56 protein-coding genes (1 of these 56 only partly in view) are annotated in these 55,623 nt (G+C 70.4%); 22 read left to right on the top strand and 34 right to left on the bottom strand.

Annotated features, from left to right (window positions below; genetic code table 11):
* Positions 1-315: 315 nt before the first annotated feature.
* The 3 genes from EDF50_RS04755 to EDF50_RS04765 all read right to left on the bottom strand — a co-directional run bounded on the left by EDF50_RS04755 (position 316) and on the right by EDF50_RS04765 (position 3,559).
* The gene (locus tag EDF50_RS04755) at positions 316-1,242 is read right to left on the bottom strand and encodes a BadF/BadG/BcrA/BcrD ATPase family protein (RefSeq protein WP_123518463.1); all 927 of its coding nucleotides are present in this window, start codon (positions 1,240-1,242) and stop codon (positions 316-318) included.
* Positions 1,239-1,976, bottom strand: a complete 738-nt coding sequence (locus EDF50_RS04760) for an N-acetylmannosamine-6-phosphate 2-epimerase (RefSeq protein WP_123518464.1) — start codon at positions 1,974-1,976, stop codon at positions 1,239-1,241. The genes EDF50_RS04755 and EDF50_RS04760 overlap by 4 nt, the downstream gene beginning before the upstream one ends.
* A gap of 116 nt (positions 1,977-2,092) precedes the next feature.
* Positions 2,093-3,559 (bottom strand): APC family permease, encoded by a 1,467-nt coding sequence (locus EDF50_RS04765; RefSeq protein WP_158612628.1) that lies wholly within the window; start codon positions 3,557-3,559, stop codon positions 2,093-2,095.
* Between the two features lie 297 nt (positions 3,560-3,856).
* Here EDF50_RS04765 and EDF50_RS04770 point away from each other — a divergent pair, with 297 nt between their 5' ends.
* From EDF50_RS04770 to EDF50_RS04785, 4 genes are all read left to right on the top strand, one after another.
* Positions 3,857-4,603: a sugar isomerase domain-containing protein gene (locus EDF50_RS04770; protein ID WP_123518466.1), complete on the top strand. Its 747-nt coding sequence runs from the start codon at positions 3,857-3,859 to the stop codon at positions 4,601-4,603.
* A 10-nt stretch (positions 4,604-4,613) separates the two neighbouring features.
* Positions 4,614-5,396 (top strand): glucosamine-6-phosphate deaminase, encoded by a 783-nt coding sequence (nagB, locus tag EDF50_RS04775; RefSeq protein ID WP_123518467.1) that lies wholly within the window; start codon positions 4,614-4,616, stop codon positions 5,394-5,396.
* Between the two features lie 149 nt (positions 5,397-5,545).
* Positions 5,546-6,334 carry a GntR family transcriptional regulator gene (locus EDF50_RS04780; RefSeq protein ID WP_158612629.1) on the top strand — a complete coding sequence of 263 codons (789 nt, stop codon included), beginning with the start codon at positions 5,546-5,548 and terminating at the stop codon, positions 6,332-6,334.
* A 22-nt stretch (positions 6,335-6,356) separates the two neighbouring features.
* A complete protein-coding gene (locus EDF50_RS04785) occupies positions 6,357-7,286 on the top strand; it encodes a haloacid dehalogenase-like hydrolase (protein ID WP_123518469.1) in 930 nt (309 codons plus the stop codon).
* 122 nt (positions 7,287-7,408) lie between these two features.
* On the opposite strand, the gene EDF50_RS04790 is transcribed toward EDF50_RS04785, so the two are convergent.
* Together EDF50_RS04790 and EDF50_RS04795 are read right to left on the bottom strand one after the other, a co-directional pair.
* Positions 7,409-7,909 carry a hypothetical protein gene (locus EDF50_RS04790; protein ID WP_148076757.1) on the bottom strand — a complete coding sequence of 167 codons (501 nt, stop codon included), beginning with the start codon at positions 7,907-7,909 and terminating at the stop codon, positions 7,409-7,411.
* Positions 7,910-8,188: 279 nt separating this feature from the next.
* Positions 8,189-8,389: a hypothetical protein gene (locus EDF50_RS04795; RefSeq protein ID WP_123518471.1), complete on the bottom strand. Its 201-nt coding sequence runs from the start codon at positions 8,387-8,389 to the stop codon at positions 8,189-8,191.
* 130 nt (positions 8,390-8,519) lie between these two features.
* Here EDF50_RS04795 and EDF50_RS04800 point away from each other — a divergent pair, with 130 nt between their 5' ends.
* On the top strand, positions 8,520-9,242 hold the full coding sequence (locus EDF50_RS04800) for a hypothetical protein (protein WP_123518472.1): 723 nt from the start codon (positions 8,520-8,522) through the stop codon (positions 9,240-9,242).
* Positions 9,243-9,272: 30 nt separating this feature from the next.
* Here the strand turns inward: EDF50_RS04800 and EDF50_RS04805 are convergent, their stop codons facing one another.
* Positions 9,273-10,220, bottom strand: coding sequence for an arginase family protein (locus EDF50_RS04805; RefSeq protein ID WP_233570346.1), 948 nt, complete (start codon positions 10,218-10,220; stop codon positions 9,273-9,275).
* Positions 10,221-10,251: 31 nt separating this feature from the next.
* On the bottom strand, positions 10,252-11,016 hold the full coding sequence (locus tag EDF50_RS04810) for an RES domain-containing protein (RefSeq protein WP_370453966.1): 765 nt from the start codon (positions 11,014-11,016) through the stop codon (positions 10,252-10,254).
* Positions 11,017-11,635: 619 nt separating this feature from the next.
* Between EDF50_RS04810 and EDF50_RS04820 the strand changes: the two genes are divergently transcribed.
* From EDF50_RS04820 to EDF50_RS04845, 5 genes are all read left to right on the top strand, one after another.
* Positions 11,636-12,214 carry an RNA polymerase sigma factor gene (locus tag EDF50_RS04820; protein WP_199738632.1) on the top strand — a complete coding sequence of 193 codons (579 nt, stop codon included), beginning with the start codon at positions 11,636-11,638 and terminating at the stop codon, positions 12,212-12,214.
* A complete protein-coding gene (locus EDF50_RS04825) occupies positions 12,211-13,005 on the top strand; it encodes a hypothetical protein (protein WP_123518477.1) in 795 nt (264 codons plus the stop codon). Before EDF50_RS04820 ends, EDF50_RS04825 begins: the two co-directional genes overlap by 4 nt.
* Positions 13,006-13,112: 107 nt before the next feature.
* On the top strand, positions 13,113-13,385 hold the full coding sequence (locus EDF50_RS04830) for a PLD nuclease N-terminal domain-containing protein (RefSeq protein WP_123518478.1): 273 nt from the start codon (positions 13,113-13,115) through the stop codon (positions 13,383-13,385).
* 110 nt (positions 13,386-13,495) lie between these two features.
* Positions 13,496-13,921 carry an NUDIX domain-containing protein gene (locus EDF50_RS04835; RefSeq protein ID WP_123518479.1) on the top strand — a complete coding sequence of 142 codons (426 nt, stop codon included), beginning with the start codon at positions 13,496-13,498 and terminating at the stop codon, positions 13,919-13,921.
* A 342-nt stretch (positions 13,922-14,263) separates the two neighbouring features.
* A complete protein-coding gene (locus tag EDF50_RS04845; RefSeq protein WP_123518481.1) occupies positions 14,264-15,268 on the top strand; it encodes a hypothetical protein in 1,005 nt (334 codons plus the stop codon).
* A gap of 79 nt (positions 15,269-15,347) precedes the next feature.
* Here the strand turns inward: EDF50_RS04845 and EDF50_RS04850 are convergent, their stop codons facing one another.
* The 5 genes from EDF50_RS04850 to EDF50_RS04870 all read right to left on the bottom strand — a co-directional run bounded on the left by EDF50_RS04850 (position 15,348) and on the right by EDF50_RS04870 (position 20,659).
* Positions 15,348-16,328, bottom strand: a complete 981-nt coding sequence (locus EDF50_RS04850; protein ID WP_123518482.1) for an alpha/beta hydrolase — start codon at positions 16,326-16,328, stop codon at positions 15,348-15,350.
* On the bottom strand, positions 16,321-17,844 hold the full coding sequence (locus EDF50_RS04855; protein WP_370453967.1) for an MFS transporter: 1,524 nt from the start codon (positions 17,842-17,844) through the stop codon (positions 16,321-16,323). Before EDF50_RS04855 ends, EDF50_RS04850 begins: the two co-directional genes overlap by 8 nt.
* 212 nt (positions 17,845-18,056) lie before the next feature.
* Positions 18,057-18,710 carry a response regulator transcription factor gene (locus EDF50_RS04860; RefSeq protein WP_123518483.1) on the bottom strand — a complete coding sequence of 218 codons (654 nt, stop codon included), beginning with the start codon at positions 18,708-18,710 and terminating at the stop codon, positions 18,057-18,059.
* A complete protein-coding gene (locus tag EDF50_RS04865) occupies positions 18,707-19,948 on the bottom strand; it encodes a sensor histidine kinase (protein ID WP_123518484.1) in 1,242 nt (413 codons plus the stop codon). The genes EDF50_RS04860 and EDF50_RS04865 overlap by 4 nt, the downstream gene beginning before the upstream one ends.
* 9 nt (positions 19,949-19,957) lie before the next feature.
* Positions 19,958-20,659 carry a DUF998 domain-containing protein gene (locus EDF50_RS04870; protein WP_123518485.1) on the bottom strand — a complete coding sequence of 234 codons (702 nt, stop codon included), beginning with the start codon at positions 20,657-20,659 and terminating at the stop codon, positions 19,958-19,960.
* A 275-nt stretch (positions 20,660-20,934) separates the two neighbouring features.
* On the opposite strand from EDF50_RS04870, the gene EDF50_RS16565 reads away from it, so the two are divergent.
* Complete coding sequence (locus EDF50_RS16565; protein ID WP_158612631.1) at positions 20,935-21,141, top strand: hypothetical protein; 207 nt, start codon at positions 20,935-20,937, stop codon at positions 21,139-21,141.
* Between the two features lie 53 nt (positions 21,142-21,194).
* Here EDF50_RS16565 and EDF50_RS04880 read toward each other — a convergent pair whose 3' ends face one another.
* Together EDF50_RS04880 and EDF50_RS04885 are read right to left on the bottom strand one after the other, a co-directional pair.
* Positions 21,195-23,252: a cytochrome c oxidase assembly protein gene (locus EDF50_RS04880; protein WP_233570349.1), complete on the bottom strand. Its 2,058-nt coding sequence runs from the start codon at positions 23,250-23,252 to the stop codon at positions 21,195-21,197.
* Between the two features lie 281 nt (positions 23,253-23,533).
* Positions 23,534-24,238: a hypothetical protein gene (locus EDF50_RS04885; protein WP_148076758.1), complete on the bottom strand. Its 705-nt coding sequence runs from the start codon at positions 24,236-24,238 to the stop codon at positions 23,534-23,536.
* A 362-nt stretch (positions 24,239-24,600) separates the two neighbouring features.
* Between EDF50_RS04885 and EDF50_RS04890 the strand changes: the two genes are divergently transcribed.
* From EDF50_RS04890 to EDF50_RS04900, 3 genes are all read left to right on the top strand, one after another.
* Positions 24,601-25,320 (top strand): GAF and ANTAR domain-containing protein, encoded by a 720-nt coding sequence (locus EDF50_RS04890; protein ID WP_123518488.1) that lies wholly within the window; start codon positions 24,601-24,603, stop codon positions 25,318-25,320.
* A gap of 14 nt (positions 25,321-25,334) precedes the next feature.
* The gene (locus tag EDF50_RS04895) at positions 25,335-26,123 is read left to right on the top strand and encodes a GAF and ANTAR domain-containing protein (protein ID WP_123518489.1); all 789 of its coding nucleotides are present in this window, start codon (positions 25,335-25,337) and stop codon (positions 26,121-26,123) included.
* Positions 26,124-26,272: 149 nt separating this feature from the next.
* The gene (locus EDF50_RS04900) at positions 26,273-27,415 is read left to right on the top strand and encodes an acyl-CoA desaturase (RefSeq protein WP_123518490.1); all 1,143 of its coding nucleotides are present in this window, start codon (positions 26,273-26,275) and stop codon (positions 27,413-27,415) included.
* Here the strand turns inward: EDF50_RS04900 and EDF50_RS04905 are convergent.
* Entirely contained in the window at positions 27,401-28,153 is a 753-nt protein-coding gene (locus EDF50_RS04905) for a hypothetical protein (RefSeq protein ID WP_123518491.1), read from the bottom strand. The genes EDF50_RS04900 and EDF50_RS04905 overlap by 15 nt on opposite strands.
* 168 nt (positions 28,154-28,321) lie before the next feature.
* Here EDF50_RS04905 and EDF50_RS04910 point away from each other — a divergent pair, with 168 nt between their 5' ends.
* Complete coding sequence (locus EDF50_RS04910; protein ID WP_123518492.1) at positions 28,322-28,522, top strand: hypothetical protein; 201 nt, start codon at positions 28,322-28,324, stop codon at positions 28,520-28,522.
* 72 nt (positions 28,523-28,594) lie between these two features.
* Here EDF50_RS04910 and EDF50_RS04915 read toward each other — a convergent pair whose 3' ends face one another.
* Genes EDF50_RS04915 through EDF50_RS04940 form a run of 6 tightly spaced genes read right to left on the bottom strand, consistent with a single transcriptional unit; the run spans position 28,595 to position 33,757 of the window.
* A complete protein-coding gene (locus tag EDF50_RS04915) occupies positions 28,595-29,395 on the bottom strand; it encodes an Fpg/Nei family DNA glycosylase (RefSeq protein WP_123518493.1) in 801 nt (266 codons plus the stop codon).
* Positions 29,396-29,404: 9 nt separating this feature from the next.
* Positions 29,405-29,821 carry a Rid family detoxifying hydrolase gene (locus tag EDF50_RS04920; RefSeq protein ID WP_123518494.1) on the bottom strand — a complete coding sequence of 139 codons (417 nt, stop codon included), beginning with the start codon at positions 29,819-29,821 and terminating at the stop codon, positions 29,405-29,407.
* Positions 29,818-30,981: an aminotransferase class V-fold PLP-dependent enzyme gene (locus tag EDF50_RS04925; RefSeq protein ID WP_123518495.1), complete on the bottom strand. Its 1,164-nt coding sequence runs from the start codon at positions 30,979-30,981 to the stop codon at positions 29,818-29,820. The genes EDF50_RS04920 and EDF50_RS04925 overlap by 4 nt, the downstream gene beginning before the upstream one ends.
* Positions 30,978-31,793, bottom strand: a complete 816-nt coding sequence (locus EDF50_RS04930) for an amino acid ABC transporter ATP-binding protein (RefSeq protein ID WP_304999892.1) — start codon at positions 31,791-31,793, stop codon at positions 30,978-30,980. Before EDF50_RS04930 ends, EDF50_RS04925 begins: the two co-directional genes overlap by 4 nt.
* Entirely contained in the window at positions 31,790-32,788 is a 999-nt protein-coding gene (locus EDF50_RS04935; RefSeq protein WP_123518496.1) for an amino acid ABC transporter permease, read from the bottom strand. The genes EDF50_RS04930 and EDF50_RS04935 overlap by 4 nt, the downstream gene beginning before the upstream one ends.
* Positions 32,789-33,757 (bottom strand): ABC transporter substrate-binding protein, encoded by a 969-nt coding sequence (locus EDF50_RS04940; RefSeq protein WP_123518497.1) that lies wholly within the window; start codon positions 33,755-33,757, stop codon positions 32,789-32,791.
* Between the two features lie 113 nt (positions 33,758-33,870).
* Here EDF50_RS04940 and EDF50_RS04945 point away from each other — a divergent pair, with 113 nt between their 5' ends.
* Positions 33,871-34,617 carry a transcriptional regulator gene (locus tag EDF50_RS04945; protein WP_123518498.1) on the top strand — a complete coding sequence of 249 codons (747 nt, stop codon included), beginning with the start codon at positions 33,871-33,873 and terminating at the stop codon, positions 34,615-34,617.
* 91 nt (positions 34,618-34,708) lie between these two features.
* Here EDF50_RS04945 and EDF50_RS04950 read toward each other — a convergent pair whose 3' ends face one another.
* From EDF50_RS04950 to EDF50_RS04965, 4 genes are all read right to left on the bottom strand, one after another.
* Positions 34,709-35,314, bottom strand: coding sequence for a class I SAM-dependent methyltransferase (locus EDF50_RS04950; protein ID WP_123518499.1), 606 nt, complete (start codon positions 35,312-35,314; stop codon positions 34,709-34,711).
* 121 nt (positions 35,315-35,435) lie between these two features.
* A complete protein-coding gene (locus EDF50_RS04955) occupies positions 35,436-35,906 on the bottom strand; it encodes a MarR family winged helix-turn-helix transcriptional regulator (protein WP_199738635.1) in 471 nt (156 codons plus the stop codon).
* Between the two features lie 82 nt (positions 35,907-35,988).
* Positions 35,989-36,729 carry a ZIP family metal transporter gene (locus tag EDF50_RS04960; RefSeq protein WP_123518943.1) on the bottom strand — a complete coding sequence of 247 codons (741 nt, stop codon included), beginning with the start codon at positions 36,727-36,729 and terminating at the stop codon, positions 35,989-35,991.
* A 235-nt stretch (positions 36,730-36,964) separates the two neighbouring features.
* A complete protein-coding gene (locus tag EDF50_RS04965) occupies positions 36,965-37,549 on the bottom strand; it encodes a GrpB family protein (protein ID WP_123518944.1) in 585 nt (194 codons plus the stop codon).
* A 95-nt stretch (positions 37,550-37,644) separates the two neighbouring features.
* On the opposite strand from EDF50_RS04965, the gene EDF50_RS04970 reads away from it, so the two are divergent.
* Complete coding sequence (locus EDF50_RS04970) at positions 37,645-37,971, top strand: DUF1905 domain-containing protein (RefSeq protein WP_233570351.1); 327 nt, start codon at positions 37,645-37,647, stop codon at positions 37,969-37,971.
* 136 nt (positions 37,972-38,107) lie between these two features.
* On the top strand, positions 38,108-38,542 hold the full coding sequence (locus tag EDF50_RS04975; protein WP_123518946.1) for a VOC family protein: 435 nt from the start codon (positions 38,108-38,110) through the stop codon (positions 38,540-38,542).
* 95 nt (positions 38,543-38,637) lie between these two features.
* On the opposite strand, the gene EDF50_RS04980 is transcribed toward EDF50_RS04975, so the two are convergent.
* From EDF50_RS04980 to aztB, 5 genes are all read right to left on the bottom strand, one after another.
* Positions 38,638-39,672: a helix-turn-helix domain-containing protein gene (locus EDF50_RS04980; RefSeq protein ID WP_123518500.1), complete on the bottom strand. Its 1,035-nt coding sequence runs from the start codon at positions 39,670-39,672 to the stop codon at positions 38,638-38,640.
* Positions 39,673-39,949: 277 nt separating this feature from the next.
* A complete protein-coding gene (aztD, locus tag EDF50_RS04985; protein ID WP_123518501.1) occupies positions 39,950-41,179 on the bottom strand; it encodes a zinc metallochaperone AztD in 1,230 nt (409 codons plus the stop codon).
* 29 nt (positions 41,180-41,208) lie between these two features.
* The gene (gene aztC, locus EDF50_RS04990) at positions 41,209-42,168 is read right to left on the bottom strand and encodes a zinc ABC transporter substrate-binding protein AztC (protein WP_123518502.1); all 960 of its coding nucleotides are present in this window, start codon (positions 42,166-42,168) and stop codon (positions 41,209-41,211) included.
* Positions 42,165-43,430 carry an ABC transporter gene (locus tag EDF50_RS04995; protein ID WP_123518503.1) on the bottom strand — a complete coding sequence of 422 codons (1,266 nt, stop codon included), beginning with the start codon at positions 43,428-43,430 and terminating at the stop codon, positions 42,165-42,167. Before EDF50_RS04995 ends, aztC begins: the two co-directional genes overlap by 4 nt.
* A 42-nt stretch (positions 43,431-43,472) precedes the next feature.
* On the bottom strand, positions 43,473-44,372 hold the full coding sequence (gene aztB / locus EDF50_RS05000) for a zinc ABC transporter permease AztB (RefSeq protein ID WP_123518504.1): 900 nt from the start codon (positions 44,370-44,372) through the stop codon (positions 43,473-43,475).
* 51 nt (positions 44,373-44,423) lie between these two features.
* On the opposite strand from aztB, the gene aztA reads away from it, so the two are divergent.
* Positions 44,424-45,119 carry a zinc ABC transporter ATP-binding protein AztA gene (aztA, locus tag EDF50_RS05005; protein ID WP_123518505.1) on the top strand — a complete coding sequence of 232 codons (696 nt, stop codon included), beginning with the start codon at positions 44,424-44,426 and terminating at the stop codon, positions 45,117-45,119.
* Positions 45,120-45,220: 101 nt separating this feature from the next.
* Here aztA and EDF50_RS16785 read toward each other — a convergent pair whose 3' ends face one another.
* Positions 45,221-47,806, bottom strand: a complete 2,586-nt coding sequence (locus EDF50_RS16785) for a lamin tail domain-containing protein (protein WP_199738636.1) — start codon at positions 47,804-47,806, stop codon at positions 45,221-45,223.
* Between the two features lie 149 nt (positions 47,807-47,955).
* Here EDF50_RS16785 and ligD point away from each other — a divergent pair, with 149 nt between their 5' ends.
* On the top strand, positions 47,956-48,972 hold the full coding sequence (gene ligD / locus EDF50_RS05015; protein ID WP_123518507.1) for a non-homologous end-joining DNA ligase: 1,017 nt from the start codon (positions 47,956-47,958) through the stop codon (positions 48,970-48,972).
* 1,124 nt (positions 48,973-50,096) lie between these two features.
* On the opposite strand, the gene EDF50_RS05025 is transcribed toward ligD, so the two are convergent.
* Both EDF50_RS05025 and EDF50_RS05030 read right to left on the bottom strand, forming a co-directional pair.
* Complete coding sequence (locus tag EDF50_RS05025) at positions 50,097-50,963, bottom strand: hypothetical protein (protein ID WP_123518508.1); 867 nt, start codon at positions 50,961-50,963, stop codon at positions 50,097-50,099.
* 415 nt (positions 50,964-51,378) lie between these two features.
* Positions 51,379-52,476: an ATP-dependent DNA ligase gene (locus EDF50_RS05030; RefSeq protein WP_123518509.1), complete on the bottom strand. Its 1,098-nt coding sequence runs from the start codon at positions 52,474-52,476 to the stop codon at positions 51,379-51,381.
* A gap of 142 nt (positions 52,477-52,618) precedes the next feature.
* Here EDF50_RS05030 and EDF50_RS05035 point away from each other — a divergent pair, with 142 nt between their 5' ends.
* Positions 52,619-53,710, top strand: a complete 1,092-nt coding sequence (locus EDF50_RS05035) for a glycosyltransferase family A protein (protein ID WP_158612632.1) — start codon at positions 52,619-52,621, stop codon at positions 53,708-53,710.
* Positions 53,711-54,122: 412 nt separating this feature from the next.
* Here EDF50_RS05035 and EDF50_RS05040 read toward each other — a convergent pair whose 3' ends face one another.
* A complete protein-coding gene (locus tag EDF50_RS05040; protein ID WP_123518511.1) occupies positions 54,123-55,040 on the bottom strand; it encodes an endonuclease/exonuclease/phosphatase family protein in 918 nt (305 codons plus the stop codon).
* A 194-nt stretch (positions 55,041-55,234) separates the two neighbouring features.
* Between EDF50_RS05040 and EDF50_RS05045 the strand changes: the two genes are divergently transcribed.
* Positions 55,235-55,623, top strand: the 5' end (the start) of a protein-coding gene (locus EDF50_RS05045; RefSeq protein ID WP_123518512.1) for a sugar phosphate isomerase/epimerase. Its footprint extends 415 nt past the window's final position; the window shows 389 of its 804 coding nt (coding positions 1-389); it begins with the start codon at positions 55,235-55,237; the stop codon falls past the right edge of the window.

Genomic DNA, 55,623 nt, shown 5'->3' on the forward strand with positions numbered 1-55,623 from the left:
GATCTCCACGCGCATACCCCAGTATCCCTCGCTACACAGCGCCCTGGGTCCCGCTTAGATTGCCCTGGTGGGTCCGGCCTAAGTTGACATAGCCAGATGCGGCTGCACGAAGCGGTCGCGAACCTGATGCAACCACGAGCATGCGCCGACGTTCAGCCCTGTAGAAGCGCGTGCTTGGAGCGCCCGATAGGGGATCGTCACACGGGCGGTCGCTGCAGTTGCGATAGCGACTGCCTGATGGACGATCGGTCAGAGCAGCGCCCAGCGAAGGCATAAAGGCCACTTGTCCAGACTCTTTGATCCGTCGGGTCTTGCTCATCGTGGAGTCCGCCAGTGATGGACGAGCGAACCGTAACGGTCGGCGACGTCATCGTGCCCGAGTGCAAGGGCGCCAGCGAGGCCGGCTGCGTCTGCGGTCCGCAGAACCGCTCTTGGGGCGGCTTGCTGAAAAAATTCGTCGAAGAAACCTCGGAGAACTGTGCCGGGGGCGAGCAGATGTCCGCCAACGGCGACGTGAACGATGTCGTCCCCGATCCAGGTGGCGGCTGCTTCGGCTGTGGCGGCGAGCTCGACAGCAGCTGTCCGCAGAATGCTCTCGGCGACGCGGTCTCCGTCGGCGGCTACGGCGAGGACCTCTCGCGTGAATTGGGCGATGGCGTTCACGGGGCGAGCCTCGGCGAGGATGTTCTCCCGCAGTTCGCTGATCGGGCCGTAGCGTCGTTCGGCGGCGAGTTCGAGGTCCGTGGCCGGCCCAATTCCGTCTTTTCTGCGGAGCACCGTGGCGACTGCGGTCTGGCCGATCCAGAATGCCGAGCCCCGGCAGCCGAGGAGGTAGCCATTCCCATCGAACAGGCGAGGCTCACCGGAGGGTGGCAGGGCGAGGCAGGCAACGCCGGTGCCGGGCACGAGGGCGACGCCGGCTGCTCCGGACAACGCGCCGTAGTGGGCGGTCACGGAGTCGTCTGCGAGCCAGACGTCCTGCGCGCCAGTCGCCTCGCCGACGAGTCGGCAGATCGCTTCTGCCCGCTCGGTGTCCGGGGGCGCGGTGGTGAGGCCGAGCATCACCCGGTCGGTCTCGGGGTGGCCTGCGAGACGCCACCCGTCGATGATCGCGTTTGCGGTGATCGTGACGAGGTCGCCCTCGAGCCGGCCGACACCCTCGACCTCGATTTGCTGCTCGAGCTCGGAATGCTGCAGACGGGTCGTTGACTGGCCGCCGTCGACGGCGAGGATGCGCGTCATCGTCCCAGCGTCCGATCTGGTGCAGCTGCTCCGCGCGTCGATGCGGTGCTGATCGCGTCGACAAACCAGGTGCTGATGGCCGTCGGGTCGGTGATGGCGGCGCCGACGACGACACCGTGCGCGCCGAGCTTGATCGCGCCGGCGGCGTGCTCCGGGGTGCGGAAGCGGCCTTCGGCGAAGATCGGCAGGTCGAGGGTCGTGGTCAAAGTGCGGACGAGTTCAAAGTCCGGGCCGTCGTGCTCTTCTTGCGTGTCTGCGGTGTAGCCCGAGAGTGCCGTGCTGATCATGTCGGTGCCCGCGTCAGTGGCTGCGAGTCCATCAGCGGCTGTGGCGACGTCAGCCATGACGAGGGCATCAGTGCGCTCGTGGATGGCCGTGATGGTCTCACGCAGCGTTCTGCCGTCAGGTCGAGGGCGGCGGGTGCCGTCGAGGGCGATGATCTCCGCCCCTGCAGCTGCCACGGCGATCGCATGATCGAGTGTCGGCGTGATGAACACGTTGTTGATGTCTTCGGTCTTCCACAGCCCGATCTGCGGAAGGGGTACCTGTTCGTGGATGAGCGCGATGTCGTCGAGGCCTTGCACCCGGACGCCAACGGCGCCGCCGGCGTGGGCCGTGCTGGCGAACTTCGCCATCGAGGCGGAATCGAAAAACGCCTCGCCCGGATTCGCTTGGCAGGACACGATGAGGCCCCCACGCAGAGAATCGAGCAGGGTTTGCTGAGTCGAGTTCATGGTTCGATCTGTTCCTTGTGCCGCCGGTCACAACTGGATCGGCGGATGGCAGGTTCTCGAAGGTGGTGGGCCGGGTCGCCGCCCGGCTTTGTGCTTGGCGGCGACCCGAAGACACATCAGTGTCGCGTGATGGGCTTGCCTTCGTCACTGATGGGGTCGTCCAGCGTCGCCGTTGCTCCCGTCATGGCGTCCCCGGCACGTTCCAGGGTGCCGAGGTGCCCCCGGGCCGACAGCACCGTGACGATGATCGCTCCGATCACGAGCCACGAGAGAGCCACAATCGGTGCCCACGCATTGGTGCCGGTGGGGAGCGGGAAGAGCGTCTTGTACCCGACGTAGAGCAGCAGCAGGCTCGAGGCGATCGGGATGATCAGGTGCTTCAGGGGGCTGTATTCGCTGGGGTAGGTCTTGCGGTAGAGCTTCCACACCGAGACGTTGCCGCTGATGTACACGACGATAATGAGCATCACGGTGACGATCCCGGCGAAAGCGAAGACACCTTGCGTGCCCAGGAGGAATCCGCCGCCGATCGAGACGATCAGCGTGATGAACGACTGGAGCAGGACAGCGTTGGTTGGGGTGCGGCGCTTGGGGTGCACTACGGCCAGAGCCTTCGGCAGCACACCGGAGCGGGCCATCCCGAACAGCACCCGGCTGGAGGCGCTCTGCACGGCGATACCGATTCCGATGACCGAGTTGATGAACGCGATCAACACCAAGACCCACCAGGGTCCCCAGAGGTTCTGCGCGAGTTCGAGGACGGGTGCTCCGTTGGAGATGAAGGAGGCGATGTCGTTCGTTCCCCAGCCGACGAGGACTCCCCAGCCGACGAAGAGGAAGAACGCGATCGCGATCACAAGCGAGAGGATGACTGCGCGAGGAAGCGTCTTGGCTGGGTTGGCGCTTTCCTCGGCGAGGGGTGCGACGGATTCGAATCCGGCGAAGGTGAAGATCGAGAACACCACCCCGAGGAAGAGCCCGTTAAAGCTGACGGCTTCTGTCGGCAGGAAGGGGGCGAAGTTGAAGCCGCCGTCTCCCGGGTTCAGGAGCCCGGTGAGAGCCAGGGCGAGTCCGACGAGGACTTCGAAGGAGCCCATCGCGACGACCACGGCGATGGAGAGTTTCAGTCCGAACAGCGAGATGACGGTCAGCAGGGCACTGCCGGCGAGGGCGATGAGCCACCACGGGAGGTAGAAGCCCGTCGTGCTCTGCAGGATCGACTCGATGATGCCGCCCATGAAGGCGAGGTTGATGCCGGCGCCGATGGGTTCGAACAGCAAGAACGCCCAGGCGACCATGAACCCGGTGCGGGGGCCGATGATTTCGCTCACCCAGCTGAAGTAGCCGCCGGCCGAGGAGCGCTTCTTCGAGAGCTGAATGACAGAGACGGCGACCAAGCTCATCGCGAGCCCGCCGATGCCGATCGCCAGCGACACCGAGGTGCCCGTCACCGCGGCGATGGCCTGGAAGGTGAACAGGAGTCCCACGGCCGGCCCGATGTGGGTCAGGGCCTGCATCAGGACGCCCGGGAGCGTGATGGCGCCCGCCTCGAGCGTGTGCTGCTCGGTGGACCGGGCGCTCACGAGCGCACCTCCCGAACAAGCGGGGCGAGCGTCGGTGGGCCGGCCTCGGTGAGTCTGCGGTGGTCCTTCGCCCTGAGCGCGCTTCGCCCGGTCGACACGGCGAGAGCTCCATTGATCTTCCTGCGCACGACATCTCCTAAGTGGTCGGTACCAGTTGAGTGGCCTCACCATGCCACGAGGTGACAGCGCTGTCAATCCAGGACCAAACTGTTTACATGATCGAAAAGTGGTACGGTCCAATCGTATGAAAATGCCGCCAACAAGTGGCGGCCAACGTCGAACAGCTGGAGGAGCAAGATGCACTACGACTACCTCGCATTGGCGCGAGACACCCTCGACAGGATCACCACCGAGCAGTTGGCCAATGTGGATGCAGCCGTGGACGTCATCGCCGAGTCGATGCTGGCCGGTGGTGTCTTGCAGGCTTTTGGGACCGGACATTCGCGCATTGTCGTCCACGAGATGAGTGGTCGAGCTGGTGGGCTCCTCCCGGTCAACTTGGTCCGGATCAGCGACCTCTCCGTGTACGGCGACCTCGACCCGAAGGACCTCCTGGACCCGACGTTGGAACGGAACCCAGCGTTCGCACAGTCGGTGTACGACCTCATCGGTGCGCAGCGGGCCGATCCATTCCTGATCGTGTCGAACTCGGGCATCAACGGCTCTGTCGTCGAGATGGCCCGGATCGTGAAGGAGAACGGCCACAAGCTGGTCGTCATCACCTCGCTGCAGCACAGCTCCCAGGTGGACACCCGAGCAGCGTCCGGCCAGAAGCTCTACGAATACGGCGACGTCGTCATCGACTCGGGTGCACCGGCCGGTGATGCCGCCCTTGAGCTCGAGGACGGAACGCGCACCGGGGCGATCTCCAACCTCGCCGGCGTCTTCATCGTGCAGCTGCTCACCGAGGGCATCTGCCGCAAGTACATCGACGCCGGAGAGCGCCCTCCCGTCTACCGTTCGATGAACCTCCCCGACGGTGACACCGTCAACCAGGCTTTCGAGGCCCAGTACGCCGGCCGTATCCGACCGATCGAACCGTAGAGGCGCACCGGTGGAGATCATCATCCTGCCCACGCCCGCGGAGGTCGGTCGGGTCGCTGCAGCGAAAATCGCGTCAGTGGTGCAGAAGAAGCCGGCCGCCGTCATCGGACTCGCGACCGGTTCCAGTCCGCAGGTCGTCTACGCGGACCTGCAGCGGCGTGTCGAGGCGGGCGAGATCTCGTTCGCCGAAGCCCGTGGTTTTGCGCTCGATGAGTACGTCGGAATCCCGTTGGAACATCCGGAGTCCTACGCGTCCGTGATCGCCCGTGACGTAATCGGCCCGCTCGGCTTTGACCCGTCTCGGGTGCGAGTGCCGGACGGTCGCGCCGGCGACCTTGAGGCCGCGGCGAGAGAGTACGACGCGGCCATCCGGGATGCCGGCGGCGTGGACGTGCAGATCCTCGGCATCGGGGCGAACGGGCACATCGGCTTCAACGAACCCACCTCGTCGTTTGCATCCCGCACTCGGGTCAAGACCCTTGCGCCGTCCACCCGGGAGGCCAACGCGCGGTTCTTCGAATCGCTGGACCAGGTCCCCGCGCACTGCATGACACAAGGTCTCGGCACCATCCTCGACGCCCATGAGTTGGTCCTGGTGGCCCACGGGGCGGCGAAGGCTGCGGCTGTCGCCGCCGCGATCGAAGGGCCCCTGTCTTCCTTCGTGCCGGGCAGCGCGCTTCAGCTGCACGAAAGCGCCACCGTGGTGCTGGACGAAGAAGCAGCAGCCGGGCTGCAGCTCGCCAACTACTACCGGCACACCTACGACCACAAGCCGGAGTGGCAGCGCTTCTGATGAACCATCTCGGGTCGAACACGACCGCGCCCAGGCGTAGAACGAGCATCGTTCCGATGCCTGGCGGTGTGGCCATCCTTCGAACCCACGCCGGGCAGTCCATTGTGAAGAGTCACGATGAACACGCACGAACGAGAAGGAGCGGCAGGATGGCGCACAAGTACGAGGCGGTCGCTCAGTCGATCCGCTCCACCATCGCCTCGTCCTTGCGCCCCCACGACGCCCTCCCGTCGGAGCGTGACCTCATGGAGGTCCACAACGTCAGCCGGCAAACAGTCCGAGCGGCGATCGCACGTCTAATCGATGAGGGATTGGTCTACAACATCCACGGGTCCGGCACGTACGTCGGTTCCCGCGAGATCTTCTCCAAAGCACCGAAGCTCACCTCGTTCACTGAGGACATGGCCAGCCGCGGCTTTACAGCCTCCTCCCGGGTTCTCTCGGCTGCCGTCCTCGACGCGGACGAGGAAGTGGCCCGGCGGCTGACGATCCCGCTCGGCTCTCCCTGCACAGTGCTTCGCCGGCTCCGCCTCGCGGACGACAAACCGATCGCCATCGAAGAGGCCTACCTGCCCACCGCTGTCCTTGACCTTGACCGACTGCGCCTCGGCGAGTCCCTCTACGCACAGCTCGCCGAGCTCGGACATGAAGTGATCCGGTCCGAACAGGAGATCACTGCAACAGAGCTCGACGAAGACCAATGCAGCCTCCTCGAAGTGCGGCCGGGGTCGGCGGCTCTGTGCGTGCTGCGCGTCAGCTCTTCACGACAGGGACGGCTCATCGAATTCGCGCGGGACATCTACCGAGCCGACCGGTACAGCTTCCGGCTCGCCGTCACAAAAGACGACGGCAAGCGGTCACCCGCAGATCGGACGGAAGCCCAGCACCTCTGGGTCGGCTCCGCTGCAACCCGCGCCGCCGGTTATTCCACGTCCTGACATTTCCCCAGAAAGGGACACGATGGTCAAGCGCCTCCTCGACACCACGGCTCGCGAAGTAGCCACCTACAGCCGTGAACAGATCATCGCTTCGATCGGAGCGAGCGAAGGCCGAGTTCTCGCCGCGGAAGTCATCGCGACCGCGATGGCTGCAGTCCAAGACGTCAGCAACCCTGAAGTCGCAGCCGCAATGGGGGCCGACCTCATCGTGCTCAACATGCTCGACGTCACCCAGCCATCGGTCGACGCCGTCGAGGCGACAAGCCCCGCGGAGGTCATCCGACGGGTCAAGACCCTGACCGGACGCCTCATCGCCGTCAACCTCGAACCAGTCGACCCGAACGCCGACCTGGCAACACAGGACCACTTCGGCTCAGGCGGCACATCTGGTCGACTCGCGACCCCGGAGAACGTCGCCGCGGCCGTCGCGCTCGGCGTCGACGCGATCGTCCTCACCGGCAACCCGGGGATGGGTGTCACCAACGAGTCCCTTGCTCGTGCGGTCGTCACGACTCGCGAAGCTGCCGGGACTGAGATCGTGATCATCGCCGGCCGTATGCATGCCGCGGGCAGCGTCTCGCAATCCGGTGGTCAAATCGTCGACACCGCTGCACTCGAGGCGTTCGTCACCGCCGGCGCGGACGTCGTGATGTTGCCTGCACCTGGAACCGTCCCCGGATGCCACGAAGCACTCGTTCGCAGCTGGGTCGACACCGTCCACGCGGCAGGGGCACTGACCATGACAGCGATGGGCACTTCCCAAGAAGGCTCAGATGAAGACACCATCCGCCGCATCGCCCTCATGGCCAAGATGACGGGCACCGACATCCATCACCTCGGCGACTGCGGATTCTTCGGCATCGCTCTCCCCGAGAATCTGATGGCTTACAGCATCGCGATCCGGGGTCGCCGTCACACGTATCGACGAATGGCAATGTCACTCCATCGATAAAGCGCTTGCTCGTACAGCACGTAGAAACAGGCTCTTCTGACTGCCCGATAGGGGATCCCATTGCGGGCCGCAGGTCGCGGGGTGTTTGGGGTAGTGCGGGGCGTCGGGCGAGTCGGTTTCTTTCAGCGGTTGGTGCGCGTCCAGACCGCAACGACGTTCCGGCCGTCGACCTGTCCCTGGCCGTACTGGAGGTAGCCCCGCCTCTCCGAGGAGACGACGACCGACTCGGCCCCGAGGTCCAGGAGCTTTTGCTCGACCATCGTGGAGTTCCCGGGGCTGTCCGGTAGTTGCTCGATGACCCAGCCGTCGGGCACCTCGACGGCGCCCTCGACGTACTCGATTCCCATGCCCAGCATCGAATGCTCCACGGCCTCCGAGGTGATGACCTTGGCCCCCTCAGGGAAGTCCACCCGTGTCACGGCGCTGATGGTCTCAAGCGGTACGTCGTGGCAGCGCGTGGAGAAGGGGTTGCAGACGCCGTACTCGCCCGGCTCGTTCAGCTTCGTGTTCACCGCGATGATCGCCGCCGCCACGACACCCGCGACGATGAGCCCGATGACCAAGAACAGGCCGACGAGCAGAAGCAACTGCCGGCCGAGGCGGGGCGGGGCGTACTCGTCCATCTGCTCATCCTCGGCGACGGCGCCCACGGACGCGTCCGCCTGGCGCCCGAAAGGGGTGCACCCTGCGGATGAGTCGTCAGCCAGTGGTGTCCCAGGTGAGGAAGACCACCCCGACGAGGACCGGCACCAGGGAGAGCAGGGCGATGATCACGCCACCGACGACGCTCGCTGCCGCTTGTCCATCGCCAGCCAGATGCCCCCGACCACGCCGAGAGCGCAGACGATGATCAAGGTCAGGGAGAACGCCACAGGGGTCCTTTCGAGAGCGTCGATGGCCGGCTACGAGATGGAGATGCCCGGCGCCACCGTCACCAGCAGCACCACGGCACCGAGCAGAAGCGGCACCAGCGATCCGACGATGACCACTACGCCCGCAGCCACGCTGAACTTCGGACTGACGACCTCTCGGTTCCGAATGAGGAACACACCGGCACAAAGACCGATGAGGCCTGCGGTGAGGCACACGAGCGCGAGGATCACGTTGCAGATCCTGTCATGAGATGGCTCGTCGATCGCTTCAGAGGCCGTCCCAGATGGGGATCGCTTACCGATCAGGCCTCAGCCTGACTTGTGCTGGCCGGGCTGGGTCTCGATACCGCAGGATGAAGTCATGGCACCGGTCCCCGACGACGTCATCGAGCGGTTCACGTTGTTCGCCACTCGCGCCGGCGACGAGTTCGGTAGCGCCGTCCGGTCAAGATCCCTCGGTTCCGGCAGCTCGAGGCTGCCGCTGCTTCAGGTAGGCCCGTTCTCGGTCGTCGCGGCTGATGGGCTGGTGATCGACATCGCCCCGACCTCAGGCATGCCCGCCCGGCGGTGGGAGCTGGGCTGGGATGAGTCCGACTTCGCCGAGGCGTGGTTCCTGCTTACGGACCATCTCCTGACCGGGCGCCTCGAGCCTGGCCGTCTCGACGCATTCGTCGCCCGGGTCATCGCCATGGTCGGGCAGGCTGGCGACGTCAAGGTCTCCACCGTTCAGGCCGAGTTCGACCGTGTAGTGACCGTGACCCCACACCGACACGGAGCCGTGCCTTTCGAGGTCCTGGTGATCAAGGACGACTCGGTCGTCGTCAGGGGTGACGACTTCGGCTGGTGGGATCTAGACGGCGACGGTGATGATGGCCTGGTCGAGGCCCTCCGCGTCGTGACGCAGTTCGTGGTCAGGGGAGGCGCCATTCGGAGTACGTGGCGTACGTGTGACCTGCTGGACGTCGATGGCGCTGTCGTAGGCGGCTCGTATCGGGACGGGGCGCATCGGCTGCGTCCTCGTCAGCTGCACTTTCTCCCTTACATGCGTGGCCGCGCTACTGAGACCGTGCACCCGTCTCACTAGGGGATCGTCCAGCGGGCTCGATCAAGTGTTTCAGGTCAGTTGGTCGAGACCGGTGGTGAAGATGTCTGTCAGGGTCCTGGCGTGGTCGCCTGACGGGTCGAGATCAGGGTCGAAGACGGTGATCGAGATCCCTATCGCGTGGGGCGCGAGGTGCTGCAGGAGGGCCGTCAGCTCTGTTGCGGTGAGGCCGCCGGGGTCGGGGCTGTCGACTGCCGGCATGACGCTCGGGTCGAGGATGTCGACGTCGACCTGCAGCCAGTAGCCGGTGTCAGCTATTGCGCGGACGTCTGAGGCGAGCTGTCCTGGTGTCGTGGCCTGCGCCTCCTCGGCCGCGACGACGAGGCCGAGGACGCGGGTGGCCTCCGCTGCTTCTTCGTCGTCTTGGCGGTGGCCGATGTGAACGGTGTGCTGGGGGTCGAAGTACGGGCCGGCGTCGTCGATGTCGGCGATCGTGGGCCAGTGCAGTCCGACCGCGGCCGCGAGGTCCTCGCCGGCGACGCTGGCGCACTCGTCGCTGTTGCCGGGGTGACGGAAGTCGGTGTGGCCGTCCAGGTGGACGAGACCGATGCCGTCGCGTGCGGACGTCGCCAGTCCGATGCCGAGGAGGATGCTGCAGTCGCCGCCGAGGACGAGAGGGGTGTCGCCTGCGTCGAGCAGGGCGGTGATCCGTCTTGCGAGGCGACGAGAGTGCTCGATCATCGACTCCTGGTTGCGGACGACGCCGGAGGGTCGGGTCAGGTCGTCGTCGACGTAGCGGCCGGCGATCACGACCCCAGCGTCTCGCGCGCCTGCCTCCGTTAGCTCGGCCATCAGCCCGGCCTGACGAAATGCCTCGGGTGCCTTGGATGTGCCTGGTGTGCTGCCTGGCCCGGGCGGGCGGAGCCCGAGGTTGCTGGGGGCGGAGAGGATCGCGATCACATGCTCAGCGTGGCAGAGCCCGCGTCGGCACAGTTTCCGTCCCGATAGGGAATCGGGCATCGAACACACCGGCGCTGGGCCGGTCAGAGCGTCAGAAGACTTTGATGCGGAACCGTTCGCTTGCCCGGGCGAGATGTTCGTTGGTGACAAGGATTGGTTCCCCGCTCGTGGCGATGAAATCCGCTGTCCAAGAGTCGTATGGGCTCGGCAGCCACGCCGCGCGGCACCACCCGCCACCGTGTTTGCTTCCGAACTGCACACCGCGCGCCGGTGATCCGCCGAGGACCGGAAGGTGTCGAAGGTGCGCACCGATGGCTGTGGTCACAATTCGGTTCTCACCTCGCAGGACAGCGGTAGTCAGGCTCTTAACGCCTTGCCGAATGAGGACGGGTTCGAGTTGCTCCTCGAGAACTGCGAGCGAGTCGGGGTGCTCTACGTCGATCCACCAGCCGTCTCCCTCGCCGTTGACCTGGTAGATGCACCGATCGACGCGCCACTGCTGGGGGACGGCGCCCATGCCCATGAACTGTTCTTCGTCCCATTCCGCGGACACGATCTCGAGGAAATCGCTCCGAGTGAGACCGAGCTCGGCAGCATCCTTTTCCAGTGGATCTGTTGATGCAAGCTGGCGCTTGAATGGCGACAGGACCTCGGCAAAGGCCGTCTCTGCTTCCCGAGCCAAGTACAGAGTGCGTCCTCCAGAGTCGTATCGCCCCCAGCGCTTTCGCGCTGTTCGGATTGTCCGTTCTGGCGCGGACAGGGGCCCGAACTTAGGTTTGGCGATGCGGAAGGTTGTTTCCCCCAGCTCGGGCACCAAGTGCAATCCAGTTACCGAACATGTCGTTCCCCCGCCCACGCTCAAGCGTCCGGCTGATCACTCAAGAACGCCGCGACAGCCTCGATGACTTCTCTTCCTCTGTCCTCTCGGATCGCAGTGAGGGGGGTGTCCTCGCCAAGAAGAGGGTTGCCGCCAATGAACCATTGGCGAGCGATATGCGCGCTTTCATCAGTGACAAGGGTCGCCCAAGCTCGATGCCCTAGCTGCAGGCGCTGAGTGAATGCCACCGTCGGGGTGGGGCCATCGGGCTTTGCCCACTTCGCTGGCAGTTTGCGATCTCTGGAGCCTGTCAGTGCGGCAACGAGAGTGGGACCCAGCCCGCGGACGAGTTCATCGGCCACTTGATGGATATCCATTCGAGCGGTTTTCGTGTGCTGACCAGTGACTGTGCTTGTAGGCATGGCCCGATCATAGACACATCACCTCCGAGATTGCCCCCGGATTACCCCCGGATTACCCCGCCGGCTCAGAAGGGATGGGCTTGCCGCCCAGTCTGGCCGGACCGTCCGGGCAGTGCGCCTCGCCGCCGCAAGTAGACCCACGGCCCGGTGCCCGGCAACAGATCCCGCTCCGGGACGGCTGCGGGTCGGTTCAGGGTGCTTTGAAACACGGTGGCCCTGGCCGGACACTCTTGAGTGTGAACAACGATCAGGACGACGGCCCCCTCTGGGCTCGGGCTCAACGCGACGAGGGGGCGGCTTTTGCTGAACTCTTCGATCGACACAGGGCTCGTGTCTACCGGCGGGCACTAACCCTGGTGGATGAGCATCACGACGCCGACGACGTCACTGCAGCGGTGTTCTACGAGCTCTGGCGAAAGCGCCGCAGTGTCACTCTTGTCGCGGACTCTCTCCTGCCCTGGCTACTTGTCACGACCGTGAACCTCGGGCGGAACAACCGCCGTGCAGCCGCGAGATACCGCGCCTTGCTGGCCCGCTTACCGCGAAACGACGAGCAGGTACCTCAGAAGGATCTCGAGGACATCGAGTTGACGGACAGGCTCCGCGCCTCACTGCGAGGCCTGTCCTCGGGAGATGCCGCACTGCTCGTGTTGACGAGTCTCGAGGACGTGCCCGTCTGGCAGGCCGCACAGTCCCTGGGTCTCAAGCCGTCAACGGCTCGAGTGCGGCTTCACCGGATTCGGCAACGCCTTCGCGTCGACCTGCATGACCTCAACCCCTCGACAAGCCCGGCACAGGAAGGCGTTCTCTCGTGAACATCGACATGCAACCCGACACCTCCGCCGCAATCCGGGCCGAGCTCGCCGCCATCGGAACCAAGCACAGCGTCTTGCAGCGCCGGCAGCGGCGGACGCGCCTGGCCCGGGCCGCACTCGGGGCGGGCACGATCGCCGTTGCGACCACCGCGGCAGCGCTCTTCGTCGCGGGTGCGCCTGGATCGACCGTGACCGCCGCCCTTGGCGACACGACGACCGCCACGCACACCGGCCCTGCTGTGGTCGATATCGGCCAAGCACCTTCGGCCGCCGGCGCAGTCATCGCCGACATCACATGCCTCTCCGACAGCGGCGTAGTGCAGGTTCCCACCGGAGACGGGAGCACAGCCAGCGCCATTCACTGCTCTCAAAGCCCGACCGGCACGATGCACGTCATCGACGGCCAGCTACCAGCCAGCGGTTCCTCCAGCTTCAGAGTCGATGCGTCTCCGGAGACGAAGTGGCGAATTGTGCTTCAATACGCCTCCACGGCCACGTCCAAGTGGGAGGTCAACGCACGAGGTCAGACCTACGGCATCGAGAACCGGAACGGCCACCCGGACCTCGTCCCATATGCCACGGACAGTGGCGAGCACGGTTGGGCGCTCTGGGATGACGCTCACGGCCAGGAAATGACTGGACCGATCAACATCTACCGAACTGACGGCGTCACGGTCATCGGCGTCGCGACACCCCCAGCGGAGACGCTGCCTGAAGTGCCTCTGCATCAAGGCCTCATCGATGATCTCGACTCGGTGGAAACCGCACCGCCGGTGCCGCCCGCTAGATAAGCGTGCGACTGCAACAAACATGGTGTCCCGATGGACGATCGCTCACTGGGCACCTGGTGTGCCGCGCGTAGTTGTGAGGTGTTCCTCGGCTGCCTACCGTGGTTGATATGAGCTTTCTTCTGACTCGTCTGTTCGTTGCCGCGCCGGAGGGTCAGGCTGTGTTCTTCCCCGCTTCCTACAACTTCGCATGGGCCGCAGCCGTCGCCGCCGTTGTTGCAGGTGTGATCTGGATGATCGTGACGGTCATTCGCTCGCCTTTGACGAGCCTCGCGAAGGCTTTGTGGATCGTAGTGGCGATCGCCTTGCCCCTCGTCGGAGTGGTCGCCTGGTTCATTCTCGGACGAGATGCCAGACGGTCGAGTGCCGGCTCCGCGACCTGACCAAGTCAGTCACGCTCGACCGTTGGCTGTCCCGATAGCCGAACGTCGATCGGGACACCTTGACGCCGAGCTGTCGGACACGGCCAGGTGTTTCATGGTGTGCTAGCCGGATGCGCGTCAGATCAGCGGCCGTCGTCATTCGAGGCGCGAGCCTGCTCGTCATCGACCGACTGAAAGACGGTCGGACCTACTGTGTGCTTCCTGGTGGTGGGGTCGAGGAAGGTGAAAGCCTCCGCGAGGCTTGTCGCCGGGAGCTGCGTGAGGAGACCGGCCTTGAGGCGAACATCGGCGATCTGCTCGACGTGCCGGTGGACAGCGCCGCTCCCGCGGCCTACTTCGCCGCCCATGTGCGTCCTGGGCCGCTGGTGCTCGGTGGCCCAGAGATCCGCCGAGCATCAGAACTGAACCAGTACGAGCCGAGGTGGGTGGAAGTGGCTTCGCTCGCTCAGATCCCGTTGGTGCCGCGAGCGGCAAGACAGGCGGTGCAGCTCGTCCTCGAGGCGCGCGCGAGGTCCACTGGCAGGTGCAGCACATGAGCCGATCGGTACGGGCTGCGCTCCGAACCCTGCCGCTTCTCGGAGAAGACGCATCGGGCCCTCTTGGCTCGGGGCTCCTCTCTTCTGGCGAGCTGGGGAACACGATCCGCGTCCTGCAAGCCGCCCTCAAAGACACCGAGCTGCACTGAGCTTCCGCCACGGCTCCGTTCTGGCCACCCGTAGGGGGATCTTCCGCAGCCGATCCATCCGCGGGCGAGGTCATGATGTGGCCACCTAGGCTTGGAGGATGACTGTTCGTGTTCGCCCGGTCGTCGCCCGCGATGAGTCGCAGTGGTCCGTGCTCTCCGCCGGCTATCGCTCGTTTCGACCGAGGAGGTCCGTGTGAGCATCGCACTCAGCAGTACCATCCGCGACTACCTGGCCGCGGTCGGCGGCACCGTTACCAGCGCGGAGCAGAGCGTCACCATCGTTCTCGACGATGACACCTGGGTCATCGGTGCAGACAGCGACGGCGTGACGGCTGAGGGGACGAGCGAGCGTCGTACGTGGCTTCTGTCCTCACGGCACCTAGGGCCTGTCGAGAAGTACCTCGCACTGCACTACGGGGAACGAGTGCGTCAGGCCCGAGGAATGCCTGCCTCTCACTTCCTCAGCCACGCCAGCGTCCTGGCCCCTGGTTTCACGCTCGACGGAGACGACTACTTCGGTGGACAGCTCCTCTGGGTCGAGAACGGACTCCTACATCGTTTCAAGATCCCCATGACGCCCCGCTACGACCGCACTGCGGCCTACCTCAGCCAGGTGTTCCGGTTCGACCTGGAGGACATCACCGACACCTTCCTCCATGGGCCGCGCCTCACAGGTCCGAAGACCGGACCCTTCAGTCACCGTGTGCCCGGCTTCGAACGTCCCTTCCGGCTGCCGGCGGCCCTCGATACCTGGATGCGTCAGGGCAACGACGTCGTCGACCTCCACAGCGACTGGGTCGCCTACGGCCAGTACACCAGCGGGGGCAACCGCGTCGCCGTCGACGGCGACGTCTTCCTGGTGCACAAGCGCGAGGAGAAGAGCAACGACTGGAACAGTCTGCTGGTGGTCACGCCCGCCTTCGACGTCGTCGATGCGTACCTCACCACGGCGAACCACGTCGCCTGGCGCCCCGAGGGCGCGCAGCGTGGGCGGCCATGGCCGAGCGATCTCGCCCCTGGCTTCACGACCACGCCGCACCCCACCATGGAGCACTTCGTGGTCCTGCGCCACGCCGACCGCCTGCTGGGGACGGTGATCGTCGGCTTGGCCGTCGGGATCAGCCACATCCTGGCCATCGGTGGAGAAGAGGCCCGCCGCCGCGTCCGCGCGGGCATCCCCTTCGACGCTGGTCGCTAGCACGACCGCTCGGGTCGCGCGCTCGTCCTCCAGGGTGGGCCCAGAGCTGGCCATCTCGGACGCCCGCCCCGGGATGCCGTCAGGGTGTGGGGTCGAGGAGGCGCCCGGTCCAGTCGCGCAGGGCGGTGACGGCTCGGCGCGACAGGGTCGCGTCCGGCATCATGCTCGTCGACCCGTGGAACGCGCCCGGCCACACGTGCAGCTCCGCCTGCACGCCGGCCGCCCAGAGCGCGCCGGCGAAGGCGACGGTCTCGTCACGGAACACCTCGGCGCTACCGCAGTCGACGTACGCCGGCGGTAGGCCGGACAGGTCGGTCGCTCGGCCGGGAGCGGCGTAGATCGACACGTCGTCACCGCCGCGACGGTCGCCGAGGTAGGCGTCCCAGCCGAACCGGGTCATCTCCCGGTCGGCCACGCCGACGCTCTCGAACTGTCGGGCCGAGAGGGTCGCGTCCCGGTCGTCGAGCATGGGGCTGACGAGCACCTGCCCGATGACGGCCGGGCCGTGGCGGTCGCGCGAGAGGAGCGCGGTTCCGGCGGCGAGGCCGGCGCCGGCGCTCTGGCCGACGAGGACGATGCGGTCGGGGTCGATGCCGAGCTCGTCGGCGTGCGCGGCGGTCCAGACGAGGCCGGCGTAGCAGTCCTCGACCGGGTAGGGGTCGGGGTGCTCGGGTGCGAGGCGGTAGTCCGGGCTGACCAGGACGACGTCGTGCACGAGCAACCAATCGTCGTACGAATCGAGGTTGCCGAGGTGGTGGCCGAACACCATGCCGCCGCCGTGGATCGCGTAGGCGCACGCCGCTGTTCCCGTGCGGCCGATGCGCTGGATCACGGCGAGGGCGATCGGGTCGCCGCGGTGTCCGGGGACGGTGATGCTGCGCCTCTCGAGACCGCGGGCGCGCAGCCCGTCGTCGAGCCGCGCCTCCGTCATGTCCGGCTCGCGCATCCGCGGCAGCATCTCGGTCGTGAGGTGGAAGCGGCCGCGGGCGTCCATCGCCTCGAGGAAGGGCACGAACTCGGGGTCGAACGGGGGGCGGGGCAGGGTGGTGGTGTCAGGCACGAGAGGGCTCCTGGGTGGTGGGGGTGACGGTGGTCGAGGGGGCAGGTTCAGTGGTGCTGGGTACGGGGTCGGCGGCTCGTGCCCGGGCAATCCCGACCACGACGAATGCTGCGGCGACGAGGGCGAGGCCGAGTCCGGCGACGGTGAGGGCGTCCTCGAAGCCTGCGAGCCGCGGAGCCGTCCACGGGGTGGTCGTGATGCTGCCGGTGACGAACGCCGCGACGATCGTGCCCGCGACGGCGACCGCAGCGCCTCCGGCGAGCTCGCTGGACGTGTCGACGAGCGCCGCCCCGACCGAGGTGCGGTCGGCGGGCAGGCCCGTGAGCACGGAGGCGCCCGCGACGACGCCGACGACGCGCATGCCGGCGGCGACGAGCACGAGGGCGACGAGCACCCAGACGTACCCGTGGCGGCTCAGGGCGCCGAAGACCGCGAGGCCCGAAACGACCGCCGCCGCGCTGATCCAGGCAGCACGGCCCAAGCCGACCCGCTGCACGACGGGCCCCACGAGGCGGCCCCCGGCCAGCAGTACGACGACCTGGGGCAGCGTCCCGACGGCGGCCAGAGCCGGCGGCCACCCCCACGCGAACTGCAGCTGCAGCGTCACGAGGTACGACAGCCCGGCGACGGCGAGGCCCGACGCGGCCTTGAACGCCAGGCCGCTCGACACCAGGGGGCGGGCCAGCAGGTGCAGGTCGACCACCGGGTGCCGCGCCGTCCGCAGGCGCGCGACGAACCCGACGCCGCATGCGACGGTCAGCACGATGGCGGCCCACCCCCACGAGGAGGCGGTGGCCGGCCCGACGAGGACGGTCGGCGTCACGAGCAGTCCCGCCACGGTCGCGGTGCCCGACAGCGCCCCGATCACGTCGACGGGGACGCGCCGCAGGTCTCCCGCTTCGTCCCGAGCGACACCGCACCGGATGCCGACGAACGCCAGCACGGCGATCGGCACGTCGGCCAGCAGCAGCACCTGCCACGGAGCGACGGCGAGGACGAACCCGCCGACCGTCGGGCCGACGGCCAGGCCGACGAGCCCTGCGGTCGAGATGACGGTGAGAGCCCGGACGCGGAGGTCTTCGTCATCGAACAGCCGGAACGCCAGCGCCATCGACCCGGGTGTGGTCATCGCCGCGGCGACGCCCGTCAGCACGCGCACCGCGATGAGCTGCTCGGTGGTCGTGACCGCCATGGTGGCGAGGCTCGCCACGGCCAGGAGCACGAGGCCCGCGAGCATGACGCGGCGTCGCCCCACCCGGTCGGCGACGGCACCGAAGAGCAGCATGAGCCCGCCGAAGGCGACCGCGTAAGCGCCCGACACCCATTGGAGGCCCGTCGTCGACGACCCCAACTCGCGACCGATCGTCGGCAGGGCGACGTTGAGGACCGAGGTGTCGAGCATCTCGAACAGGAACACAGCGGACAGCCCGGCCAGGGCGATCCACGCGTCGGACAGCCGGGGTGGCGTGGCACCGACCGAGGCTCGACGACGGGAGAGAGAGGTACTGGGGGACACGGTGGCGCACTCCTTCGAGGAAGAAGTGGCGACTCGTTCGATGCCGCGTGCGGTTGCGTGCCAGGGGCGACGCGTTTTACCTCGGTGACGCACACCATACACGTGCTGCAGCCATGGAGAAAGCACACGACTCGTGCCGCTGGGGCGAAGTGTCGACAGGAGAGGGGGCACCGGTTCGCCGGGTCCTCGGGCCGTCGTCGCGGACGACGGAACTAGACGAGTCCGGACTCGTAGGCGGTTATCACGATCTGCACCCGGTCGCGCAGCGCGAGCTTGGCCAGCACCCGGCTCACGTGGGTCTTGACCGTCGACTCGCTGAGCAGGAACTGCTCAGCGATCTCGGGGTTCGTGAGCCCGCGCGCGACCGCGAGGAAGACCTCCCGCTCCCGTTCCGTCAGAGCCTCGAAGCGAGGAGGTGTGCCAGCCCCTCCGCGGGGGAGGCGGGGCCCGGCGACGTCGAGGACGGCGCGCGTGGCGCGGGGTGACACCACGGCGTCTCCAGCCGCGACGGCGCGGACGGCGGCCAGCAGCTCGACCCGGGGCGCCGTCTTGATCAGGAACCCGCTCGCCCCGGCACGCAGCCCTCCGAAGGCGTACTCGTCGAGGTCGAAGGTGGTGAGGATCAAGACGCGGCTCGCCGGCTGCCGTCGAACGATCCGCCGTGTCGCCTCGATGCCGTCCGTGCCGGGCATGCGAACGTCCATCACCACGACGTCCGGTGCCAGCTCGCCGGCGAGGTGGACGGCCTCGTCGCCTGAAGACGCTTCACCGGCGACGACGAGGTCGTCGGTCGAGTCGATCATCATCGCGAGCCCGCGGCGGACGAGCTCTTGGTCGTCCACGAGCAGCACCGAGATCGTGTTCATCGTTCCACCTCGGGCAACACGGCGGCGACCCGCCACCCGCCGCCGGATCGCGGCCCTGCCTCGACCGAACCGCCGTAGAGCCGTGCGCGTTCGCGCATGCCGACGAGTCCGCGGCCCGAGCCCAGCGGTGACCGCCCCTCGGTCGCCCCGCGACCGTCGTCGGTGACCACGACCGAGACCGGGGGCCCGTAGGTGATGGCGACACGCACCTCCTCGGGTCGGTCCGCGTAGCGAAGCGCGTTCGTGAGGGCCTCTTGCGCGATGCGGTAGACGACGGTCTGGACCGCCTCGGAGCGCGGCGGCGTACCGGACGCCTCGAGTGCGACCGGCAGACCGGCCGCCCGGAAGGACTCCACGAGGGTGGGGATGCCGGCGACCGCGGGCGCCGGGCCGAGGTCGACCGTCTCGTCGCCTCCCAGGGCCCCGAGCAGGCGCCGCATGTCGGTCAGGGAGCGACGGCCGACGTCGCCGATGTCGCCGAGGGCGGCACGGGACCGGGCCGGGTCTTTTTCCGCCAGGGCGTCCGCGCCGTCTGCCAGCGACACCATCACCGAGATGCCGTGGGCGACGATGTCGTGCATCTCGCGGGTGATGCGGGCCCGCTCGGCTGCGGTCGCGAGGCGCTCTCGCTGGTCCCGTTCGCGTTCCAGCCGCTCGGCCCTGTCGATCAGAGCGGCGACGTAGCGACGCCTGCCGCCGACCGCGACACCGATCAGCACGGCGACGAGGGTCACCAGGACGAAGAGGGGGCTCACGAGTCTCACGTCGCCGGTGTCGGAACGCAGGAGCGCGGCTGCCGGGACGGTGACGGCACCGACGATCACGGTGACGCCGAACCCCAGCCAGGCGCTGCGCGACGAGCGGTGCACGGCCAGGGCGTACAGGGCCAGCGAGACCCCGCCGGGGTCGAGACCGCCGTCGCTGAACGCCATGGCGACCGTCGTCGTCAGGAGCGCACCCCAGGTCGGCATCGGGTGCCGACGACGGAAGAACAGCGCCACGGTGGCCACCACCAGAGCGACCGTCACCGCGAGGTCGGCCGCGAGCGGGCGCCCGACCCCGGTCGCCAGATATTCGCTGGCCAGGCCGAAGCCGGTGACGACGAGGTACGTCACGGCCAGGGCGGCGTCCACGACGCCCGGGTGCCGGTTCATCGACGTGCGGACGCGCCCGGGAGGTCGGGGAGGTGCCAAGGGTCCCGACTCCGCGGACACGTCGGCGGGGTGTCGGTCGGGCATGGTCCGACCCTACGCAGACGCGTCGGTCGTCGTGCGCGGGCGGCCTGACGACACGCCAGGGCGGGTGGCCGGTCCGCTTCCTGACGTCGACGTCGCGCCGAAGACGACCAACCACGAGATCGCGGTCGAGGTCGCGACCAGCTCGAGCCAGCCGCCGATGTCGGTCGCCACCCCCGCGACGGACAAGAGGCCACCGGTCGCGGCGATGCCCGCGACCGCCAGACCGCAGACGACCGAAAGGATGCGCAACGGGCGCGTCCCGGATGCGGACGCTGCTTGCAGCATCGCGACACAGGCCGCACCGAACGCGACCACCGCCGCGGACGTGTGCACGGCGTCCTGCACGGTCGCCGCAGGTCCCACCGGCAGGGGGCACCCCGCCGTGCACGGTACTTGCGAGGCCACGAGGAAGAGCAGCGAGGCCGCCCCGATCGACCCGGACACCGTCCAGGCTCCGAGCACGGGCAGCGACGAGCGCAGCCCCCGCCCGGCCCACGCCACGCACGCGCCGGCGACCACGACGAGCAGCAGGGCCGCCTCGAAGAGCGCCGCCGTGGGTTCACCGTCGGCACCGAGCTCGCTGACGTACACAGGCCGGTCGACGCTGCTGCGTGCGAACCAGATCAGTGCGATTCCGAGCGTGGCAGCACAGCAGCCCACGAGGGCGAGAGCACGACCGACATGGTCGGTCCGAAGGCGGGGCTGGGTCATCCTCCGACGCTAGGAACGCACCTCGTCTCCCCGCGTCGGATCGTGGTACCGACGGCATGGCCGAGTGGTACCGCGGTACGACGGACGAGTGCCGCCAGGGCCATGACCGCCAACGGTCGTGCCGATGAACATTCGTTGACCGCGACCCGTTCCACTGGGATGCTTCTCGGAACCGACGGAGGTCGTCATGTTCGAAGAACGAGGGTGGTTCGCCGAGGCCGACGCGAGAGCGCTCAGGCCCACCGACTCGGTGAACGGTGTGGATCATCGTGGCGATGCTCCCCAGTCCGATCGCCGGCCTGAACCGGTTCGCCTCCGTCCGCTCGAGCGCCTCCTGCGCGGCTTCCCGTGGCATGACCGGAGTCAGCGCCCGCGCCGGTAGCGAGCGACCCGCGTCCGCCCGCCGCCGATCGTCTTCCGTCCGCCTCCCGCCGCTCGAGACCGCCTGCGACCGCGAGTCCTCACCGGCTCGCGGCGCGTGATCGCTACCCCAGCCACCCCGTCGAGGTGTGGAGGAGGCAGGGGGTGCCGGGGGTCATGACTCTCTCGGCGGGGTGTCGGTGCCGTTCAGGCGGGCGAGCTGGTCGTTGTACGCGCGGAGGGTCGCGTCGTCGTCGCGGTCGGCCTTGCGGTCGTAGCGTTTCGCGGCGCGCTCCTCGGACCTCGACCACTGGCGGACGACCATCAGCGCGACGAGGACGACGGGGAGCTCGCCGGTGCCCCAGGCGATGCCGCCGCCGGTGACCTGGTCGGCGAGGAGCGCGGTGTCGTCGGTGGCGTCGAGGGCGTGCCACCAGTCGAGGGCGAGGACTTCGGTGCCGGACATGATCGCCAGTCCGAAGAAGGCATGGAACGCCATCGTGGCCAGCAGGATGATCAGCCGCATCGGGTACGGGGGTCGTTTCGGACCGGGGTCGATGCCGATGAGGACGAAGAAGAACAGGTATCCGCTGATCAGGAAGTGCACCGTCATCAGCAGGTGCCCCTGGTGGGTCTCGAGCGACCACCGGAACCAGCCGGTGTAGTAGAACGCGATCAGGCTCCCCGCGAACACCACCGCGGCGACGATCGGGTGGGTCACGAGCCGGGCGTAGCGGGAGTGGGTCAGCAGCAGCACCCACTCGCGGACGCCGCGGCTCTGGTCCCGCCGGGCCGGCACGAGGCGCAGCAGCAGGGTGACGGGGGCTCCGAGAACGAGCAGCGGCGGCACGTACATCATCAGCAGCATGTGCTGGATCATGTGGGTGCTGAAGTGCACCGCACCGTAGACGCCCGGGCCACCGCTGGTGGCGTAGGCGAGCATCACGCAGCCGGCCACCCAGGGGACGGTGCGCGCCGCTGACCAGCGGTCACCGCGCCTCCTGAGCCTGACGACCCCGGCGAGGTACAGGCCGGCGAACACCGCGGCGATCGCGAGCCACGCCCAGTCGGGGTGGAACGCGGTCAGCATGCGCGACACCGACACCGGTTCGGGGAAGGTGAACCCGATGAGCGACGACCGCGGGTCGACGTTCGCGATCGAGGTCTGAGGCACAGGAGGCGCGCTCCGGGACAGCGCGACCGACATTCCCATGGCCACCGCCATCAGGACGACTTCGGCCAGGGCCAGCCGCACGAACCCCCGGCGCCGGGCGGGCTCCCGGACCAGGCCCGGGATCACGTGGCGTCGGTGGAGGGCGCCGGCGACACTGAGGGCGACGAGGATGAGGATCTTCGCCGACACGAGCAGCCCGTACTCGGTCGTGACGAGGTCGCCGATCCCGGTGAAGCGGAGCGAGACGTTCACGACGCCCGAGAGCGCGACGGCGACGAACGACCATCCGGCCAGGGCCGAGTACCGGGCGGCGACGACGGGCAGGCCGCCGCGGACCTTCGTCCGCAGGAGGACCAGCGCCGCCAGCCCGCCGACCCAGACGGTGACGCCGAGGAGGTGGATGGCGAGGCTGTTCACCGCGTTGGCGTGCTCGTCGCTGCCGGCCGCGTGCCCGGACAGCGACAGCGGCAGCAGGGCGAGCAGGGCGAGGGCTGCGGCGGCTCCGGTCCACGAGACGCTGCGGGTCAGGTAGGTGATGACGAACACGACCAGCACGCACACGGTCGACACGAGCAGCGACTGACCCAGCTCGAGGCCGGTGGCGAAGAACAGCAGTTGGCGGCGGAAGATGGGGTCCGTGAGGGGCACGCCGATGACGCTCGCCGCGGTGAGGACGATCACGACGCTCCCTGCGAGGAGCCACACGGCGGCAGCCCACGACGCCCACCGGACGGCGGTGAACTGGGTGGAGCCGAGCACGCCCGGGGCCCGGTTCTGCCCGGGGAGGGCGAACGCGGCGAGCACCAGCAGCCCGATCGTCAGGGCAGCGGCGAGGTCGTGGACGATCCGGGCGACCGGGAGGCCGTAGGTGACGAGGTCTCCGGGGTCGACGATGAGGGTCTGTGTCGTGGCACCGGTGAACAGCAGGCCCACCAGGGTCACGACGACGGCGAGGGGCACGCACGCGATGAGCAGCGAGCCGACGGGGCGCAGCGGCGGCAGTGGGGTGACACCGGTGTCGAGGTCGACGTCGTCGAGCTCGGGCGGGTGGGTGCTCACGAGAGTGCACCGCCCTGGGTGAGCGGGCACGGCGAAAGAAGGGAGGGGAACACGGGGCACGTCCTGACGGGCGCCGACCTGCGGCACCGAACGGACCACCCACCACGGCCGCACGAGCCGGGGCAGGGGTCGAGATCACGGTCACACCCGGCGTCCGTCGACCCCGCGCCGTGGTCGGGCAGGGCTGGTCAGGGGCGGGTGTGCGACATGCTCGCGCCCCTCACCTGGAGGCGTCGAGCATCACGAGGCGGCACCTGGTGGTGCCGTCGCGGAGAGACGGGTCAGGTGACGGCCGGCGGGCCGCGGTCGGGTTGGGTCGACCAGGCGAGGCCCGAGTCGTGGGGGACGAGACGGGCCGCCCGTGCCACGACGGTGCGGAGCTGCACGGGTTCGGCGACGAGCACGAGAGCGAACCGCAGGGCGCAGACGACTGCCGAGATGCCTTCGCGGGCGAGGTCGGTCAGAGCCCGAACGGTCCGAGCCCCGAACCAGATGCCGACCACCGTCGCGGCGGCGGCGACGCCATGGGCGAGCCACATCGACGGGCCGGCATGCGGTCCGGACATCCCCGCCATTCCGGCAGCGTCACCACCGCTCAGGACCAGGGCGTCGTGACCGTGGTGCCCGCCACCGGTCGCCGTCACGGCGGTGGTGCTCGCACCGAGGGAGAAGAGGACGTGGAACGCGAGTTGAGCGAACACGACCGCGACCGACAGACGGGCGGCCGAGAGCTTCTCGCCCGTCACCGCGACAGCCAGGGGGAGGGCGAAGGCCAGGGCGAGCACGATGCCGAGAACACCCGGTGCGGAGCCCCCGCCGGCGACGTGTGAGAACGCGGCGACGGTGAGCGCGAGAACGGTCGTCAGCGAACCACGGAGAAGACGTGACCACCTCGACCCCACGACGTCCTCCTCACCTGCTGCCGAACGCACCCAGCTTACGGGGGAGCCTCCGGCGCGGAGCTCGCCGTCGAGAAGAGCGGGCATCCGGCGGTTCAGGTGCCGGATGCCCGCTCAGGTCTGCTCGACCACCAGGCGATGCGACGGTGGCCGCGACCACGAGGAAAGGCGGAACCGGCCCCGGGGAGCGCACCACAGTGCGACGTGCCATCAGCGGGGTCTCGGCCGACGTCCCGATCGTAGCGGGAACGGACCCCCTCGTCGAGGGTGCGTTCGGAGGGCTCGGAGGGCTCGGAGGGATCGCGCGACAGGGGACGGCGGGGTTCCCACCCGTGGTGTCGACGTGCCATGCTCAGGGCCCGTCGGCTTTCGCCAAGACCTCGCGACCCCGCCATCGACAGCGCGAGAGAGGGCCCGCATGCACACCTCCAACGCATTCCCGTCGGACCATGGTTGATCTGTCCCGCACCGATGCCGGCCTGATCGCGCTCTCCCGGGCGGCCGGCGACGAGCCCACCGACAGGACCTCCGACCTGACCTCGCCCTTCGTCGCCGCCTTCGGGGTGAGCGGTGCCGCGGTGTCCTCCCTCGGCGACCCCCTGGGCGTCGAGACCCTGTCCGCCTCCGACGCTCGCTCCGCCCGGTGGGAGGAGATCCAACTCGACCTCGGTGAAGGACCCGCGTGGCAGGCCGCGGCCTCCCACCGCGCGGTCATGGAGCCCGATCTGCGCTCGGCCACCGGTGAGGCCTGGCCGTTCGCGCTGTCCGCGCTCATCGCCGAGGGGCTCGCCGCGGTGTACTCGTTCCCGCTCTCGGTCGGCACCATCCCCATCGGCGTGCTCGATCTCTACGACGACACGACCCACTCCTTCGACCTCACCCGGACGCTCGACGTCCAGCGGATGGCCGCGATGGTGGGCAGGACGCTGCTCGTCCGGGGGATCGAGCAGGCCGCCGCCCAGGGCGACGACGCCGCGGCTCCCGCGACGTTCAGCCGTCGCGAGATCCACCAGGCCACCGGCATGGTGATCGCCCAGGCGTCGGTCTCGGCGGCGGACGCCCTCCTGCTGCTGCGCAGTCACGCCTACAGCACCGGCACGACGGTCGACGAAGCCGCCCAGCGGGTCCTCGACCGCACCCTGACCTTCACCCAGCCCACGACACCCTGAGGGGGCCCCGTCCCATGAGCGCTGCACGACAGATCCACCGAGAACAGCAACTCGTCGACGCGTTCGTCGCGGTCGCCGGCAGTCTCGTCCGCGACTACGACCTCATCGGCTTGCTGCAGTCGCTCGTCGACCGGTCCATCGGGCTGTTCGACGCCTCGGCCGCGGGCATCGTCCTCGGCAGCGCCTCCGACGGTTACGACGTCGTCGCGTCCACGAGCGAGCGCAGTCAGTTCGTCGGACTGATGCAGCTCCGCGCCGACGAGGGCCCCTGCGTCGAGGCCATCACCACCGGTCGAGTCGTGTCGGTCGAGTCGCCGGACGAGATCCGGTCGAGGTGGCCGCTGTTCGCCTCGGCGTCCGAGGGGCTCGGCTTCGTCGCCGTCCACGCGATCCCCCTCCGGCTGCGGGACGAGACGATCGGTTCGTTGAACCTCTTCCGAGACCAGGAGGGTGAGATGAACGCCGCCGACGCCGTCGCCGCGCAGGCGCTGGCGGACGTGGCGACCATCAGCATCCTCCAGGAACGGGTTGTCTCCGACCTGTCGGTGACCAAGCAGCAGCTGCAGAAGGCCCTCGACAGTCGCGTCCTCATCGAACAGGCGAAGGGCGTCGTCGCCCACACGCACGACCTCGACATGGAGGCTGCGTACCGGCTCATCAGGCACCAGGCCCGCACGACCCAGACCAAGATCGCCGAGCTGGCCCGGGCCATCGTCGAGGACGGTGTCATCGTCGAGTTCACCGAACCGCCGGAAGCTGGCAATGCACCCGCCCGGGTGAACACGGAGGGCCCCGGGGCCTAGCCTCGGAAGTCAGCGCCCCGAGACCCAGGCCGCGACCTGACGGCCCGTTCCGCACCCGCGGACGCCGTCGCAGCCCACGTCCGAGCGAGCGCTCCCTCCGCCCTCCCTCGATCGACGTCGGTTGCCCACGCGAGCCGAAGGCGGGCACCATGACGAGCACCACGAGTACCACGATCCTCTCGACGACCGGACCGGACGCGGCGGACGGCCACGCGCCTCCCGGGTTTCGCCCCACCGTCGCCGGCTCGCCGTCGACACCGACGAGCACGTATTCGACCCTCTTGACCCAGGTGCGCGACGCCGGCCTGATGCGTCGACGGACGGGCTTCTACGTGACCGCGTTCGTGCTCGTCACCGCCTGCCTGGCAGGTGTCGTGACCGGGTCGGCCCTGCTCGGTGACAGCTGGTTCCAGCTGCTGATCGCCGCAGCTCTCGGCGTCGTCTTCACCCAGTACGCGTTCCTCGCCCACGAGACGGCGCACAAGCAGGTGTTCGAGTCCGGCCGCGCCAGCGAGCGGGTCGGTCGCGTGCTCGCGGCGGGCGTCGTCGGCATGTCGTACGCCTGGTGGATGAGCAAGCACACGCGCCATCACGGCAACCCGAACACGGTGGGCAAGGACCCTGACATCGCCCCGGACGTGATCGTCTTCCGCGAGGAGGACGCCGTCGGCAAGACCGGCGTCGCCCGCTGGTTCGCGCACCGCCAGGGGTACGCGTTCTTCCCGATCCTCCTGCTGGAAGGCATCAACCTGCACGTCACGTCGTACAAGACCCTCGTCGGTCGGGGACGCGTCGACAAACGGTGGCACGAGATCGGCCTGATCACCGCACGCTTCGGCGTCTACCTCGGGCTGCTGTTCTGGCTGCTCGACCCCGGCATGGCCTTCGCGTTCGTCGGTGTGCAGCTCGGCGTGTTCGGCCTGTACATGGGCGCGTCGTTCGCCCCGAACCACAAGGGCATGGCCATGATCCCCGAGGGCACGCGGGTGGACTTCCTCTCGAAGCAGGTCCTCACCTCGCGGAACGTCGGGGGCAGCGCCCTGATGAACGTCGCCCTGGGCGGGCTGAACTTCCAGGTCGAGCACCATCTCTTCCCGAGCATGGCGAGGCCGCACCTGCGTCAGGCCAGCGTGCTCGTCAAGCGGCACTGCGCAGAGCACGGCATCCCGTACACCGAGACGACGCTCTGGCAGTCCTACGGCATCGTCATCCGGTATCTCAACCGCGTGGGACTCGCCGCAGGGGGCGACGTGTTCGACTGCCCGGCGGCCACGCAGCTACGACCTCGATGAGCCCTTCCTCGGCGCGTCCGAGTGGCATCTCGCGGTCGTGTCGAGCGTCGTGACGGTCGCGGGACGGTTGACGGTGTCGCCGTTCCAGGAGAGATCCGAGTCCTCGTCGACCGGGTACGCCTCGAAGCGGCCGTCGGTGAGGATCGAGTCGACGAGCGCTCGGGAGCCGGCCACGATCGTCGAGTCCCAGTCGATCTCGCTGGCGAGCACCCAGGCGTGGTCCTCGGGCCAGAGCACCTGCGGAGGCTCGTCCGTCCGGAAGCCGATGCTCGGACCCCAGCCGGGCTCCGCGAGCTCCGCCGTGTCGGTCTGGACGAGGACGTAGTCGTACCGATCGATGGTCACCGATCGGCCGACGAGGCCCTGGCCGGTGCCGCCGACCCAGTAGGCCGCCAGGGCGTCGCCGGGTGTCGTGGTCCCGGCCCCCAGCAGTGGTGCGAGAGCGGCGAGGACCTGCGGATCGAGCGACCCGACGTCGCTGGTCCCGCCGCGTGGCTCGTCGAGGTCGAGCAGCCGCTCCCACTGGACGAGGGGATGCATCACCTTGCCGGCCGAGGCGGCGACGTCGGCCCACCGGCGGTGTTGCCAGGCGCCGTCGCCCGTGGGCCGGGGATGGAGGATGCGCGCGTAGGCCTCGAAACCGTAGCCCGCGACGGAGCCGACCCTCGCCCAGCCTCCGAGCCGGTACATCCGGGGCCCGAGCCAGGCGGCCCGCCCGACGTCGTCGATGATCTGCATGGTCGTGACCCTGCCATGCCGGCGGGACCCTGCCAAGGGAGGGGACGGGACGGACGTGCGTCGAGCGGACCTCATGGCGCTGCGGCAGGAGCACATCGATCGCCTGCGGCACGACCCGGCCCGGCGGACCGCCTTGACCTCGGCCGTCGGGCGAGAGAGTGTGGAGCCATGGACACCGACGACGGCCGTAGCGTCAACCGATCCGTCTCGATCTTCCTGCTGGTCGCCGCGTCACTGGTGGCCGTCGCCGCCGTGGTCCTGCTCGTGCTCGACAGCTCCCGGACGGCCATGTACTTCACGCTCGCCGGCGCACTCGTCACGATCCATCTCAACGTGAAGAACATCAGGCGCGGCCGCGCCGCCCGGTAGACGATCGATCATCGGGTCACGTCGTCGAAGGCTGTCGACCCGTCTCGGCGCCGCGGTCGAGACCGCCCGGCGTCATGCGGCGGGCTGACACCGGGGGCACCACCAGGCCCGACGCGTGCGGCCGTCCGGCGTGGGCGGGTCGTCGCGCGCCTCGATGCGGGTGCCGCAGCGCAGGCACGGCCGACCGGCCCGCCCGACCACCCAGTGCGTCTCGCCCCGTCGGGTCCGGCCCGTCGTGACCTGGTACGCGCCCGGCGTCGTGGCCGAGAAGCGCAGGGCGCGCGCCGCGACGTCGACGAGCTTCACCAGGTCGACCCGGCCGACCGGCGTGGCCGGGTGAACCCCGCGAAGGTAGCCCACCTCGTTGGCCCAGAGGTTGCCGAGGCCGGCCATCGGACGTTGGTCGAGCAGGGCGGCGCGGACCGTGACGTCCGGCCGTGCGGCCAGGCGACGTCGCGCCTCCTCGGGGTCCCAGTCGGGGCGCAGCGGGTCGGGGCCCAGGTGGCCGATCAGGACGTGCTCGTCCCGGGTCGGCACCAGGTCGACGACAGGCAGGTCGACGCCCCACAGGGTATGGCCGTCGTCGAGCCGGGCCCGCACGCGGACCTGCCGCTGCAGCCGTGACGGCAGGACACGGCCGGGTCGGGTGAGGGTCCACGACCCCTGCATGCGCAGGTGCGTGTGCAGGGTGGTGGCGTCGTCGAAGCGGGTCAGCAGGTGCTTGCCGTGGGTGTCGACCTCGACGATGCGCCGACCGGCCAGCGACTCGCCCGCCCGGCCGCCCGACCGCAGCTCGCCGTCGACGACGACGCGGTCGACGAGCGAGGGACGGAGGCGCGCCGCCAGCAGGTGGACGCTGTCACCCTCGGGCATGCCGCGATGCTACGCGGCGTGCCCCGGGGCGACCGCCGCGACGAACTCGATCTCGACCCGGGCGCCCTTGGGCAGGGCGGCCACCTGGTACGCGGCGCGGGCCGGCAGCACCCCGCCCCGGAACACCTCGGCGTAGGCCTCGTTGACCACGGCGAAGTCGGCGATGTCCGCCAGCAGCACCGTCGTCTTGACGACCAGGTCGATGCCCGAACCCGCGGCCTCGAGCACGGCGGCACCGTTGCGCAGCGACTGGACCGCCTCGTCGCGGACGTCCGGCCCGGCGAACTCGCCCGTGGCCGGATCGATCGGCAGCTGGCCCGACACGAAGACGAGATCGCCGACGCGGACGGCCTGCGAGTACGGACCGATCGCGGCGGGTGCCGCATCGGTGCGCACGGCGTGGATGGGGTTCGTGTCGGGGGTCATCGTCGTCCTCCCAGGACGGTCAGGGCCGCGTCGATCGCGGCCGGTGTGGTCGTGGCGTGCACGCTGAGGCGCACGCGGTCGTCGCCGTGGACGGTCGCCGTGACGCCGGCGGCCTCGAGTCGGGCGCCGACGGTCGCGGCCTCGCCCGTGGGCACGCCCGCCACGACGAGGCCCGCCCGTCGAGTCCGTTCGACGGGCGAGAGCACGGGCACCCCGGCGGTGTCGAGCCTGCCGATCAGGTCGCCTGCCGTGTCGGCCACGCGGGACGCGACGACGTCGACGCCGACCGACTCGAGCTGCTCGAGCGCCGTGCCCAGGGCCCCCGACGCGAACGGCGACCCGTTGGTCACCGACAGGCGCTGCGCCCCGGGCAGCGGGGTGTGGGGCACGCCGTCGTAGCGTGAGGCGCCCTCGACGCCCGTCCAGCCCCCGAGGACCGGACGGAGGCGCGCGAGGGCCCGCGAGGACAGCGCCACGAACCCCGTTCCCCACCCCGCCCGCAGCCACTTCTGACCGCCGACGACGAGGGCGTCGGCCAGCGTCCAGTCGGCGTCGAGGACGCCGAAGCCCTGGATGCCGTCGACGACGAGCAGACGGTCGCCCACGGCCTCCCTCAGCCCGGCGAGGTCGGCGACGGCCCCGGTGCGGAAGTCGACCGCGCTCACGGCGACCGCCACGGTGTCGGGCCCGACCGCCTCGGCCACGCGCTCAGGCGTGACAGGAGCGAGCGGCTGCCCCGGGACGGCGGGCAGCGGACGCACGGTCGTGAGGCCGGCCTCTTCGGACCGCCACCACGCGTAGAGGTTCGACGGGAACTCGGCGCCGCTGACGACGACCTCGCCCCGAGGCAGGCCGAAGGCGATCTGCATCAACCCGAGTGACGTGCTGCCGGTGAGGGCCACACCGTCACGGTCGAACCCGGTGAGGCGCGACACGGCGGCGAGGGCACGTTCGTCCTCGGCGTGCAGGCCGGACGAGGGGACGCCGGCGCTCGCCGCGGCGGCGAGGCGGCCGATCGTCTCGACGACGTCCCGTGACGGCGGCCCGTAACTGCCGAAGTTGAGGTAGCCGACCGGTTCGGCGAACGACGCGAGGTAGACGTCGAGCGCCGAGCCGGCAGCCGTGCCGGCACCCGAGCCCGACGTCGGACCCGACGTCACGCCAGCACCCGCTGCAAGAACTGCTTCGTGCGTGCCTCGCGTGGGGCGCCGAGCACCTGCTCGACCGGCCCCTGCTCGACGATGCCACCGTCGGCCATGAAGACGACCCGGTCCGCGACCTCGCGGGCGAACTGGATCTCGTGCGTCACGACGAGCATGGTCATGCCGTCGCGGGCCAGGTCGCCCATCACCTTGAGCACCTCGCCCACGAGCTCGGGGTCGAGGGCCGAGGTCGGCTCGTCGAAGAGCAGGAAGAGCGGCTTCATCGCGACGGCGCGCGCGATCGCCACGCGCTGCCGCTGCCCGCCCGAGAGCTGGCCGGGGTAGGCGTCGACCTTGTCGCCGAGGCCCACCCGCTCGAGGATCTCGACGGCCTCGCGCCGCGCCTCCTTCGCCGATCGGCGCTGGACGCGGACGGGGCCCTCGAGCACGTTGCCCAGCACGGTCAGGTGCGGGAACAGGTTGAAGTGCTGGAACACCATGGCCGTGCGCGCCCGCTGCGCCGAGAGCCGGCGCTCGCTCAGCTCGTGCAGCACGCCGTCACGGAGCTCGAAGCCCATGGGCTGGCCGCCGACCCAGACCTCGCCGGCGTCGGGCTCCTCGAGCCGGTTCAGGGTGCGGAGGAACGTCGACTTGCCGGCTCCGGACGGGCCGATGATGCAGACCACCTCGCCGCTGCGCACGGTCATCGAGACGTCGCGCAGCACCTCGTGGCTGCCGTACGACTTGCCGATGCCGGTGGCCTCGAGGACGGGAGTGGCCTCGGCGGCGGGCACCGCGCCTCCTGCGGTCGTCGTGTTCGTCGTGGTCACGGGGTGCTCCTCACGAGGGGTGCGCGGCCGAGGTCGGCGGCGACTTTGCGGCGGAGGGCGCGAGCGTTCGGCGGGCCGCCGGGGCGGCGGTCCTGCCGGTCGAAGCTGCGCTCGAGGTAGAACTGGCCGACGCTCGCGACGCTGACGATGACCATGTACCAGACGGCCGCGGCGATCAGGGTCTCCATCACCTGCAGGTTGAACGACGCGATGTTGTTCGCCGCCTTGATCAGCTCGAGGTAGCCGATGACGGACGCCATCGCCGTGCCCTTGAGCATGTTGATGAAGTCGTTGCCGGTCGGGGGGATGATGATGCGCATCGCCTGCGGCAGCACGATGCGGGCCATGCGCTGCATCGGGGTCTGGCCGATCGACTGCGCGGCCTCGATCTGGCCGCGGTCGACGCTCTTGAGCCCGGCCCGCACGATCTCGGCCATGTAGGCGCTCTCGTTGAGCGCCAGACCGAGGAACGCCGCGACGAACGTCGTCATCACGGCGTTCGTGCTGACGTCGACGAACACCACGTCGGTGAACGGCACCCCGACCTGCAGCCGCGGGAAGATCAGCGCCAGGTTGTACCAGAGCAGGATCTGCAGCAGCACGGGCAGGCCACGGAACAGCCAGGTGTAGCCGGCCGCGAACGCCTGCGCCACGGGGTTCTTCGAGATGCGCATCAGGGCGATGGCCACGCCGATGATCACCGCGCTCACCTGCGCGACCACGGCGAGCACGATCGTGCCGACGAGGCCCTGCAGGATGATCGGCGACACCAGGTAGTAGGGGATGTCACGGTACGAGATGTCGCCCTGCGACGCCCCGTAGACGAGGGCGACGAGCAGCACCACGATGACGACGGCGCTGACCCAGCGGCCCCAGTGCTTCAGGCGGACCTGGGGCAGCAGCTCGCGGCCGCCGGCGGGCCCGCCGTCGCGTCCGCCCGAGGAGGCGCGGGTCGTGTCGCCCGGGTCGGTGCCCGTCGGTCGTGCGGTCGCCACCTACTTGCCGCCGTTGACGGTGGCCTCGGTGACGCTGCCCGAGGTGATGCCCCAGGCGTCGAGCACCTCGCCGTAGGTGCCGTCGTCGATCAGCGAGTCGAGCGCGGCGGCGATGGCGTCGCGCAGCGCTGCGTCGTCCTTGTTGACGCCGATGCCGTAGGGGGCGCCGTCGATGACGTCGCCGGGGACGACCTCGAAGGCCTGGCCGTCCTGGGCGGTCTTCGAGATGTAGACCGCGCTGGGCAGGTCGTTCACGATGGCGTCGATGCGGCCGGTGCGCAGCTGCGTCTGGTTCTGGCTGTCGCTGTCGGTGACCGTGATGTCGAGGGCTTCCTCGCCGTCGGACTCGCACTGCGTGCTGGTGGCCTCGGCGAACTCCTGCTGGCTGGTGCCGGTCACCACGGCGATCGACTTGCCGCAGAGCGTGTCGGGGCCGGTGATGTCGTCGGGGTTGCCCTTCTGCACCATCAGGGTGATGCCCGAGGTCAGGTAGTCGACGAAGTCGATCGCCTGCTGGCGCTCGGCCGTGTCGTTCATCGCGGCGATCGTGACGTCGACGCGGCCGGACTGCAGGCTGGTGATGAGCGAGCCGAAGTCCTGGTTCTGGTACTCGACGTCGAGGCCGAGCTTCTTGCCGACCGCGGTGATGAGGTCGTGGTCCGAGCCGATGACGGTCGAGCCGTCGGCCGCGTAGAAGTTGTTGGGCGCCGACTGCACGTTCGAGCCGACGACGAGCGTGCCCTTGTCCTTGATGTCGGCGGGCACCTGGGCGGCGAGGGCGTCGTCGACCTGGACGGCGTCGAGCAGCGCGCTCGTGTCGGGGATCGTCGAGGACGACGACGAGGCGTCGCCGGACGCGTCACCGGGCTGCGGGGCGCTCGGGCCACCGCACGCGGTCAGGCCCAGGGCCAGGACGGCGCCCGTGGCGACGGTGCCCCAGAGGGCGGAGCGGGAGCGGGTTCGGGTCATGGTCGAGCCTTTCGTGAGCGTCGTCGGTCATCGCAAGCTAGCCGAATGATCGGCAGGGTGAGAAGAAATTATCACAGTGCGACGATTTCGTTACACGCCGGTAACCTGGGGCCATGACGAGAGCCAGCAGCGCCACCGTGGTCGACGCCGGTCGCGTCCTGCGCGCCGAGTTCGAGCCGTACCTGCCGCTGATGGACTTCTTCGCCGAGCTGCTCGGCCCGCGGACCGAGGTCGTGCTGCACGACACGAGCGACCTGAGCCGGTCGATCGTGGCCCTGACGAACGGGCACGTGAGCGGCCGCAGCGTCGGCGGGCCCGCGACCGACCTCGTGCTGAAGGTGTTGCAGAACCACGAGCACGACGATCGCGACTACCTGGCGAACTACCTGGCCGAGTCGCGCACGGGCGGCACGTTCCGCTCGTCGACCTTCTTCATCCGCGACGCCGGCGGCGACGTCGTGGGCATGCTCTGCCTCAACATCGACGACGAGCCGTTGGCCCGGGCCCGCGACCTGCTCGCGGCCATCACGGCGACGACCGGGCTGGTCAAGGGGGCGACGCCGGGCCCCGAGGCGGCGTCGGGCTCTGCGTCGGCGTCGTCGGCGTCGTCGGGGCCGGTCGCCGAGCGACTGAGCATGCACGTCGACGAACTCGCCCTCGACGGCGTCGCCCGCATCGTCGCGGCCCAGGGCGTCGAGCCGCACCGCATGACACCCGACGAGAAGGTCGCCGCCGTGCGCGAGATCGAACGGGCCGGCGTGTTCCTGCTCAAAGGCGCGGTGGCCCAGGTGGCCGAGGCGCTGCACGTGTCCGAGCCGACCGTGTACCGGTACGTGCGACAGGTGCGGCAGGGCGGCTGACGGGCGCTGCGCCGCCCTCGGCGCCGGTCACGCGGGACTCGCACCACCGACCGGACATCGCACCGCCGAAACGGGCGGTGCGATGCTCGGTTCACGGTGCGACACGGGCGAGGATCGCGCCGTGGGCTCTCGGCCCGGACGGCGGTCCGGTCCGCGTGTGGGTCTCGAGCACGACGAACCCGGAGGCGCGCAGCTCGTCCGCGAGGAGGTCGGGCGCCCAGCGCCATGCCCTCGTGACCGCGTGGTCGAACGCTTCGACGGTCGACCCGGTGAAGAACCCGACGAGCAAGCCGCCGCCCGGCCGGAGGACCCGCGCGAACTCGTCCAGGGGGCGACGGACGGTGCTCGGATCGTGGTGGATCAGTGAGTACCAGGCCAGGACGGCGGCGAACTCGTCGTCCTCGTAGGGCAGGGCGTCGACGTCGCCCAGGTCGAACGGCACGTCCGGGTGGATGCGGCGGGCGTGCTCGACGAATCCCGAGACCTGGTCGATGCCGGCCGCCTCGACGCCCCGGGCGACGAGGTGCCCAGCCCAGTGGCCCGGCCCGCAGCCGGCGTCGAGCACGGGGCCGCCGGTCGATTCCGCCCACGACGTGACCAGGTGCTCGTCGGCCGGGTGCACCGACGACATCGAGCCGAGGTGCCGGACGTACTCGTCGGCCCGTTCGGCGTAGCTCGCCGCGACGTCCGATCCCATGCCCCGCAGCCTAGGAGTCGCACCACCATTGCGTCGTCGAACCACCGGGTGCGATGGTTCGACGACACGACGGTGGTGCGACCTCGACCTCGACCTCGACCTCGAGGAGGCCCGGCGCGGGTCAGGACGCGGATTCGCGGGCGGCGGCGTCGAGCGCCGCGGCGATGCTGTCGAGCTGGGGGAGGGCCTCGGCGATGGTCTCGTCCGTCCCCGTGGTCGAGAGGACGTACTGGTACGCCTCGCGCAGCGTGGTCGTGGTGCCCTCGCCTCGGGCGGTCAGGTGCAGGAACAGGCTGCGGCGGTCGCCCGGGTGCCGGCTCCGCGTGACGTGCCCCGACTTCTCGAGCCGGTCGACCACGGCCGTCGTCGCCCCCGTGCTGAGCAGCAGCTCTTGCGCGAGTGTGCCCGGGGTGAGTCCCGGGGCGTCGGCGACGGTGAGCAGGGCGGCCAACTCGGTGTGGCCCATGCCGATGACCTTGGCGGCGTGCAGCCGATAGCGGCGGTGCGCCTCGTCCAGGGTCTGCAGGGTCGCGGCGAGACGCCGGACGGACTCCGGGTGGTTCTCCGGAGTTGCGGGAAGGTCGGGGCTCACGATTGCAGGGTACCGAGCATCGTCCCCGGTGTCGGCGAGACAGCGCAGAACGGATGACCCAGTTCGGGGTGCGGCCACCCGCTCAGGCGACCTGGTGCACCACGTAGCTCGCGACGAAACCGAGCACCGTCACCAGTCCCGTCAGCGTCTGAGTCTTGCGGAACGCCTCGGGGATCATCGTGTCGCAGATCATCGCGAGGATCGCCCCCGCGGCGAAGGCCATGACGAACGACTGCCCGGCCTCGGGCACCCCGCCCAGCAGGGCGTACCCGCCGAGGGCGGACAGGGCGCACACCACGGCGATGCCCGACCAGAGGCCGAAGACGTACCGAGCGGACCGGCCCGACGACTTGAGGTCGGCCGTGCTCGACATGCCCTCGGGGAAGTTCGAGATCACCACGGCGACCAGCACGGCGATGCTGAGGGATCCGCCGCCCGTGAGGCTGACGCCCTGCACAGCGGTCTCGGGGACACCGTCGAGCAGGGCGCCGAGAGCGATGCCCAGGCCGGTGCCCGAGCCGGCCGACCCGCGACGGTGGGGCTTGCGCCGGAACCCCCCGTGCTCGAGCAGCTGGTCCAGGACGACGTACACGATCGCGCCGGCCAGGAAGCCGCCGAGGGTCGGCACGAGACCACCGCTGCTCGTGGCCTCGTCGACGAGGTCGAACGACAGCGCCGAGATCAGGACGCCGGCGCCGAACGCCATGACGAGGGCGACGGCCTCGCGGGGCACCCTGACGAACCACGACACCGCCGCCCCGACGACGAGGGAGAGGCCCGAGAGCAGACCGGCGAGCGCGGCGAGGAGGAGCGGTGACGGCACGTGGACAGGTCTAGTCCCTCCCCGCGCAGGAGGCGCGGTGCCGGCGCCGAGGACCGGCACCGCGCCTCCTGCGGTCGCCGCGTCGACGCTCGCCTGGTCGATGACGTCGAGCTGCACGGCGTGGGTGCCCAGGGCCCGGACGACGGGAGGACCGTCGGTACCACCCTCGGGCGACCCGGTCGGGGGAGGACGGACGCATGAGCGAGTTCGCGGACGTGTCGCGGTCGTGGTGGGGTCAGCCCTCGCGGTCGGCGTCGCGGGCCGTGCGCGCTCGGGCCTTGATCGCGGTGATGACCTCGGTCTTGGCGTCGGCGTAGTCGTTCATGTCGTCCCAGTCGCGGCCGAGCAGCTCGCGCTTGACGCTCGCGTAGAGCTCGCGATCGGCGGGGTCGGCGCGCAGGTGGTCGCGCAGCAGCAGGTACTCGTCGACGGCGTCGGCGCCCTGCTCGTAGACGTGCACGTGGACGCTGCGCTCGGGCGTCCGTACGAGTCGGTGCCCGGGTTCGCGCACCCGCAGCTCGTAGCCCGTGGCGAGCAGCGGGTCGAGGTAGTCCTCTTCGGCGGTGACGTCGGGCACCGCGACCACGATGTCGACGATCGGCTTCGCCGCCAGGCCGGGCACCGACGTCGAGCCGATGTGCTCGACGTCGACCGCGATGCCCGAGGGCGCGAGGGCCTCGACGATGCGGCGGCGGTGCTCGGCGAACTCCGTCGGCCAGCGCTCGTCGTAGTCGTGCAGGGTGACCCGGACCGCCTCGGCACCGCCGACGATCTCGGTGGTCGTGACGTCGGGTCGGCGGGGCGTTCGGTCGGCGGACATCAGGAGATCCTGCCAGACGTCGTCACCCCGTCGCGTCCGTGGCCGGGTGCCGGCCTCGCGACGGCGACAGCGGGTGCCGCTCACCTAGGGTCGAGATGCACGACCCCGACGAGAGGACGACGATGGAGTTCCGTTTCGACGCCGACCTCTGGCGGTGGGAGAGCCGGCGCGCCTTCTACACGTTCGTCAGCCTGCCGCCCGACGTCGAGGACCACATGCTGGCGATGGCCGGCGACCTGCTGCGCGGCTGGGGTTCGGTCCGGGTGGAGGCGCGGGTCGGGTCGTCGATCTTCGCCACGTCGGTCTTCCCCCTCGGTGAGGACGCCGCCTATGCGCTGCCCGTCAAGCGGGCCGTGCGCGACGCCGAGGGCGTCGGGGTCGGCGACACGGTCGGCGTGACGCTGCGCCTCCTCGACTTCTGAGCCGCCTCGGGGTCGGGCGTCCGCGTCGGAGTCGGCCCGCGCCTCCTGCGGGGTCTCGGCCTGCGGCCCTTGACGGCGCACCCGGGCGGGGCCACTGTGTGGCTGACCACCCGTGGACCGTTCGAAGGAGAAACCGATGTCCATGATCTTCGTCAACCTGCCCGTGACCGACCTCGATCGAGCGAAGTCGTTCTACACGGCCCTCGGGTTCACCGTCAACCCGCTCTTCACCGACGAGAACGCGGCCTGCGTCATCGTCGAAGAGGACCACAGCGCATTCATGATCCTCACCCGCGAGTTCTTCCAGACCTTCACCGACCTGCCGATCGGCGACCCGACCACCACGGCCTCGGTCGCGACCGCGGTCATGCTCGACTCGCGTGACGAGGTCGACACGACGGTCACGGCCGGCCTCGGCGCCGGAGGCACGGAGGCGCGCCCGGCGACCGACTACGGCTTCATGTACCAGCGTCAGCTGACCGACCCCGACGGCAACATCCTCGAGTTCGGCTGGATGGAACCCGCCGCCGCCGAGCAGGGCCCCGAGGCCTACGCCCGGCAGGGTTCCTGACGATCGAGTGGGCAGAAGTCGTCCTTCGAGCGACCGGGAAGGACGATTTCCGACCACTCGACTCGAGACCGTGCGTGGATGCCGAGGATGGCTTCTCAGCGGGCGAGCGTGTCGCGCGGGTACTCGTCGAAGCGCTCGGCGTAGGCCCCGGCGAAGCGACCGAAGTTGCCGAAGCCCCACCGCCGGGCGACGTCGGACACCCGGGTCTCGTTCGGCGACGCCTCGAGCAGTTCGTCCCGGACGCGGTCCAGCCGCACCTGGCGCAGATACGCCGCGGGCGACGTGCCGAGGTGCTCCTTCATCGAGGTCTGCAAGGTGCGCGTGTGCATGCCCGAGGCGGCGGCGATGTCGGCCGGAGTGAGTGGCTCCGCGGCGTGGGCGTGGATGTACTCGACCGCGTGCCGCACGCGCGCGGCCTCGTGCGTGCGCAGGCCGACCGGCACGTCGACGGCCCGCCACGGGAAGAGATCGAGCATGGCTCGGGCGAGGCTGAGCTGGGCCGAGAGCCGGACGAGCGGGGACGCCTGCTCGGCGACGACGGCCGCGGCGCTCGAGCCGACGGCGGCCCGCCAGGCCGCGACGGCCTCGGGCCGCGGAGTCACGGCGTAGTCGAAGACGATGCGTTGCGAGGGCCCACCGTGACGTTCGGCGGCGGTCTGTTCGAGGAACGCGGTGCCGACCTGCACCATGCTGTTCTTGCGCGGGGTCGACTCGAACGAGAAGGCCTCCTCGGCCGGCATCAGGAACGGCGTCGAGCCTTTGCTCGTGAAGGTGTGGCCTCGCTGGTGGAGGGTGGTGCGGCCGCTGCGGTTCCACGCGACGATGTACTGCCCGGGGAACGGGATCTCACCCTGCATCGGGGCGGTGAACGACGAGGTCTGCAGCACGAGACGGTGGTCGCCTGCGAGCACGTACGAGTATTCGAAGGGGCTGTCGGCCGGCTGAGCCCGGAAGCGTCGGCCCCGGTAATGGGTCTCGAGGCGACGTGTCGCCTCGCGCAGGTCGGTGCCGCCGTCCTGGACGCGACGGTAGGTCGACCCGGTGCCGCCCGTGAGGTCGACGGGGTGCGGGGTGACGCCGCCCGTGGGGTCCGGTTCTCCGTCGGGCTCGCTGACGTAGAAACTCGGCATGGTCGTCCTCTCGATCCGTCGTCCTGCTGCACCGCCGCGGTGAAGGGCGGCACACGATGGAGACGATGCCCGAGGGCGAAACGTCACGAAATCGTCGGACTCTCTCGATCTTCGGCGCGGTGGGGCGGGGCGACGGGGCCCGCGATGCCCCCAGTGGGCGGGTCACCGACCCGACCGCGGCGGGCCGGTGGCGACGCCGTGCGAGCCGAGCGCAGCCCTCGCGACGACGGAGGCGCGGTGCCGTCGCACCGCGCCTCCTCGTTCCCGGGTGGTCGCGTCAGTCGGCCGTGGCCACGGCGATCTCGTTCGGCGTCACGTCGAGCTCGCGCGACGACAGCACCTCACCCGTGGTCAGGTCGACGGCGTGCACGCTGTCCGTGGCAGGCTCGGTGACGTAGCCGACGTCGCCCGCGACGACGATCGCCGGGTGGGCGTCCTGCCACTCGGCCGGTCCCTCCCACGCGTCGACGACGGGCCACGAGGCCGTGAGTTCGCCGGTCGCGGGGTCGAGCACGTGCACGGCTCCGTCGGTACCGATCAGGTAGGCGAGGTCGCCCGGGCCGCGGGCCACGCCGCGGAAGGTGTACTCGACGCCCTCGGGCAGGTCGACCACCTCGAGGGTGTCGGCGGCCGTGTCGATCAGGGTGAGGGCGTGCAGCAGGTAGCCCTCGGCGTCGGGGTCGTCCTTGTGGTCTCCGACGACGAGCGGGCTGGTCTCGCTGACCCACGCGTTGCCCATGCGGCCGTAGGGCTGCGAGGGCGAGTCCAGCTTGGTGACCGTGCCGTCGTGGTAGACCAGCGCGCCGTCCTCGCAGCCGAACACGACGGCCTCGTCGGCCGCGGTGCCCTCACCGTGGACACCGGGGCACTGGTCGCTCTGGGCGACGACCACGCCGTCCGCGTCGCGGACCTCGATGCCCGTGCGGCCGTCCGAGTCGCCGACCGTCGTCAGGAAGGTGCCGTCCTCGAGCACGACCGAGACGCCGTGGTGCGCCTCGACGCCCTCGATCGTCTCGACAGTGGGCAGGTCGCCCTCGGCGACGGCGTCGGTCAGGTCGGCGGACTCGAACACGGTGGTGTCGCTCGTGCCGTCGGCGTAGAGGATCGTCTTGCCGCCGTGCCGGACGACGTGGCCCGCGGTGTCGGCGTCGAAGACGAGGTCGGTGAGGGCGGGCTCTGCCGAGCTGCCGGCCGCGGTGTCGAGCACCTGGAAGCCCTCGCTCGTCGTGACCATGACATGCCGGCCGTCGCCGGCCGGGTTGAGGCGGGTGAACTCCTCGGAGGTGAAGTCGCCGACGGTCTCGAGGGTCTCGCCGTCGAGCACGACGACGCGGCCCTCGGACGAGACCGCGAGGCGGGGACCGGACGAGGAGGCGCCGGTCGCGTCGCCACCGTCCGTCGCGTCGGACGCGGTGCCGGGACCGCCGGTCGAGCAGGCGACGAGGGTCGCGGCGACGCCGAGGGCGAGCAGCGTGCTGCCCGTTCGTCGCAGGTGGGGGGTGCGCATGGGTGTTCCTCTTTCTGGTGGGCGGGCGCTCAGGGCGAGAGCCCGGTGGCGATGCGCTGGGTGTTCACGCGCATCATGGTCGGGTAGTCGGGGGCGTCGCCGTCGGCCGCGGTGAGCGACTCGGTGAACAGCTCGACGACGTCGACGTGGACGTCCGCTTCGCTCGCCAGGGCCTGGACGAGCCGATCGGGTGACGACGACTCGGCGAACACGGTCGGGACCCCCGTGGTCTCGACGGCGTCGACCAGGTCGGCGAGGTCCGAGGCCGACGGTGCCGCGAGCGTCGTGCCGCCGGGGATCACGGCCCCGACGACGGCGAAGTCGAACCGGTCGGCGAGGTAGCCGAAGACGTGGTGGTTCGTCACGAGGGCGCGACGCTCGGCCGGGATCGCGGCGAACGCCGCGGTCATCTCGGCGTCGAGACGGTCGAGTCCGGCGCGGTAGTCCGCGGTGCGCGCGTCGAGGGCCGTGGCGTCGACCCCGTCGACCTCGGCGAGCACCGGCTCGAGGGCGTCGACGACGTCGAGCATGCGTCCGGGGTCGGTCCAGAAGTGCGGGTCGGGGGTGCCGGCGGCGTCGCCCTCTCGGTAGTCGAGCACGTCGACGGCGTCACCGGCGACGAACGACGGCACGCCGGCGTCCCCGGCGGCGTCGAGATGCTGCTGCAGCCCCTCCTCGAGGCCGAGGCCGTTCGAGACGACGAGGTCGGCCGCCCGCATCCGTGCCGCCTGCTGCGCCGAGATCTCGAACGAGTGCGGGTCGGCGTCCGGTTTCATCAGCGTGACGACGTCCGCCTGGTCGCCGACGAGCTCGTCGACGACGTCGCCGAGGATGTTCGTCGACACGAAGACGACCGGGTGGTCGTCGCCGGCGGGGGCGCAGCCGGCCAGGACCAGCGTGATGGCGGCGGCGAGGACGGCGACGCGGGCGGCCGCGACGCGGGCGGCGGCGGGTCGGGCCCGGGGGCGGCTCGTGGCCGGCGCGCTCATCGTCCGGTCTCCGCGACGAAGGCCGGCTCGGTCGCCGTCTCGAAGCTGCGGGCGATGCGCGCACCGTCGGCGGGGTCGATCTCGTACAGCCGCTCCTCGACCGGGGCCGAGAGGTAGGCACGCTGCTGGTCGGCGATCAGCGTGGGGGTGCGACCCGCGGCGAGCGAGTCCGCGACGAGCGGCCCGGTCTCGGCGACGACCTGGCCGGTGGCGCCGTCGAGGACGAGCACCCGGCCGTCCTGCGCGAGGGCCAGGAGGCGCTGGTCGGCGTCGTCCACGGCGGTCACCGACACCAGCGGGGTCGGTGCCGGCAGCAGCGTCCAGGCGCGGGCCCGGGTGTCGAGCAGCCAGACGCCCGCCGAGCCGGCGAGCGCGGCCACGGTGGGTCGCCCCTCCCGGTTGTCGAACGCCGTGGCCGGCGGCGTGGTGCCGCCGGACGACAGCGCGACGCCCTCGGGGTAGGGGATGCGTTCGACGACGAGCTCGTCGTCGGCGACGGTCGCGAGCAGGGCGCCGTCCGCGCAGCCGACGACGGCTCCGACGCGGGTCGTGATCGTGCCGGAGGCGTCCGGGCAGGCCTCGCGCAGGCCCGTCTCGTTGCCGTCGGCGGTGTGCCCGACGAGCGTCGTCTCGTCGCCGCGACCCTCGGTCACCAGGGCGTACGACCCCACGGGCACGACCAGGCCGGCGCCGGGTTCGCCGTCGAGGCGGAACCGTTCCCGCAGCTCGCCGCGCGACAGCGCCTCGGTGTCGAGCAGCACGGCGTCGCCCGAGCCCGCGAAGTGCACGCCGGTCGAGCCCGAGGTCGAGAGGTTCGTGGTCGCGACGGTGGCCTTACCGTCGCCCTCGAGGGTGCCGAGGAGGCGCGGGTCGGCCCGGTAGTAGTGGAAGTGGTCCACGTGGTCCCACGTCCAGACCCCGCTGTCGACGACCTCGAGGCCGCGAGGGGTCTCGGCGAACAGATACCGTCCGTCGGTCGCCACGGCGGTCGGAGCCCCGACCGAGCCGAGCTCGACGACGCCCTCGTCGAGCGGGTCGAGGTGGGTGACCGTGCCCGACGGGTCGACGGTGGTGAGGCCGAGGCGGGGCTCGGCGAGTTCTTCGGCGCCGGCGACGGCACCGTGGCCGCCGGTGGCGGTGTCGCTCGCGTCGGCGCCCACGTCGGCGGCGGAGCCGGCGTCCGGGGCGGTGCCGGTCGAGCAGGCGGTGAGTCCGAGGGCGAGCGTGCCGAGCAGGCAGGTCGAGAGGAGGGGGGATCGCATGCGGTCCTTCCGGGTGGCTGTGGGTGGGGGAGTGCGGGCGCGTCAGGAGGCGGAGGTCGCGGCGGAAGCCGTGTTCGCGGGCACGGCGGCGACGGTGTCGATCCGTCGCGTCCGGCGTCGCCGCACGGCGGCGTGACAGGCCCCCGACAGGCCGGCGAACGCGATGGCCGTGGCCGCGATCGAGGCCCCGGCGGCGGTCGCCGCGTGCCACGAGACGAGCAACCCGACGGCGACGGCGAGAACGCCGAACGCGGAGGACAGGAGCATCCGCGAGGGCAGCCGGGTCGTCCAGTGGCCCGCCGCGACGGCCGGTGCGAGCAGCAGCCCGACGACGAGCAGCGAGCCGACGGCCTGGTACGAGGCGACGACGGCGAGGGTGACCAGGCCCACGAGCACGGCCTGCGCCGATCGCGGGCCGAGCCCCAGCACGGCGGCCAGTCGCGGATCCAGGGCGAGGGCGACCAGGGGGCGGTGGAAGGCCGCGGCGAGGGCCACGCCGACGACCGTCGCGCTGGCGAGGAGTCCGAGGTCGGCCGCCGTGATCGCGAGGACGTCGCCGAACAGGATGGACGTGGCATCGGTGGCGAAGCTGCCCGAGTGCGAGATGACGACGACTCCGAGCGCGAGCATCGCGACGAACAGCAGGCCGATGCTCGTGTCGTACGACAGCCGCCCCCGAAGTTGCAGCGCCGCGACGCCCAGGCTCATGACCACGGCGCTGAGCGCGCCCCCGACGAGGACGGGTGCCCCGAGCACGGTGGCCAGGGCGACCCCGGGCAGCATGCCGTGCGCCAGGGCCTCGCCGAGGAAGGCCATGCCACGCACGACGACCCAGGTGCCGACGACACCGCAGAGGATCGCGACGAGGCCGCCGCCGACGAGGGCGCGCTGGACGAAGTCGAGCGCGAACGGCTCGAGGACGGCGGTGGAGAGGAAGGACACGAGACACGACCGTAGCTGAGAATGAGAACGCTTATCAACTAGAGTGGTGCCATGACGACGATCACCGCCGCCGCTCCCTCGTCCCCGGCGCGCCTCCTGGGGGTGGGCGTCTCGTTCGGTGAGCGGGTGGCCCTGACCGACGTCGACCTCGACGTGCCCGCCGGTGCGCTGACGGTGGTCGCCGGGCCGAACGGCGCCGGCAAGTCGACGCTGCTCGAGGTCGTCGCCGGCGTCCGGGTGCCCACGTCGGGCACACGCACGGCGGCCTCGACGATCGCCTTCGTCCCTCAGCGCACGTCGATCCCGGACGGGCTCCCGGTCACCGTGCGCGACGTCGTGACGGTCGGCGCCTGGGGCCGCGTGGGCCGGTGGCGTCCCCTCGACCGTCGGGCCCGCGCGGCCGTCGACGAGGCGCTCGAACGCCTGCACGTCGCCGACCTCGCGCACCGGCCGTTCGCGGCCCTGTCGGGTGGGCAGCGGCAGCGCACGCTCCTGGCCCACGGACTCGCCCGCGGCGCCGACCTGCTGCTGCTCGACGAACCCACGACCGGACTCGACGCGGTGAGCGCCGAGCGCATCCGGGTGACGCTGCTCGACGAGGCGGCCCGGGGCGCGGCCGTCCTCGCCGTCTCGCACGATCCGCTGTTGCTCGAGGCGGCGCACCGCGTCGTCCGGCTCGAGGCCGGTCGCGTCGTCCGAGGCGGAGCTGGCGACGTGGAGGCGCGGTGCGGCACAGTGGCGTCGTGACCGAACACGGCTCCACGCACGACGACGAACCCCGTTTCGAGCGATGAACCCGGGAGCTTCTGGGTGCATCGTTCGAAACGGGGTTCGCGGGGCGTCGTGCCTCAGTCGCGGACGAGCCTGCGGCGTCGGGCGATCAGGGTGCCCGCCCCGGCGAGCACGAGCAGCAGGGCCGCAGCCGCTGCCCACCGGGCGTCCGAACCGGTGAAGGCGAGCTGCCCGTCGACCGCGGCGGGGTCCGAGCCCTGCCCGACCGGCGTCACGCCCGTGCCGGGGGCGGCAGGGGAGCCGGGGCCACCGGGCGTACCGGGCGTACCGGGCGTACCGGGGGTCCCGGGGTCACCCGGAGTACCGGGCGTTCCGGGTCCGGCCGCGACGCCGGGGAAGGTCCCGGCCCTCAGCGAGAACCCATCCGTGTCGTTGTCGTCCGCGTAGAACGTCTGACGGAACCCGTCGACGCTCGTCGCCGCCGGGGCGATCGCGAAGCCCTCGTTGGCCAACCCGCGGTCGGCGTTCGCCGGCGCCTCGAAGACGACGTCCTCGGCGAACGCCCCCGACTCGTCGATCGAGAACAGGGCCGTGCGGCCCGAGCAGGCCTCGTCGCAGACGACCCAGAGCGCGTCGAGGTCGGCGTCGAACTGCAGGTCGGCGACCAGGGCGAACGAGGTCGCGATCGTCGCGACGCGGACGAACGAGCCGTCGTCCATCAGGGCGTAGGCGTAGACGTTCGCGGTGCCCTCGACGCCGACGAAGAACAGTCCGTCGCCGTGGCCGGCGTACGTCGCGGGATCGTAGGAGGCGCCGGTCGCCTCGTCGACGAACCCCGCCTCGGTCAGCCACGCGTCGGGCACCCAGGTGATGCCCTCGAGGCCCGCGTTCGCCCCCAGGCCGGGGAAGTCCGCGGCGAGGTTCCACTCGTCGGTCGCGACGAGCGCCGTGGCCGAGCCGGCCGCCGCGGTGTCGTACAGCAGCACCGAGGGGCGGCTGACCGACCCGGACGCGTTGTTGCGCTCGGTCGACACGTAGACGCCACCGGCCGACGAATCGTCGGCGACCGTGACGCCCTCGGCGTCCACGATGTCGGTCGCGACGCCGCTCGGGTACAGCAGCTTCTTGCCGGCGGCCCAGCCGTCGGTCGTCTGCGGAGCCCAGCCGCCGGCACCGTCCGACACGACGCGGTAGAGCAGGCCGTCGCCGTTCTGCACGGCCCAGAGCGTGCCGGGCGCGGTCGTGCCGGTGGGCTCGTAGTCCAGGCCGCTCAGGTCGCCGGTGAAGGTGGCCTCGTCGTCGAGCGGGACCTCGTCGGGGCCGCCCGGCCAGGCCAGGGGCACCGTGACGCCGGCGAAGGTGTTCGCCGTGCCCTTGGTTGTGGCCGACGTCACGGCGAAGTCACCCGTGCCGTCGGGGCCGCGGCCGTAGGTGGTGGCGGCGTGCGAGGTCCACGAGTACTCGTCGGCGACGGTCGATCCGTCGGCGGCCGTCGTGCCGTCCGGCAGCAGCAGGCGGACCGAGTCGGCACCGCCCAGCCCGAAGTCGAAGCCGGCCGAGGTCGCGGTCTGCTCGTCGAGGACGACGAAGCCCCCGGGTGCCACGACCGTGCCGGCCGGGATCACGTAGCGGTGCGACGGGTCGGAGTCGGTCAGCACGTAGCCGCCGAGGTCGACCGAGGAGGCACCCACGGTGGTGAGCTCGACCCAGTCGCCGGGCGCGCCTCCCTGGCTCTCGACCTCGTTGACCCGCACGGGCGACGAGCAGTCGTTCGCCGCGCCCTTCGTGCTCGCCGTCGTCGTGGTGAGGTCACCGGTGCCGTCGGGGCAGCGGCCGTAGCTGACGGTGCTGTGGACGGTCCACGCGTACGACGCCACGAGCGTGCCCGCCGGGTCGAACAGGCGTGCCGAGTCGGGCTGGCCGAGACCGAAGTCGAAGCCGACCGGGTTCGAGCCCGAGGCCTGGTCGATCACGAAGAACGCGCCGGGCTGCACGACGGAGCCGGAGGGGAGCGTGAGGGGCGTGCGGACGTCGTCCTCGTCACGGAAGGTGTAGCCCGAGATGTCGACGGGCGCGGTGCCGACGTTCGTCAGCTCGACCCAGTCGGTGTCGTCGCCGTTCGACTCGACCTCGTTGATCACGACGTCGGTGGTGGCGGGCTCGGCGGGTGCCGGGTCGGTCGGATCAGGGTCCGTCGGGTCGGTCGGCGCCGGTGTCGTCGCGCACTCGTTGGCGGTGCCTCGCGTAGCCGCGACCGTCGTCGTGAACTCGCCGGTACCGTCGGCGCAGCGGCCGTAGGTCGTCGTCGGGAACTGCGTCCAGGCGTACGAGTCGAGCAGGGTGGCGCCGTCGGCGGCGTAGAGCCGGACGGCGTCGTCGCGTCCGAGCCCGTAGGCGGCGGCCCCCCACGCGGCGTCGTCGTTCACGTCGACGACCAACCGCTCGCCGGCGGCCAGGACGGTGCCCGCGGGCAGCGCCAGGGTGCGCGTGTCGTCGTCGTCGCGCAGGACGAAGCCCGACACGTCGGTCGGGGTGGCGCCGGCGTTGAGCAGCTCGACCCAGTCGTCGGTCGTGTCGATCTCGTTGACGACGACGTCGGCGTCGGCCGCGAGGGCGGGCAGGGCGCTCGTGGCGACGAGCCCGGCGGCGGCGATCGAGCCGGCCAGGGTCAGGGCGCCGAGGCGGAGCAGGGGCGTGCGCATGCGGGGGTCCGTTCGGTCGGGTGTCGACCGAACCATCTCGGACGGAAGCGACGCCCGGGTGAACGCCCCGTGAACGCCGGTGCCCCTGCCCCCGAGTCGGCCCACCCCGACCCGCGCCGCGGCGGCGGGGCAGGACTAGCGTCGCGGGCATGGCATCCGAGGCGACGACCCTGCGGGTGGGCGACCGCGACGTCCGCATCAGCAGTCCCGCGCGCGTGCTCTGGCCCGACCTCGGCGTGACGAAGCTCGACCTGGCCCGGTACCTGGCCGAGGTCGGCACGCCCTTCGTCGCGGCGAACGGCGACCGCCCGATCTCGTTGCAACGCTTCGGCGGTGACGTCGACGGCGAGCAGTACTTCTCGAAGAACCCGCCGCGCGGCACCCCCGACTACGTGCGCGCCGTCGACGTCACCTACCCGAGTGGCCGCGTGCACCCCCAGCTCGTGATCGACGAGCCCGCGGCCGCCGTCTGGGCGGCGCAGATGAACACCCTCGTCTTCCACCCGTGGGCGTCGCGCGCCGGGCAGCCCGACCTGCCCGACCAGCTGCGCATCGACCTCGACCCGCAGCCCGGCACGGGCTTCGCCGACGCCGTCACGGCGGCCCTCGACCTGCGGGCCGTGCTCGGCGAGGCGGGCCTCACGGCGTTCGTCAAGACGAGCGGCAACCGCGGCCTGCACGTCTTCGCGCCGATCGAGCCGACCCACGAGTTCCTCGAGGTGCGGCACGCCGTCATCGCCGCGGCCCGCGAGCTCGAGCGCCGCACCCCCGACCGCGTCACCACCGCCTGGTGGAAGGAAGAACGCGGCGACCGCCTCTTCGTCGACTACAACCAGGCCAATCGCGACCGCACCATGGCGGGGGCCTGGTCTCCTCGGGCGCTGCCCCGCGCCTCCGTCTCGCTGCCGGTCACCTGGGACGACCTGCCCGGCATCGACCCCGCCGAGCACACGGTGCTGACCGTGCCCGGGCGGCTGCAGACGCACGGCGACCCGTGGGCGTCGATGCACGAGTCGCCCGGGCGCATCGACACGCTGCTCGCCTGGTGGGACCGCGACGTCGCCGACGGCCTCGGCGAGCTGCCGTTCCCCCCGGACTTCCCGAAGATGCCGGGCGAGCCGCCCCGCGTGCAGCCCAGCCGCGCGCGCCAGCCCGCCGCCGACTGACCCGCACCGCACCGCCCCGCACTGCACCGCACCGCACCGCACCGCACCGCACCGCACCGCACCGTGTGCCGTGCATGGCACCGCGTCTCGTCGGTGTGCGATGCCCGAAACGCGGTGCCATGCGGCCGAGGAGGCGCGGGTCGCCACCGCGAGCACCTCGCGCACGTCGACACCCGCTCAGGCGAGCCCGCCATCCTTCGAATGCGGCCGTGAGATCGGGCGTCGGCCCGGGGCAGTGTCACGGCTGAGTCACTCGCGGCCGGACGCCGCTCGAGCGCCCGGTAGACCGTCGCCCGCCCCGCGCCGAACGGTTCGACAAGCTCGGCGATCATGCGGTCTCCGGCACTGCGGGGAGCCGACACGTGAACCTCCTGCGCGGGGGAGAGCTCGGGCCTTCGCCCCGTGAGCTTCCCCGCACCTTCGCCGTGGCCGTGCTTTCCCGCGTACACGCTCAGGTCAGGCCGAACTCGAACTCCGCCACCATTCCCAGGGTGCCTAAGAGCAGCCGCCCCACGTGGCGCTCAGGGCGTCCCGCTGCGCGGTGAGGTCCTGGGCGTCGGTTGAGACGCGGGCGTGGCCGAGGAGGGTCCCGGTAGTCGTGCTCTTGGTCTCACAGGGGCCACCTTCACGGAAACCCATTCCGGACCACCTATCCGAGACGGCCTTCATGGCGGGAATCCGGGGGGAGTGGTGCCGACGCCGAATCGCCTGGTGAACGATCGTCAAACGAGACCTCGACGGGTATACGTGGGGGCGCAGGCTGTAGATGCCGTGCGTCGCAGGTCGGTCCGCTAGACCGTCCATGCCGCACCTCCGGTGGTTGTCCGTTCACGCTGGTAAAGAGGATGCCGCCTTGCTGTCGTCACGGCGTGATGACGAGACCGCGCTCCCCCTTGGGGGAGAGCGCGGTCTCGAAGGATGACAGATCTGTCTCTTGGGGCTAGCAGTTCGCTACTTCATTGGTCGGTGAGGTCTGGGTTCTTTCGCGCGGCTAGTGCGACCCATGTCGATGAGTTGCATGGCGGCGATCGCGACCACGGCGATGAGGGATCCAAGCCACCATGGCCAGTTGAAAATGAGACCGAGGACGATCACGGCGAGGGCGGGAATCCACCAGAACTTTGCTAGCACCTTGCAGCTGCCACCTTCTTGAACGGACCCTGGGGAAGAACCTTGGCTTCGTAGCAGGCGGAACTGGTGACGCCGGAACGGTTCAGGTTCACGATTGTCCGCAAGATGCTCTTGGCGGTGCGGAGTCCCACGGCGCCGCAGATGAGGGCAAGGGCTTTACCTGCAACTCCGGTGAGCTTGGAGAGGGTGCACCCAGCAATCGCGCCGACACCGCCCACGGCGATGACAGCCGCCGCGATCGCCTTCATCTCCGCTCCGCTCATGCTCACGTAGAGCCCGGCTCCGTTGTAACCGGAGAGGCGGGGGATCAGTTTTGGGTCCGCCACGACGGGGAAGGTGGCATCTGTGGTGTCCACGGTCTGGGTGATGGTGTTGCCCTCGATCGAGTACGACGTCGGCAGGGACTCGCCTCGGGCGTCAACAGCCCAGGGCTGTTCGAACTCAGCCAGCGTCAGGACCAGCCCCTCAGATTCGACCGCCACAGTCACACGGTCTCCTTCGTCCCGGAGGACAGCTCCGTCGGGTACGTCGACAGCGAAGTCAGCTGCCGTCTCACCCTGGTCAAGAACGGTCAGGACCTGCACTCCGTCGTCCCGCAGCTTCACTGCTGAGGACTCCGCGTCGGCCGGCGTGATGGTCACAGCGCCCAGAGAAGTTCGGGCAAGACCCGCACCATCCACTTCCTGCGTCCCCGCAAGAGGCTGCGCGGAGTCGTCCGCGCTTTGCCCGACGCTGACCAGCGCCCTGTCGATGACGGCGTCGGGGGCGTTGAACTCGGCTGCGCTTGCCGTCGTTCCCCCGGTGACGATGAGTGCTCCCGCAACGGCGAGTGCTCCCAGCAGCGAATACGACTTCTTCATGAATCGTCCTTTGCTAAGCCCAGGTGGGCGAGAAGTCCCCAGTGGCCTCCTCGTGGCGATCATGGCATATTCAACATACCGACTGGTGGAATGTCCGTTGAAATTCTAGAGAGACATTGTGGGGGCGTGCCGAAGGCGGGCTGCATCGCAGGAGTCAACCAAGCCGACAGCAGTCCCTCCTGCGCACGAGCGCTTCGTCCTGGGCCCGATTGTGCTCGCGGACCCTCCGGGCGATGACGCGCGCCAGCCCGCCGCCGACTGAGCCACACCGCCCCCGCACCGCACCGCACCGCACCGCACCGTGTGCCGTGCATGGCACCGCGTCTCGTCGGTGTGCGATGCCCGAAACGCGGTGCCATGCGGCCGAGGAGGCGCGGGTCGCCACCGCGAGCACCTCGCGCACGTCGACACCCGCCTACGCGAGCACCTCGCCCAGGTCGTACGCCGCCGGGACCTCGAGCTGGTCGAAGCCGCACGAGCGCGCCTCACGGTCGTCGCGCCACCGTTCGACCTGCACCGTGTGGCGGAACCGGGAGCCCTCCATCTGGTCGTACCGCACCTCGACCACGCGCTCGGGACGCAGCGGGACGAACGACACGTCCTTGCCCGACGAGAAGCGGCTGCGCTCGGTCTCGGCGTGCCGCACCTCGCCGTCGTCGTCGCGGTCGACGAACGGGGCCAACTCGTCGACGAGCGCGAGGCGACGGGCGTCCGAGAAGGCGGACGCGCCTCCGACGTTGCGCAGCTCGCCCTCGGCGTCGTACAGCCCGAGCAGCAGCGACCCCACGCCCGAGCCGCTCTTGTGCACGCGGTAGCCCAGCACCACCACGTCCGCGGTGCGGTGGTGCTTGACCTTGAGCATCGTCCGCTTGCCCGGAGCGTAGGAGGCGCGGGTCGGCTTGGCCACGACCCCGTCGAGCCCGGCGCCCTCGAACTCGGTCAGCCACCGACGGGCGACCGCGACGTCGTCCGTGGCCTGGCTGACGTGCAGGGGGTGATCCGCGCCTCCTGCCGTGTCGGCCGCGCCGTCGTCGGGACCGAGCGTCTCGAGCAGCAGGGCGTGGCGCTCGGCGAACGGGGTGTCGAGCAGGTCGCGCTCGCCCAGGGCGAGCAGGTCGAACGCGACGAACATCGCGGGGGTCGCGACGCTGAGCTTCGCGACGCGCGACGCGGCCGGGTGGATGCGCTGGCCGAGGGCGTCCCAGTCGAGCCGCTCGTGACCCGGCTCGCCGGTGCGCACGACGATCTCGCCGTCGAGCACGCACGGGCCCGGCAGCAGACGGGCCAGGGCCTCGACCAGCTCGGGGAAGTAACGGGTGAGCATCTTGGAGCCGCGGCTGCCGATCTCGATCGTCAGCGCGTCGGTGGCGGCGCGCTCGGCGTAGACGATGCCGCGGAACCCGTCCCACTTGGGCTCGAAGAGGAGCCCGCCCTCGACGGAGTCGGGCTCGGGCACGTCCGCCACGGCCTTGGCGAGCATCGGGACGATCGGTTCGGCGGCGGTCGGGATCATGCGCCGAGTCTGCTCTCGCCGGGCGCCCGTGCGGCCAGACCCCTGGAAGTCGCCGAGACCCCCGTGCGCGCCGAAGGGGCTCGGCGACTTCCTGGGGCGTGAGCGATCGACGGGACCGGCCGCGACCGGGTTGGATGGACGGGTGCGTGTCTGTGTGGTCGTCCCCGTCCGAGACGACGGAGCCCTGCTCGACGCGTGCCTCCGGTCGCTCGCGCGGCAGACCCACGTGCCCGACGAGGTGATCGTCGTCGACAACGGCAGCACGGACGACACCGTCGAGGTGGCCCTGCGGCACGGCGCCCGGGTCGTCACCGAGGCCGAGGTGGGGATCGCCGCGGCCGCGAGCACCGGCTACGACGCCGCCGCCGGGGTCGACTCCGGTGCGGGCATCGACGCGCCTGCCGACCTGATCGGCCGGGTCGACGCCGACAGCGTCCTGCCCCGCACCTGGGTCGCCGACCTCGTCCGCACTCTCGGGGACGACCCCGACGTGCTCGCCGTCAGCACGAACGCGCGCTTCTACGACGCACCCGTCGGCGCCGAACGCCTGCTCTCCGCCCTCTACGTCGGTGCGTACCACCTCGTGATCGGGGCCGCCCTGGCGCACTGGCCGCTGTTCGGCTCGACGATGATGATGCGTCGCACCGCCTGGCTCGACGTCCGCGACGAGGTGCACCGGCACGAGACGCTGCTGCACGACGACATGGACCTCGCCCTGCACCTCGGCGACCGGCAGCTCGCCGGTCGGGGCCGCATCGCCTACCGTCGGGACGTCGTCACGGGCATCTCGGCCCGGCCGCTCGATCCCGGCAACGCGCCCTGGTTGCGCACCTACCGGGCCCTGCACTCGTTCACGGTGCACGGCACCGACGGGCTGCCCTGGTCGCGCTGGTTGCGCGCCGACCCGGCCGGCCTCTTCACGCGACTCGGCTGGACGCCGTCACCGGTGGTGGACGCTCGAGCGGCCGTGGCCGACGGCGTCGACCCCGACGGCGCCGTCGACGTCACCCCCGGACGAGGAGGCGCGCGCGGCCCGTCCGCGGACGTCTCCACCCACGAGGAACGGCAGGCCCAGCCCGGCCAGCAGCGACCCGAGGCCGCCCGCGGCGAGGTCGCCGATCGTGTCGTCGTAGCCCACGAAGATCGCCGAGTCGATCAGGGTGTGGCCCGCCCACTCGCCCATCTCCCACAGGGTGCCGGCGGCGAGGCCGAACGCGACCGTCAGCAGGACTGAGCCGACGCGGGCGGAGCGACCCGCGCCTCCTCGTCCGTCACGGTCGCGGTCGAGCGACACGATCCACCCCGCGCGCCGGGCGAGCACGACGAACACGGCCGCGAGCAGGCCGTTGAGCACGAAGTGCACGACCGTGTCGTAGCCGGCGACTCGGGTGTAGAGCTCGAAGACGCTGCTCCACGCGGCTCCGAGGGCGGCGACGCCGACCATCAGGTCGAACGTGGCACGCAGGCCGAGCATGCGGGGCACGAGCGTGCCGAGCAGCGCCAGCATCAGCACGGCGATCTCGACGACGCCCCACCCGACGCCCACCACGACGACGCTGAGGGCCGCGACCACGCGCACGGCGTCGGCGACGTACTCGAGCAGGCCGTACGGGCGGCGGAGGAAGGTCTCGGCGAGGGTGGTCATCTCAGGCCTCCTGGGGGCGGTGTCCGTCGTGCCCGTGGTCGGCCGGCCAGCGCACGACGGCGTGCACCGGGTCGTGGTCGGAGGGGGCGACGCCGCCGGGACGGACCCCGCCGACGCCGGCCCGCCCGACGCGTGCGTCGGCGTCGACGAGCAACCAGTCCAATCGGCGGCCGCCGACTCGCGGCGGGCCGTAGTTCGAGTACGAGCCCCACCCGGGGTCGAGGCGTTCGTCGGCGACCTCGCGGCTGTCGACGAGTCGGCCACGGGTGAGTTCGCGGTGCGCGGGGGAGCCGACGACGGCGTTGAAGTCGCCCATCAGGGCGACGGGTCCGTCGAGGGCGTCGGTGTAGGTCCGCAGCTGCACGGCCGAGTGCAGCCTCGAACGGGCCGAGAGGTGGTCGAAGTGCGTGACGACGACGTGCAGCCGGGCTCCGGCCGCGAGGTCGTCGAGCTCGACGTGGACCGCCGTGCGGGGGATCATGTTGCCGTACGACCGCGACCCCGGCACGCCGGGCGTGGCCGACAGCCAGAGCGCGTCGTGCCGGACGATCCTCAGCCGGGTGGTGTCGACGTGCAGTTCGACGCGCTCGCCACCGCGGTCGCGGTCGCGGCCCGTGCCGACCGAGGCGTAGTCGGTGCCCAGCGCGTCCGTGAGCTGCGCGGACTGGTCGGGCAGCGCCTCCTGGATTCCCAGCACCGACGGACGCTCGGCCTCGAGCAGGAGGCGCAGTGCCGGCAGGCGGGTCGACCAGCGGTCGGCGAGCGCGTGGCGGGTGGTCAGCACCTGCGGCATGCGGCGACGGACGTTGTAGGTCATGAGGTGCAGGTCGGGGGCGTCGACGGGGCCGACCGTGGGGACGACCCGGTCGTCACCCGCGCCGGAGCCGGTGGGGGCGGGGGAGCTGGTCGCGGGTGTCATGGCGTGTGCGACGGTAGGCCGTCACGCACGTCACCGCCCGCCTCGGAGCCCGCCGGGTGTCCGCAGGATGCGCATCATGTGTCGCCTTCGCGATCCGATGCGTCGATTTCGGTCGAACTTTTGTCATCGCTCGACATAAGTGACAGAGTTGGGTCCAGACCACCTGAACCCCTCACGACAAAGGAGTCACCCCCATGACCTCGTCACCCTCCGTGCAGCTCTACACGGTCCGAGACGCCGTCTCGGCCGACCTGCAGGGCGCCGTCGCCCGCATCGCCGAGATCGGCTTCACCAAGGTCGAGCCCTACTCGTTCGTCGAGCGCGCCGACGAGTTCGAGAAGGCCTTCGCCGACTCGGGCGTCACCGCCCCCTCGGGTCACGCTCCGGTCATCGACTCCGACGAGCCCGAGCGTGCCTTCGCGGCCGCCGTGCAGCTGGGCATCGGCACCGTCATCGACCCGTTCATCCCGAGCGACCGCTGGCAGACCGCCGACGACGCCCGTCGCATCGCCGACCGCGTCAACGAACTGCAGGTGCTCGCCGCGGCCTCCGGCCTGGGGTTCGGCTACCACAACCACCAGTG

It is taken from the genome of Frigoribacterium sp. PhB24, from assembly GCF_003755185.1.
In the GTDB taxonomy this organism is placed as follows: Bacteria; Actinomycetota; Actinomycetes; order Actinomycetales; family Microbacteriaceae; genus Frigoribacterium.

What these genes read in the sequence shown, in the direction of transcription:
- EDF50_RS04755 (WP_123518463.1), bottom strand. Translation starts at nt 1,242, where the DNA reads ATGACGCGCATCCTCGCCGTCGACGGCGGCCAGTCAACGACCCGTCTG.
- EDF50_RS04760 (WP_123518464.1), bottom strand. Translation starts at nt 1,976, where the DNA reads ATGAACTCGACTCAGCAAACCCTGCTCGATTCTCTGCGTGGGGGCCTC.
- EDF50_RS04770 (WP_123518466.1), top strand. Translation starts at nt 3,857, where the DNA reads ATGCACTACGACTACCTCGCATTGGCGCGAGACACCCTCGACAGGATC.
- EDF50_RS04780 (WP_158612629.1), top strand. Translation starts at nt 5,546, where the DNA reads ATGGCGCACAAGTACGAGGCGGTCGCTCAGTCGATCCGCTCCACCATC.
- EDF50_RS04785 (WP_123518469.1), top strand. Translation starts at nt 6,357, where the DNA reads ATGGTCAAGCGCCTCCTCGACACCACGGCTCGCGAAGTAGCCACCTAC.
- EDF50_RS04790 (WP_148076757.1), bottom strand. Translation starts at nt 7,909, where the DNA reads ATGGACGAGTACGCCCCGCCCCGCCTCGGCCGGCAGTTGCTTCTGCTC.
- EDF50_RS04800 (WP_123518472.1), top strand. Translation starts at nt 8,520, where the DNA reads ATGGCACCGGTCCCCGACGACGTCATCGAGCGGTTCACGTTGTTCGCC.
- EDF50_RS04805 (WP_233570346.1), bottom strand. Translation starts at nt 10,220, where the DNA reads ATGCCCGATTCCCTATCGGGACGGAAACTGTGCCGACGCGGGCTCTGC.
- EDF50_RS04830 (WP_123518478.1), top strand. Translation starts at nt 13,113, where the DNA reads ATGAGCTTTCTTCTGACTCGTCTGTTCGTTGCCGCGCCGGAGGGTCAG.
- EDF50_RS04835 (WP_123518479.1), top strand. Translation starts at nt 13,496, where the DNA reads ATGCGCGTCAGATCAGCGGCCGTCGTCATTCGAGGCGCGAGCCTGCTC.
- EDF50_RS04860 (WP_123518483.1), bottom strand. Translation starts at nt 18,710, where the DNA reads ATGAACACGATCTCGGTGCTGCTCGTGGACGACCAAGAGCTCGTCCGC.
- EDF50_RS04865 (WP_123518484.1), bottom strand. Translation starts at nt 19,948, where the DNA reads ATGCCCGACCGACACCCCGCCGACGTGTCCGCGGAGTCGGGACCCTTG.
- EDF50_RS04870 (WP_123518485.1), bottom strand. Translation starts at nt 20,659, where the DNA reads ATGACCCAGCCCCGCCTTCGGACCGACCATGTCGGTCGTGCTCTCGCC.
- EDF50_RS16565 (WP_158612631.1), top strand. Translation starts at nt 20,935, where the DNA reads ATGCTCCCCAGTCCGATCGCCGGCCTGAACCGGTTCGCCTCCGTCCGC.
- EDF50_RS04885 (WP_148076758.1), bottom strand. Translation starts at nt 24,238, where the DNA reads ATGCCCGCTCTTCTCGACGGCGAGCTCCGCGCCGGAGGCTCCCCCGTA.
- EDF50_RS04890 (WP_123518488.1), top strand. Translation starts at nt 24,601, where the DNA reads ATGGTTGATCTGTCCCGCACCGATGCCGGCCTGATCGCGCTCTCCCGG.
- EDF50_RS04895 (WP_123518489.1), top strand. Translation starts at nt 25,335, where the DNA reads ATGAGCGCTGCACGACAGATCCACCGAGAACAGCAACTCGTCGACGCG.
- EDF50_RS04900 (WP_123518490.1), top strand. Translation starts at nt 26,273, where the DNA reads ATGACGAGCACCACGAGTACCACGATCCTCTCGACGACCGGACCGGAC.
- EDF50_RS04905 (WP_123518491.1), bottom strand. Translation starts at nt 28,153, where the DNA reads ATGCAGATCATCGACGACGTCGGGCGGGCCGCCTGGCTCGGGCCCCGG.
- EDF50_RS04910 (WP_123518492.1), top strand. Translation starts at nt 28,322, where the DNA reads ATGGACACCGACGACGGCCGTAGCGTCAACCGATCCGTCTCGATCTTC.
- EDF50_RS04915 (WP_123518493.1), bottom strand. Translation starts at nt 29,395, where the DNA reads ATGCCCGAGGGTGACAGCGTCCACCTGCTGGCGGCGCGCCTCCGTCCC.
- EDF50_RS04920 (WP_123518494.1), bottom strand. Translation starts at nt 29,821, where the DNA reads ATGACCCCCGACACGAACCCCATCCACGCCGTGCGCACCGATGCGGCA.
- EDF50_RS04940 (WP_123518497.1), bottom strand. Translation starts at nt 33,757, where the DNA reads ATGACCCGAACCCGCTCCCGCTCCGCCCTCTGGGGCACCGTCGCCACG.
- EDF50_RS04945 (WP_123518498.1), top strand. Translation starts at nt 33,871, where the DNA reads ATGACGAGAGCCAGCAGCGCCACCGTGGTCGACGCCGGTCGCGTCCTG.
- EDF50_RS04950 (WP_123518499.1), bottom strand. Translation starts at nt 35,314, where the DNA reads ATGGGATCGGACGTCGCGGCGAGCTACGCCGAACGGGCCGACGAGTAC.
- EDF50_RS04965 (WP_123518944.1), bottom strand. Translation starts at nt 37,549, where the DNA reads ATGTCCGCCGACCGAACGCCCCGCCGACCCGACGTCACGACCACCGAG.
- EDF50_RS04970 (WP_233570351.1), top strand. Translation starts at nt 37,645, where the DNA reads ATGCACGACCCCGACGAGAGGACGACGATGGAGTTCCGTTTCGACGCC.
- EDF50_RS04975 (WP_123518946.1), top strand. Translation starts at nt 38,108, where the DNA reads ATGTCCATGATCTTCGTCAACCTGCCCGTGACCGACCTCGATCGAGCG.
- EDF50_RS04980 (WP_123518500.1), bottom strand. Translation starts at nt 39,672, where the DNA reads ATGCCGAGTTTCTACGTCAGCGAGCCCGACGGAGAACCGGACCCCACG.
- aztD (WP_123518501.1), bottom strand. Translation starts at nt 41,179, where the DNA reads ATGCGCACCCCCCACCTGCGACGAACGGGCAGCACGCTGCTCGCCCTC.
- aztC (WP_123518502.1), bottom strand. Translation starts at nt 42,168, where the DNA reads ATGAGCGCGCCGGCCACGAGCCGCCCCCGGGCCCGACCCGCCGCCGCC.
- EDF50_RS04995 (WP_123518503.1), bottom strand. Translation starts at nt 43,430, where the DNA reads ATGCGATCCCCCCTCCTCTCGACCTGCCTGCTCGGCACGCTCGCCCTC.
- aztA (WP_123518505.1), top strand. Translation starts at nt 44,424, where the DNA reads ATGACGACGATCACCGCCGCCGCTCCCTCGTCCCCGGCGCGCCTCCTG.
- EDF50_RS16785 (WP_199738636.1), bottom strand. Translation starts at nt 47,806, where the DNA reads ATGCGCACGCCCCTGCTCCGCCTCGGCGCCCTGACCCTGGCCGGCTCG.
- ligD (WP_123518507.1), top strand. Translation starts at nt 47,956, where the DNA reads ATGGCATCCGAGGCGACGACCCTGCGGGTGGGCGACCGCGACGTCCGC.
- EDF50_RS05025 (WP_123518508.1), bottom strand. Translation starts at nt 50,963, where the DNA reads ATGAAGAAGTCGTATTCGCTGCTGGGAGCACTCGCCGTTGCGGGAGCA.
- EDF50_RS05030 (WP_123518509.1), bottom strand. Translation starts at nt 52,476, where the DNA reads ATGATCCCGACCGCCGCCGAACCGATCGTCCCGATGCTCGCCAAGGCC.
- EDF50_RS05040 (WP_123518511.1), bottom strand. Translation starts at nt 55,040, where the DNA reads ATGACACCCGCGACCAGCTCCCCCGCCCCCACCGGCTCCGGCGCGGGT.